We start from the raw sequence: 57,671 nt of genomic DNA on the forward strand, positions 1-57,671 counted from the left end.
AAGACGACGAGGTTGATAGGTTCGGGGTGGAAGCACAGCAATGTGTGCAGCTGACGAATACTAATCGGTCGAGGGCTTATCCTAAACACGTTTGCATGGACCCATACATCCGGCAGACAACAGCTAAAAAGGTTTCAGCAAACCTAACTTTCGTATCCAGTTTTCAGCGTGCAAATACGCTACGTTTGGTGGCGATGGCGGAGGGGAACCACACGTTCCCATACCGAACACGACCGTTAAGCCCTCCAGCGCCAATGGTACTTAGACCGCAGGGTCTTGGGAGAGTAGGACGTCGCCAAGCACGAGAGACCTATCGCATGTGATGCGATAGGTTTTTTTGTTGTTTATGCGTTATGATAGAGCTATATGGAATGAGGAGGCGTTTCTTAGTGGCAAAGCAAATTGAAATTAAGCATATGACTATGGAGCATTTTTATGACAGTATGGCATTATCGCAATTTGCATTTCAGTATGAGAGATCAGCTGATGAACTTGAAAAATCTAAGGAGCAGTTTGAATTGGAGCCTGCAGTAAGGTATGCGGCGTATGTCGATAATAAATTTGCAGCGCAAGCTGCAATACTGGAGCTTCAAACTTACATAGGCGGAGAAACTTTTGAAATGGGAGGGCTTGCCGGGGTTGCGACATGGCCAGAGTATAGAAGGCAAGGATTAGTAGCTCAAATCATAAATCAAGCGCTTCTCGAAATGAAATCCAAGGGCCAGTTAATTTCATTTCTGCATCCTTTTTCGTTTGGTTTCTATCGTAAATTTGGCTGGGAGACTTATACCGAACATAAAACTTACATGATTAAGTCAGAGCAGCTGCCTGCGAGAACTGCTTACGAGGGCAGGATTGAGCGATTTGATGGCGACTATAGCATAATAAGTGTTATATACCATGCTTATGCATCAAAGTATAATGGTTCGTTGGTGCGTACGGAGTTATGGTGGAAATATAGAATTGGGAAAAGAAAGCCTGGGCAGATCGGTCTGTATTATGATAAAGCCGGCGATGCGATTGGCTATGTGATTTATGAAGTGAAAAATAGCCGATTATCGGTCCATGAGCTCATATACTTAAATGAAGAGGCAAGAGGCGCATTATGGTCGTTTATTTCGCAGCATGATTCAATGATCAATGAGCTCACCATTACGGTACCATCGGATGATCAGCTTCCATTTTTATTGTCTGATCCGAGAATTAAGCAGGAGATCATTCCTTATTTTATGGCGCGTGTCGTGGACGCAGAGAAGTTTATTGACCGCTATTCCTTTACGGCATCGAATGCCAACGAACAAATTCCAATACGGTTAATCGATGAGCAAGCCACTTGGAATGACGGCTGTTATTTGCTCCAAATAGATACAGCTGGCAAAGGTGTTTTTACCCGTTTGGACGAAAATGCTGCCATAGAAAATGCATTAAAAATGGATATTGGGTCTTTTACAACGATGCTTTTAGGGTACCTGAGGCCAACCGAACTCGCCCAATTTGCACGAATTGAAGGAGATACTGAGCTGATTAAACGCTTACAAGATCGTATTCCCGAACGAACAACGTATTTACCCGACTTTTTCTAAAGAAATACCATTCAGCGAGTCTTCCAAATGGAGTATAAAGTGGATGTAACAAAGCTATTCATCAGCCTTGACAGCCTATACCCCCTCTGCTAATATTGCTAATAATATATGTGAGACGTACTTAAATTAAGGGAGGAACATACTCGTGTGGGAAACGAAATTCGCCAAAGAAGGGCTAACGTTTGACGACGTCCTGCTTATTCCGCGTAAATCAGAAGTGCTGCCTAGAGAAGTTGACATCTCGATTCGATTAAGCGAGAACATTAAGCTAAACATTCCGCTCATTAGCGCTGGCATGGACACCGTTACAGAAGCCGCATTGGCGATTGCAATAGCGCGTGAGGGCGGTATCGGCATTATCCATAAGAACATGTCGATTGCGCAGCAAGCAGAGGAAGTAGACCGCGTAAAACGTTCGGAGAGCGGTGTAATTACAAATCCATTCTCGCTTACGCCTGATCACCATGTTTATGACGCAGAAGAGTTGATGGGAAAATACCGCATCTCAGGCGTGCCGATTGTTGACCAAGATAAGAAGCTTGTCGGCATTTTGACCAATCGTGATTTGCGTTTTGTACATGATTATTCCATTAAAATCAATGAAGTCATGACTCGCAATAACCTTGTTACAGCACCTGTAGGCACTACGCTTCAGGAAGCTGAAGTATTGCTTCAGAAACATAAGATCGAGAAGCTTCCACTCATCGATGAGTCGAACACGCTTAAAGGTCTTATTACAATAAAAGATATCGAAAAAGCGATTCAGTTCCCGAACGCGGCTAAAGATAAGCATGGTCGTCTGCTTTGCGGAGCAGCGGTAGGGATCTCGAAGGATACAATGGATCGTGCGGAAGCCCTGGTACAATCAGGTATTGATGTACTTGTTGTCGATTCGGCGCACGGCCACCACATTAACATTTTGGACGCAGTTCGCAAGCTTCGTGCTGCTTACCCGGATCTTACGATTATTGCGGGTAACGTTGCGACAGGAGAGGCTACACGTGATCTTATTGAAGCTGGCGCATCTGTAATTAAAGTCGGTATCGGTCCAGGATCGATTTGTACGACTCGTGTCATTGCAGGTATCGGTGTTCCACAAATTACAGCAATTTACGATTGTGCATCGGTAGCTCGTGAATACAACATTCCGGTTATTGCAGACGGTGGTATTAAGTATTCTGGTGACATCACGAAAGCTATCGCATCTGGAGCAAGCGCGATTATGATCGGAAGCTTGTTTGCAGGCACAGCCGAAAGCCCTGGCGAAACGGAAATTTTCCAAGGACGCAGCTTTAAAGTATATCGCGGCATGGGCTCGATCGGCGCTATGAAAGAAGGAAGCAAGGATCGTTACTTCCAAGAAAACGAAAGTAAGCTTGTTCCTGAAGGTATTGAAGGTCGTGTTCCTTACAAAGGACCGCTTGCGGACACGGTTCATCAGTTGCTAGGCGGCTTGCGTTCCGGCATGGGCTATTGCGGTACATCCTCACTGGACGAGCTTAAGAATGAAACGCAATTTGTTCGCATTACAGGATCTGGCCTTCGCGAAAGCCATCCTCATGATGTGCAAATTACGAAAGAAGCTCCGAACTACTCTCTATAATTTACATTTATTTAATAGGAATGAACAAGGACAGGGAAAGCGATCGAGTCGCTATTCCTTGTCTTTTTTTATGAAGGATTACTCATTCTTCTAACGCCTTGAAGAGGTTTAATTGTTAGGGTTTGATATGTTACAATTAACAACGGACAAACCAAGTGGGAAAAGGGGAGACGACGTTGAAGGAAATGGTAAGACCGGTTCGGTTAAAGTCGGTCATCGCTGCAAGTTTGGCGGTTTGGATGGTAATGCTGTCGCTTGGTTCTGCGGTGGCGCTGGCGAATGGATACGAAGGAAGACCTAGCACGGAAAATTCTTTAGGCTTGCAGGTCAAAGCAGCTATTTTAATTGACGCGGAATCCGGTCAAGTTTTGTATGAGGTTAATTCAGAGGAACCGCTTCCTGCGGCAAGTATGACTAAGCTAATGACGGAATATATCGTACTTGAAGAAATTACGAATGAGCGTCTATCCTGGGATGATGTAGTGACAACAAGCGAAGAAGCTGCCTCTACGCCGCCGGATGGCTCATCCGTATTTCTAGCACAAGGCGATCAACATACGGTTAGAGATTTATATAAAGCGATGGCAGTAGGCTCAGCTAATGATGCAACGATTGCTCTAGCTTCTCAAATTGCGGGCAGCGAACAAGGCTTCGTAACCAAAATGAATGAAATGGCGGATAAACTCGGACTTAAAACGGCCATTTTTACAAGTGCAACGGGACTATCGGAGACTACGGTGATCTCTGCTTCCGAAATGGCCAAGCTGGCTCAAATCATTTTGAACGAACATCCGGAGTTTTTGGAATATTCGAAGCTGCAGGAATATGAATTCCGTGAGCGTGACGAAAATCCTATCGTTAACATCAACTGGATGTTGGGCACGAACGTAAATCAAACAGGACTTAAGCATTTAGCCTATGAAGGCGTTGACGGAATGAAGACAGGCTTTATCAATTCAGCCGGCTACAACTTTACGGGCACGGTTAAACAGGGCGAACAGCGCTTTATAAGTGTTGTTATGGATACAGCAACCAAGTCCGCCCGTTTTAACGAAACGGCAAAGATGTACAACTACGGTTTCAGCACTTTTGAGAAAAAGACGGTGCTTCCGCCAAAATCCGTGGTAGAAACGGTACAAACGGTTAAGATTAAGAAGGGTAAAAAGAAATCCCTTCCGGTAGTAACGGACAAGGATATTACTTTCATGGTGAAAAAGGGCTCAGAGCCTAAGATCGAGGTTGTAGAGAGCAAAGTGAAAACCGAGGACGATCTTGTTGCTCCAATCCCGGTAGGCACAGTAGTTGGAACGGTTACCTACAAGTATACGGATGCGGAAACAAAGCAAGAATTGAAGCATACCGTGAACTTGATCACGACTGAAGACGGACAAAAAGCAGGTTGGTTCCGTTTGATGTTCCGCGCTATCGGCAATTTTTTTGCAGGTTTGTTTAACGGAATCGTCAATTTGTTCTAATCCGAGTAATGAACATGGAAATAAAGTAAATCAAGGCTTGTCGATTAATCTTGGTTCCTGTAAAATCAATGGTTAGAACAACTGCGGTAATATACATTTTAATGGATGAAAATAGGAGGATTTCAAGCATGGAAACAGGTACATCGCGCGTAAAACGCGGCATGGCAGAAATGCAAAAAGGCGGCGTCATAATGGACGTTATGAGCGCCGAGCAAGCGAAGGTAGCAGAAGCAGCAGGGGCAACAGCGGTAATGGCACTTGAGCGCGTCCCTTCCGAAATTCGTGCAGCTGGCGGAGTCGCTCGTATGGCTGACCCGACAATTGTAGAAGAAGTTATGAAAGTCGTTTCTATTCCAGTTATGGCAAAGGCTCGTATCGGGCATTATGTAGAAGCTAAAGTGCTCGAATCACTGGGCGTTGACTATATCGATGAGAGTGAAGTGCTTACGCCAGCCGATGAAGTGTTCCACATCAGCAAGAATGAGTTTACGATTCCATTCGTATGCGGAGCGAAAGATCTTGGAGAAGCTTTGCGCCGTATTCAAGAAGGAGCTGCAATGCTTCGTACGAAGGGTGAACCAGGAACAGGCAATATCGTAGAGGCTGTTCGTCACCTTCGTCTAATCAATGGTCAAATTCGTAAAATTCAAGGCTTGTCGAAGGACGAGCTTTATCATGAAGCTAAAATTCTTGGCGTAGCTTATGAATTGCTGCTTAACGTACATGAGACTGGCAAGCTTCCAGTGGTTAACTTCGCAGCAGGCGGAGTAGCTACACCTTCCGATGCAGCTTTGATGATGCATCTTGGAGCAGACGGCGTATTCGTTGGATCCGGTATTTTCACATCGGAAAACCCAGAGAAATTCGCTCGTGCAATCGTTGAAGCAACTACTCATTATCAAGATTACAAGCTAATTGCTGAAGTATCGAAAAACTTGGGAGCTGCTATGAAGGGGATTGAAATTTCCAAGCTTAACTCTTCTGAGCGCATGCAGGACCGCGGTATCTAATAGTTGTAATATGCAGGTGCCGGCTTAGCGCGTATAGCGCTGCCGGCCCTTGCCCGTAAAGGAAGGCGATTATAGCAATGAAGATAGGCGTACTGGCGCTTCAAGGCGCTGTGGCAGAACATATACGAAGCTTAGAATTGGCGGGCGCAGAGGCGGTCGCCGTTAAGCGGGTTGAGGAGCTTGAAGAGCTGCAGGGTCTTGTTATTCCCGGTGGCGAGAGCACGACAATCGGTAAGCTGATGCGGAAATACGGCTTTATGGAAGCCATTGCGGATTTCTCTGCACAGGGCAAGCCATTGTTCGGCACTTGTGCAGGCCTTATCGTTTTGGCGGATCAGATTGAAGGACAAGAGGATGCGCATTTACGTCTCATGGACATGACGGTTGCCAGGAATGCTTTTGGCCGGCAGCAGGAAAGCTTTGAGACGGACTTGGATGTAAAGGGTATTGACGAGCCTGTTCGCGCAGTCTTTATCCGAGCGCCCTTGATCAAAAAAGTCGGTTCTGACGTTGAGGTATTGTCTACATACAGAGACGAGATCGTTACGGCTAGACAAGGACATCTTCTTGCTGTTTCGTATCATCCGGAGCTTACCGATGATTTTAGGCTGCATACTTATTTCGTTGACATGGTGAAGGAAGCAGCTGCAGGTAAAGAGTAGGATTTACAAAAATATTATAAAATCATTCCCTTCAGAGAGGGGCTTTTGAAACGTGCTGGATGTTAAATTGTTAAGAAATGAGTTCGAGAAAGTGGAGACAGCACTTCGCAACCGCGGGGCTTCACTCGATCTAATCGTTAATTTCCCTGTGCTTGATACGAAGCGCCGCGATCTTATTCAGGAAACGGAACAGCTAAAAAGCCGTCGTAATACGGTATCGCAAGAAGTAGCCAAGCTCAAAAGAACGGGAGAGGATGCCGAATCACTCATTGTTGAGATGAGAGAGGTTGGCGACCGGATTAAAGAGCTGGATGATGAACTGCGTGAGCTAGAAACGCAAGTGGAGGAGCTTACGCTAGCGATTCCGAATATTCCTAGCGATAGCGTTCCGATCGGTAAATCGGAGGAGGACAATGTAGAGCTTCGCAAAAACGGCGAAGTGCCTAGCTTTGACTTCGAGCCGAAGCCGCATTGGGAAGTTGCGCAAGCGCTCGGTATTTTGGATTTCGAGCGTGCGGCAAAGGTAACAGGTTCGCGGTTTACATTCTACCGGGGCCTTGGCGCGCGTCTTGAGCGTGCGTTGATTAGCTTTATGATGGACTTGCATAGCGATAAGCACGGCTATGAAGAGGTGCTGCCTCCTTATATCGTTAATCGCGACAGCTTGGTCGGAACGGGACAGCTTCCAAAATTTGAAGAGGATTTGTTCAAAATATCCGATTCCGATTATTTTCTAATTCCAACGGCTGAGGTACCGGTTACGAACCTCCATCGGGAAGAGATTTTGACGGCTGAGGAGCTTCCTAAGTATTTTGTGGCCTACAGCTCTTGCTTCCGTTCGGAAGCCGGATCTGCCGGTCGCGATACACGCGGCTTGATCCGTCAGCATCAGTTCAATAAGGTTGAGCTGATCAAACTGACGAAGCCCGAAGATTCCTACGACGAGCTCGAGAAGATGACAGCCAATGCGGAGAAGGTTTTGCAGCTGCTGGGCCTGCCTTACCGGGTTCTGGCGCTTTGCACAGGCGATATGGGCTTCACGGCGGCCAAAACGTATGACCTTGAAGTCTGGCTGCCGAGTGCAGGCACATATCGGGAAATTTCGTCCTGCTCGAATGTTGAGGATTTCCAAGCCCGTCGCGCAGGTATTCGTTTCCGCAGAGATACGAAAAGCAAGCCTGAATTCGTTCATACCTTGAATGGTTCTGGTTTAGCTGTCGGACGTACATTTGCGGCTATTATCGAGAACTTCCAACAAGCAGACGGGTCTGTGACCATTCCAGAGGTATTACGTCCGTATATGGGCGGAATCAGCTCGATTCCATCAGCTAAGCTTTAAAATTTTTTTGCCGCAAGGTCAAAATATAGTTGCATTTATATTTTGACCTGTGGTACAATATCTCTTGTGACAATTAAATGTACGGAGAGATACCGAAGCGGTCATAACGGGGCAGTCTTGAAAACTGTTAGGGTGCAAGCCCACGTGGGTTCGAGTCCCACTCTCTCCTCCATATTATTCTCAGAGTACATATGAACAAGCCCAGACGCTAAAGCGTTTGGGCTTTTTTTGTAATAGTTCCCCTCGTATAAAATAATGCCGCTTTTCGCATGTTATACGATGTGGAGGTGCTTTATTAAATGGGTAAATCAGATGAGCTGCAAATGAATCAAGAAAACCTGGCAGATGCTTGGCGGCAAACCTTGCCGGAGATGTTAAACAGTGCGGATCGCAGCAAGGTGCTGCCTGACGAGTCCGATTCCAAGTCACTGCGTGTGACAATTGAAACGGCGGGGCATCAAGCGTATTCGTTCGATTTTAAAGTAACTTATGTAGACAGCCGTGAGGTCAAGGTCGAGTTTATTGACGTAGAGAAGGACAAGATTTCAGTTGATGAACGCGGAGATGTCATTCAAGAGCTTATACAGGATTATACTAGACATTTGCATGAATGTGCGCAGGCGCTGCAGCGTTTGACGCATGTGTAGAGGAGAGAATAACCCATGACGCAAGCTAAGGGAACTGCCGATAAAAATTTGTCCAATGTGGTGGATGCTCTGGCTGTAGAGCCGGTCAATAGTCACCAGGCTCAGCAGTTGCAGCAGGACAAAAACGATCGTCGTCATCAGGATGCTTTAAATCATGATCAGCCCGCCAATTTAGAGCATCAGAAGAGTTAGCAAATGCTGAAGTTAAAATAAAACCCTTACTGGAGGAGAATGTGTATGTCAAAGCCAGACAGCGTACCCGTGCCGGAAAATCCTCAGAACATCAAACAGCAGCGAAATGGCGGAGGCGGACAGCAGGAGCCGTTATCCGGATCGAAGAAAACAAAGCAAAATAATCATGTGAGCCATAATAACCGTCAGGGGTAATACAATAATTCTTTGGCATTAAAATGAATGGATCAAACGTCCCGTTTCAGTCAGCTGAAACGGGATTTTTTGGATATAACTTCTAAAACGTGCTTTTTTAGTATAGAATGGAGGTGCTCATACAAAGATAGGGGAGGAACAAATTACATGAAAAAGTTTCAAAAAGTAGCGGTGCTTTTATTAGCCGTTATTTTGGTCGTTATTGCAGGCTGCAGCTCGGGCAAACCGCCGAAGGAAGCTTTGCAAGCGGCTATGACGAAGACCTCACAGGCGGACTCATATGCAGTAAAAATGTCATTTGGTTTGGATGAACTTGAGATCCCGCAGGACGCAGCCATGCAAGGCGATGCTGCTGCAACAGCTGCTATCGTAGGCATGATTAAGGATGCGTCGATTACCGTTGACGCCGTACATCAGAAAGACCCTATGCGCACAGATCTGAATATGGAAATCGTTATTCCGGGCGACATGGAAATGAAGCTGACGGTGCCGATGATCCTGACAGAGGAAACGCTGTACGTAAAGGTGCCGCAGATTCCAATGCTGCCTTTGCCTGAGACGATTACAGGCAAGTTCATCAAGATTGATCTAAAAGAGCTTGCAGAGCAGCAGGGCGCGGCTGAGCTTGATACAGCTGCCCAGCAGAAGCTAATCAAAGAGCTTGGCGAAGTGCTGCTTAAACATTTTGACGAGAAAACTTATTTCAGCGAGCCTAAGGCCGAAGATGCGGGTCTGCCGGCTGATATGAAAGCCGACCAAGTCGTTGCATTCGAAATTAACGAGAGCAACTACCCGAAAACGGTAGATACAATCGTTAATGAGGTGCTTCCTGAAGTGCTGAACGTGCTTCTGGCCAATGAAGCCACGCTTAAATCGTTGCAGCTTGAGAAAGCGGATATCGAGAAGTTCAAGACTGACCTTGAAACGAACAAAACAGAAATTTTAGATACGCTTAAAAATGATGTCAAAATCAACACGTTGAAGGCTACGGCTGCGATCTCGGATGGTTATCTTTCTTACCAGGCAGCTAAGCTGAACATTACCGCTTCGGATAAAGAAAGCGGTCAGAACATGAAGTTTGGCATTCATTATGACGTCACGTATTCTGATATCGGCAAAGCACCGAAGTTCGAGAATGAAATACCTACGGACGCGATTACGCTTGAAGAATTGACTAACATGTTCCAAATGCCGACTGGTCTATAATCACCCATAAAAAGAAGCAGCTCTTGGTATCCAAGCGCTGCTTCTTTTGTATTGCAATTCGTTAAACTCAGGCTGATTGCCAATAAGCAGAATATGCCCCTTATTCGCCACATCCACCTCCATGCCCGGGAATACCTTCAATCCTTCGATAAGATAATAATCATTCGTGTAGTCAAATGATAGTCCAGTTGATCCATCATGTCCGTAAAATTCAGCGTATTAAAATGTTCGGTCAGCGCCACGGCCTGCAGCCCGTTTTCCTTCGCTTCTCGAACCATCGAAAGGAAGTATTCAAGTGAAAAATGCGTTTTCTTCGAGAGCTTGCCGTGTGTATGCAAATCAATATTCATCATAAGTAGATAATCTCCATTCCATAGAAAGATTAGAAAGAAATAAAATGCCCAAAACCAACTAGCGCAATCATAAACAGCAAGGAGCAGCCGAGAAAAATAAAATCATGCGGTCGAACCTGCATATGAGAAATCTTCAGCCGTTTCGCTTCAGGGCTGACCAACGCATAGGTGAAGCCGCGCACCTCTAACGCTTCCACTGTCGTTCTGGTCCGCTTGGCCGTATTCAAAATGAGCGGATAAAAGGCGAAGACGCCGATTTTAGCCATATAAACAAGTGACCGCATATATAGAAAGCCTTTCTTTCGGGGTGCGCGACCTCGCAGCCGGAACGAGTGGATCAGATTATGGTACTCCTCAATCAGAATCGGAAGCATCCGGTAGCCATAAGAGACACCGAAGCTGAATTGCCCGGGCATTCCCATACTAAGCAGTTCGTCGCTGAGCTTCTCGGGGTCCATGCTGGAAAAGACAGCAATGCTGGCTAACGAGATAAGCAATATTTTTAACGTTAATGTCATGGGCGGCCATACCCCGGCCAGGCTTCCGCCGAAGAAGAGGGAGCCGAATAAAATGTAGCTGATTTCGCTGATGAGTCCGACGCCCATGATGATTAGGACAAGCGGACTTACCTTAGAGGACAACGTGAGCGCCAGCATCGGAATAAGCATGCCGAGCAAAATAGCTTTGTTATGAATAAACCATGGCGCTATGGCGAAAAAGGAGTACCAGATGAGCAGGATACGCGGATCAAAGCGCGACAGCAGGGTCGACTGCCTGCCGAAAGCGGTACGCATCAATTCAATTTTAATTTGTTCTACACTAAGCTTGTCGAGCATGCTTTGCTTAATGGCTTCCAATGGTATGGCCCTCCTTATCTAAATGTGATTTTTGGGTGGATAACTGTGCACCGGTAAAACGCGCCGTGAATTCAGCAACGGACAAGCAGGGCGGTTCAATGCCTAGCTGCTGGCTAAGCAGGGCAATTTGGGGTGCAACGAGGTACGGAGGAGGATATCGCGCTGGCGGTAGGCGTAAGCACAGCGACCGTATCGCGATTTTGGCGGACGATCGGCTTTTCCAATCTAAAGGCATTCAAGAAGCATTTGCTGCAAAACGAGCATGCGACGCCTGCGCACAAGATGAAACAAATTTTGAATAAGATGGAGCATGAAGAGGCGGATATCGTAAGTGAAATGCTGGAAATTGCTTCTGCGAATGTAGAGGTTACGTCGAAGCGGGTGGAGCGGGAGCAATTTTACAAGGCGGTTGAGGCCATCCATGCCGCACGGAAGGTTTATGTATTCGGTACGGGAGCGGCAGTTAGCTTAATAGAGCTCATACGCTTTCGATTAAACCGTATTAGCGTGCAAATCGAGGGAATGGCAGGCAGCGGAAGCGAGCTGCTAGAATCGCTTGTTCATGCGGGTCCCAATGATGTTGTGCTTATGTTTGGATTTGTTCGGCGCTCTCCCGATATAACCGTGCTACTTGAAAATGCACGCACAGCAGGTTATACGACAGTGCTTATTACCGATTTGCTCGTATCCGATATGCTGGAGCAGAGCGACCTGGTCCTTCAGGTCGATCGAGGCGAGCTGGAGGGCTTTCATTCGATGGCAGCGCCGGTCGCACTTATGGGATGCATTATCGGTCGCCGTAACGAAGCGTCGCGGGAAGCAGGCGCTTCAGGAACTGGATCGTTTACATGCGCTGCGGAAGAAATACGCTTCGCTTCTGCCTAAATAAAAAGACGCTGGAGCCCGATGGGCTCCAGCGTCTTTGCTTATAATATAAGAATTTATAAGTTTTGCGACAGCTGTTTACGCTTGTTATTTGAAAAAACGAATCGTCAATGGATAACGATAGCCATTGCCCTCGGAGGCGCGAATGGAAGCAATAATGGTAAACACGAGCCAGAATACAAATAATAGCGGCGTAGTGATAAAGCCGATAAGAACGAAAATAAGCAAGCCTGAAATAATGGTATAGATCGCGTTGCTGATCTGGAAATTAAGCGATTCCTTGCCATGCATATCTACGTAGCTCGATTGATCCTTCTTCATGAGCCAGATGACGAGCGGACCAAGAATGTTGCCGAGCGGAATAATCAAACCGCTGAATGCAAGCAGATGACAGAGCATGCCGTACGTTTTTTCCTCTTTGTGGAGCCCAAAGGGCTGATTCATCATGTGTTGCCTCCCTTATTTTATGAAAGATGTTAAATGGCTTTATGTACTTATACGTTGGCAAGGCTGAAAGATATGCATAAATATATGCTGGGATTTGGCGCTCGTATCGTGTTAGGGGAACAAACGATTTGAAAAAGGTTCATCCGTTAAGTTGAAAACAGGACTATCCAATCGTAGAAAAGCTCTACAATGGGACAATAAGCCCCGCACGTCAGCGAGACTTTAAAGGAAAGCACATTTCATTACCCCTTCTTCTATGAATCGGTGGATGCATGTTTCGCGAAGAGTTCGGAATTATAAGCGGAGATCTGTTTGTTTATTTCATTTCGTATGTATTCATGTGTCAGGGTAAGCCGATCTTCATAGCCGCGGCAATTGAAACGATAGGTTAGCTTGTTATGTGTTCCGTTATCCGTACATACGGCAATGCTTTTTGAAACCAGCAGCTGGGTGTTCGCCGCTAAATCTGCTTTCATTCTCAAAATGATAATGTCTGCGGCCTTAGCAAAGATCGCACGCAAGGAGCGGGCTTTTCTATCCAGCTCGCGCCTATTTCGTTCAACGACAACGAGTGCTAGGGGAAGAATAATGGATTTCTGTATAAGCTGAAGCTCTTCCAACGCAGGCGGATGGTAATGATTGTTTACCTTATATAACGGCATGGCCATTTGTAAATCACCTCATGCACATTATAGGGGAACAAACGTTCTGTAGTCAACCTATCTATATCATAAAGATTACAAAAAAACCTTCTACGACGACTGCGTAGAAGGTCTTATTATAATGACGACAGCTGCTTCTAAAAATATATGGCGCGCCCGAGAGGGCTCGAACCTCCCACCTAACGTTTAGGAAACGTTTGCTCTATCCGGATGAGCTACGGACGCGCAGCAAAATTAATTATAACATGCACGCTTTTAAGGAAGCAAGATTAACCAGCCCGGATTAGAGATTTTGCATTTATTGTCTAAATGAGTCTTTTTTCCTGGATAATTAGCAGGATAAAAAGTGCGGGAAGGCGAATAGTTGTAAGGACGATGAGCTCGAACGGCTGGAGGAATACCCCGTATGTACGAATACTTCAATGAACCTAACTCTTTTAGATTAGATTTATCCCCAGAACAAATGCTTAAGGTCATCTTTGAATATACCGCTAAAATCGCCAATGAGAAAAAGTTAGAAGCTGTTCTCGTCTTAATGGCGAATATGGGCAGGGAAATGGTCGTTGCTGACCGTTGTACGGTCTGGTTAATTGATGTCGCGCGTAATGAGCTGTTTACGGTAGTTGCACCTGGTATCGGAGAAATTAGAATACCTTACGGGAGCGGCTTAGTAGGGAATGCAATCAGTACCGGGCAGCCCATTTTTATCGATGATGCTTACGGTGACCCGAGGCATAATCCGGACAGCGACAGGAAGACGGGCTACCGGACAAAGTCGATCATGACCATTCCTTTCCGCAACAATCAAGGTGAGGTTATCGGGGCGTATCAAGCGATTAACAAGCTAACGAAAAAACAATCGTTCTCAACGCAGGACATGGACTATCTTACGCTTGCTGCAGCCTATTCAGGCAAATCCCTTGAATCCATTATGCTTCATGAAGAAATCATGGAGACACAGAAAGAAATTATTTTGGCTATGGGCAATATTGGCGAGGGACGCTCGAAGGAAACGGGTAACCATGTGAAGCGGGTTGCTCATTATTCTTATATTTTAGCAGTAGGCCTAGGCATGAGCAAGGTAGAAGCAGAGATGCTGCGAAGCGCATCACCGATGCATGATATTGGGAAGGTAGCTATTCCGGATGCGATCTTGCAAAAGCCCGGAAAGCTCACAGCGGAGGAATTCGAGCAGATGAAGGAGCACTGCACGATTGGCTACCAGCTGCTGAGAAACTCAAAGAGACAGCTCCTGCAGGCCGCAGCCATTGTGGCTTGGCAGCATCACGAGAGATGGGATGGAAGTGATTATCCGCAGGGGCTCGCAGGTGAGGAAATACATATCTATGGACGGATAACGGCGCTGGCGGACGTATTCGATGCCTTAGGCAGCGCTAGAGTATATAAAGAGGCGTGGCCGTTAGAGCGCATTTTGAAACTGATTAAGGAAGAGCGGGAGCGGCATTTTGATCCGCAGGTGGTTGATGTTTTTTTTCAGCAGCTGCCCCTTATACTCGAAGTGAGAGATCAGAATGAGGATCTGTTCGAAACGGAATAAAGATGAACGATAAGACCTTGGGGAAGGATGACGGCGGAGGGTATGAGCTGGAAGCAACGCTTGATATTTCTATTGTCGGAGTTGAGCGGGATGTTGCACAGGGGCTCGTCGAAGCGGCTCATCAGGTTTGTCCGTATTCGCGGGCGACTCGCGGCAATATTAACGTAGAGTTCAACCTGGTATAAGGAAAAATAAAGCTAACCTAGCGTATCAATACAAAAAATCCGGAGATCGCTCTCCGGATTTTTTACTTGCATGCAATATTAAGCAGAGACCTAGGTATGCAGCACAACCTCAAACCAAAGCTTATCATCGGGATAAGCTTTGGTTTGAATGGCTTTTAGTGAAGCGCGGGGGTAACGTGATGCGATATAGTCCCGCTCAGTGGAAGACAGCCTTAATTCCCTGATACGCACGGCGCCTGCAAAAGACTCCGAAAAAAATGACTCAAACGCCTCGATCCCAGTCTCCGTCATGCCAAGCCTCCGTTAGTGCTGTCGTTCATTATTTTAAAATGGATTGCTTGCCGGACAGCTCGATTGACTTCTGAACAAGCACGGACATCGCATCCACGCAATTTTTTGCTACTTCTTCCCGAATCGGAATGCATGATAATTCGGTGCATGCAATGATGACGCATTGGCACTCATCATGAGTTAGAAGATGGTTAATGATACCTTCGAATTCGGAAGGCTCTACAGGAAGATTTCGTTTAACCTTATTGTAGATAATGTCCATCACATGCTCTTGAACCGCTGCTTCCGGCTCATGCAGCTGCATATTGTACTGTTCGCAGCCCTTGCGGTAAACGCCGCTGCTAACCGTCCCGTTTGTTGCCAAAACACCGACTTTGCAGTGTTCACCGTAAGTATCGTAAATTTCCTTCAAGCTCTCATCTACCATGTTGATAATGTTAATGCTGGTCATCTGCTGCATTTCGTTATAAAAGTAATGCGAGGTATTACATGGTATTGCTATATTCGACACGCCGGATGCTTCAAGCAGCTTTAAATCCTTAGCAACCGCTTTTAGAAAAAGCTCGCCTCTGTTGCCCAATATAACTCCTGTTCGATCGGGCAGCGTGGCATGATTAAGGATGACCATATCAATATGGTCCTGATCGCGGTCCGCTGCTGTCTGTTCGATAATCATGTCGAAAAATACGGATGTTGCTTTCGGTCCCATCCCGCCAATGACGCCTAAGCTTTTAGCTTCCATTGTTCAACCTACTTTTATTGAAGTGTTAGTTGCATTTAATCAGTTCCCTATATTCTTTAGAGCACTGTTATTTTGTTTGTAATTTAATTTCTCGGACGATTTCTGCTTCGTTAAAAGGAATTTCTGTTTTCCCAATAATTTGCGTCGTTTCATGGCCTTTGCCGGCGATAAGGATTACATCGTCTTTTTTACTGATTTCAATGGCAAAAGCAATCGCGTCTCTCCGGTCGACAACAGCCTCGTAAGTACCGTTATAAGCTTCAACGCCCTCTATAATTTCACGGATAATCAAGTTGTTATCCTGCATCTTCGGATTGTCCGAGGTGATAACGGAAAAATCAGCAAAATTGGCAGCAACCTTTGCCATCGCTCTACGCTTCTCCGTGCCGGACTCTCCATCTGACGCATAAACGCCGAATACAAGAATGATTCTTCCCTTGGCGAACGGTCTTATCGTCGTCAAAGCCTTCTCCAAGCTGTCCTCGGTATGTGCGAAATCGACGATAATTTTAGTGTCTTCGTCTTGATAAACGACTTCTAGACGGCCTTTAATGCCATCGACAGCCAATATACCATCAGCGATTTGCTGCAGGCTGAATTGGTTGACGTATGCGGTTGCGACAGCCGCCAAACTGTTATATACATAAATCGTCCCAGGGAGATTCACCTTGATGGAGATGCTGCCCTTTGGCGTATTTAAGGTATAGGTAGTGTAGTCGGAAAAATAATTAATATCCGTCGCGTAGATATCGGCTTCCTGCTCAATTCCGTAGGTGAGAAGCTTTGGCGCTTTGTCCTTTAAACGCTCGATAAGAATCCGGCCGTATTTATCATCGGCGTTAATGATGTTGTAGTCCGATGTCATGTCAAACAGCTTCGCCTTAGCCTCGAAATACTCCTCCATCGTATGATGCAGCTCGAGATGATCCGGCGTTAGGTTCGTGAAAATTCCGGTATTGAAACTGGAATGGGCAACACGGCTCAGGTTAAGCGCATGCGAGGACACCTCCATGACGCAATGCTTCATGTGGGCTTGCGTCATTTCAGCGAAGATCTTCTGGAGATTAAGAGACTCGGGCGTCGTGTTTTTATTTTGGAACACCTTATCCCCGATAACCGTGCCTATCGTACCGATTATCCCAAGCGTGGTACCCGTCTGCTCGAAAATGGATTTGAGAAAATAAGTGGTCGACGTTTTTCCGTTCGTTCCCGTAATGCCAAGAAGATTCATTTGCTCCGTTGGGCGGTGATAGAAATTAGCGGCTAATCGCGCAAGCGCTTCTCGCGTGTCGGCTACCTGCAGAACGGTTACGTCAGCAGCGACAGGAACATCCTTCTCTACTATAATCGTGGTCGCTCCAAGTTCGATCGCCTTATCAATGAAACGATGGCCATCTACCGAAAAACCGGAAATCGCGACAAACACGCCGTTTGGCGCGGCCTCCCTGGAATCATAGGCAATTGAGGCTGCTTCTCTATGTAAATCGCCTTTCACGAGCTTATATTCAAGATCTGTAATTAAAGAGGTCAATAACATACGATCAGCTCCATTCTAGTGACCTGTTTCTGTCTGTTCGGGCTATTTTCTTAGAAGCTTTTTCGTTAGCTTGCCGCCGATAATAGAGGCATAGGAGAAGGCTGGCTTAGGATCCTTCCAATCCCAAATGGCATAAGCCTTTGGCTTAAACAACGATACGAATACCTGCCTCCAGGTCAACTGTCCAGTCTTGACATAGTCGCGGACCGCGAGCATGTCTTCATATCCGTACCAGAATACGCGGTTCGTATTTTCTTTGACGGCTTTTGGGGGAACTAGGTTGCCGCCTGTCAGCTCCTGATAGGTAATCCATGGAATGTTCACGCCAACCTTGTAGAGCAGGTTATTCAAGTTTGTAATCCGGCAGTTGACCTCGATTAAATAATAGCGGCCAGTCTCGGCATCCTTCTTGAACTCGATCTCCGCAAAGCCCTTCCATTTCATCTTCTCCAGAAAAGGAGCGCCAATGTCGAACAGCTCTTGCACGTATCTTTGACCAGTGTACACGGATGCCCCGAAGTTGATGGGATACTGGCGGAATTTCTGACAGGTTACCCAGTGTGTCACTTTGGAGTCCTGGTTTAAATAAGCGTCAAAGGTATACATATGATCGTCAAAGCCTGGAATGATTCGTTGCACGATGACTTCCAAATGGGCTTCCTTTGCTTTGGCCAAGGCTTGCTCAAGCTCCGCGCGGTTGTTCACTTTAAAAAGCTTTCTTCTGAATTTCGCAACGAAGGAAGGGGAGTCCGTCGGCTTAACGATACAAGGATATTTGATCGTTTGATCGATTTTCTCGAAAAAGTTTTCTTCGTTTACCCGGACGGTCTCAGGAACTGAAACGCCGTTTTCAAGCGCTAAACGCTGCAGTACTTCCTTATTCATCATATCTGAATAAATGCCTGGCACGTTTTGCGGAATGAGATAATGTTCTCTCAACTCCTCCAAATGCTCATCGATGACCTCAAGGTAGGAGTCATGGCAAGGTATAAGGACAGGAGGGGCGCTTTGCTTGCGAGCATACTCCTTCAAAAAACGAATAAATGCAGCCGTATCATCTTTATAATGAGGAGAGATTAGTCTCTCTGATGTATATTTTGAATCCGCGCCATAGGTATCTTTAGTAGAATAATCAACGGCAACCGTATGTACGCCGTTAATTCCCAAGCAACGAATGGTGCTTAAACCAATATAATAATTACAACCTAAAATAACTGCTTTGTTATTCACAAGGGCACATCCCGACATCCGAATTTATGTTCATTTCTATCACATTACGACTAATGTTTAAATAATTTTACTTCATACTTTCTTATAATACAAATGGATTTATCCTCATAATAGCGGATGGCAAACGGATTTTGCTTCCCAATTAAAAGGGGAAAAGCAAGAATAGACCGATGGTTTGCATACAGTCTCCGGTTTCATGAAAGGTCATGATGGCAAGAATATAAATTACCATATTATGATAGGTTTTTATAGTATAAAAGAACTATAAATTGGAATAATTAACTTCATTTTGTCGAATAATGCCCGAAAATTGTCTGCTTTCGTCGACAAGTTTTTACAAACTCCTTATTGCTCTACGAGTATAATAGAAGCATTACCACACGAGTGCTAGATAAGGAGCGTGCCCCGAAGCGAGCTATGGACAAAAAAAACTTGCTTAAACAATTGCAGTCGCTACGGCTAAAGCTTCATGAAATAGCCGAAGAACGCGGCAGCTTGACAGATCCGGATGTTCTAGCAATTAGCGAAGAGGCCGATCAGCTTATTGTTGCGTTACAGCATATACAAAGAGATGAGCTATCACATATTACGTTTCGACGTGATGACTTATAAAGGATACTATTTTACTCTAAGTTTACGGAAAAATTGCGTTAATAAAGATGCGCATTCAGGCTGCAAAATACCACTAGTGAGCTCCGTTTCATGATTGAAACGGGGCTCTTGCAATAAGTTCATGAGCGTCCCAGCACATCCCGCCTTTGGATCAGTTGTTCCGTATACAACACGTTTAACCCTGGATTGGACAATGGCTCCGGCGCACATTGGACAAGGCTCTAACGTGACATATAATGTGCAATCTAACAATCTCCATGCGCCGATGCGATCGCAGGCGTCACGAATGGCTACCATTTCGGCATGCGCGGTTGGATCGAACCGTGTTTCGCGTAAATTGTAGCCCCTTCCTATGATTTCATTATTTCTAACAATAACGGCTCCGATTGGAACCTCTCCGATTTGCTCGGCTTTTTTGGCTTCTTCTATGGCTTCTAGCATCCAATTCTGGTCTTCTTGCTCACTTGTCATAAGTTAAAACCCCTTTGCTTTTTATCATTATACAACGAACAAATATTCCGTTGTTAACATGTGGTGGATAACTTTGTGGATAACTAGCGGGATATGCACAAAAATGCTCACATTTTATTCAGAGCTGTGCACAATAACTGTTAGTAATGTGTATAAGTTGTTAATAAACACGTTTTTGTGTAAAAGGATGTGTCATACATTGTCGATTAAGATGAAATTCTCTGTCCTGATTACGCTTATCGTATTTACATTCTTCATATTACACCACATTTTAAGTGAATATTCGATGATGCATGACATGCGGGAGCAAGCTCGCCGTACGATGCATGATACCTCTATGCATATAGCTAATTCCTTTTCCGCCTATGAGAAGCATTCGGGACTCGGAATTCCCCTTGAAGACGGCGACCATTCCAGCCCCGGGCATCTTTTTGATATCGTAAAAACAATAATCCCAAATATAAAGGAAATTACGGTATTTGAGCAAGACACACTATCGGTTCCGTACGGCACGTATACCTATTTGAATACGATAAGTGAGCAGTCCGTTATAACCGAGGCGAAGAAAACGGGGTTTGAGCTGCGGAAAATGCAAATCAACGGGAAGCCTTATTTTCGCAGCTATTACTCAACTGAGAAGATGGGCAGGTATATCATAAGCGTAGTTTATGACGACGAGGGGTTTACACAGCTCATCAGTCAAAAACGCAATGATACGCTGATCTACACAGGGATAACGATGATCCTTGTACTCATCATCAGTTATTGGCTGGTTGGCGTTATGATTAGACCGCTAAAGGATATTTTATGGAAGGTAAATGAGGTTTCTTCCGCGCGCTTTCAGCAGCCCATTCGCATTAAGCGCAAGGACGAATTTGGTTTGCTTGCGTTAAAGGTAAATGCGATGTCGCAAAATTTGAGTATTTATATGAACAAGCTGCGAAGGGCGTTTGAGGAAAACCGGCGAATGAAGGAGCATTTGGAGTCATTCATAAATCATACGAGCGATGCGATTCATCTTAATGATCTGGACGGCAAGGTGATTCAGGTAAATCGGGCTTTCGAACAGCTCTTCGGCTACGAGGAAGAGGAGGTTATCGGGCTTATCTATCCGATCCTGCCGGAAACTCACCGGACGGAAATGAAAAATATGCTGAATCAGCTGTTGTTAGGGAAGGCGCTGCCTGCACAGGAGACGATGCGAATTACCAAGTCAGGCGAATTGATTCCCGTTAGCGTGACGCTTTCGCCTATCCGTGATTCTGATGGAACGATTCGAGCTTTTGCCAGTATTTCAAGAGATATGAGAAGCCGCAATAAAATGGAGGAGCTGCTGCGCAGATCGGAGAAGCTGACGACGGTTGGACAGCTTGCGGCGGGCGTAGCGCATGAGATTCGGAATCCGCTAACGACGCTGCGCGGTTTTTTGCAGCTCCAGCAGGAGAGCAAGAAGCTGGCGCTTTCCCATGTAACCCTTATGCTCTCGGAGCTCGACCGTATCAACCTCATCGTCGGGGAGTTTCTAATCTTGGCTAAGCCGCAGGCAACGAGATTTGTGACCAAGGATGTGCGGGACGTGCTGCAGGATGTCATTGCGTTAATGAATAGTGAAGCCCTTCTGCATAATATAGAGTTCTGTATTTCGTTGACGGAAGAAATTTGCCTGATTTCATGCGAGGAAAATCAATTAAAGCAGGTATTTATTAATTTGTTGAAAAACGCGATTGAAGCCATGCCAAGCGGTGGTGAGATCCACATCCATATCGGACATAAGAGGGAGCATATTTCAATTGCGATTACGGATGAAGGCATGGGCATTCCGGATGAAATGATTCCGAAAATCGGCGATCCTTTTTTTACGGGCAAGGAAACGGGTACTGGACTTGGCATAATGGTGACCCAACGGATTATTAACAGCCATCGGGGAACGATGGAGATCAAGAGCCAAGTGAATGTTGGAACGACCATACATGTTATGCTTCCTGCTTTGAAAGAAACAGGAGAGAGCGTTATACTGGAAGCATGAGCATGGAACCGGCTTCTTAGGGGTACGAGGGAGGGAATTCTCCATTGAAGCATGATATCGTATTGAAGGAGACAGGATCAAATACAGGTTTGTCTGATAATGAAACAGCCGGCTGTAGTGCTTTGCTTGTGGGGGCTACCGGCTTAATAGGTTCTGCTTTGCTCAGGCAGCTCCTTCGCGATCCTCTCGTAAGAGAGGTAACGGTTCTCGCCAGGCGGCCAATAGTGGTCAAGGGGTTAGGGACAACAAGCGAGAGGATGAAGCTGAGGGTTATCGTGGCAGACCTTGATGACATGGATCAAGCGTTAGATCAGGTAACCGTCGACGCAGTGTTCTGCACGCTAGGGACGACGATTAAAGCGGCCAAGACGCGAGAAGCATTCCGGAGAGTTGATTACGATTATCCGTTAATGCTGGCTCATTTTGCAGAACGAACGGGTGCCTCTCTTTTCTCTGTTGTTACGGCAATGGGAGCGGATTCAAGCTCGAACATCTTTTATAGCAGAGTCAAAGGAGAGCTGCAGGATGCGCTGGCCCGTTTGCATATTCCGATCGTGCAGGTATTCCAACCCTCTCTTCTGCTTGGTGAGCGGACAGCCGTTCGACCAGGCGAAGCCATCGGGGCGTTTGTATCAAAGGGGCTGCAGTTTGCGATGATTGGTCCTTTGCGGAAATATCGGCCGATAAAGGGAACGGATGTGGCATTAGCGATGATCCGGGCAGCAGAAAACGCAGTGACAAAAGATGCTGCAGCCGCTGCAAGCAAGGCACCGGCTATATATTATTATCCATCGGACAAAATTGCCGATTTGGCAGTACATACAACGGGGTGAAACAGCTTGAGAATTAATAAGTTTATTAGTGAAACGGGATATTGCTCCAGGCGTGAGGCGGATAAGCTGGTAGACGGCGGACGCGTAACAATTAACGGTGTTACGGCACAGCTCGGCAGTCAGGCTGAGCTTGGCGACGATGTGCGTGTCGATGGCCAAAAAATCGGCGAGCAAAAAAACCATGTTTATATTGCGCTGAATAAGCCGGTAGGCATTACGAGTACGACTGAGCTTCATATCAAAGGAAATATTGTTGATTTTGTCGGTCATTCAGAGCGTATCTTTCCAATAGGCAGGCTGGATAAGGATTCAGAGGGACTGATTCTTCTAACGAATGACGGAGACATCGTGAACCCGATTCTCCGCTCGGAGGGGAAGCATGAGAAGGAATATTTGGTCACGGTGGATAAGCCCGTGACAGACGCATTCCTGCAAGGGATGGCGAGCGGTGTTCGCATTTTGGGAAGCATGACTTTGCCGTGTGTGGTAACGAGAGTTACGGACCGGGTATTCCGCATTATTTTAACAGAAGGTCGAAACCGCCAAATCCGCAGAATGTGCGAGGCGTTTGGCTATCATGTAAGGCGGCTGCAGCGGGAGCGTATTATGAACATCCAGCTCGCAGGACTGCATGTCGGGAAGTGGAGAGACCTGACGGAGGCCGAGAAGGCGACGTTATTTGAAACGCTGAGTTATAAGCCAGTGTAGGACCGAGAATAAAAGAAAAACCCTGAACCACACTCCGTTTGTGAGTGGGTTCAGGGTTTTTTGTTTATTATTTCGTTACGGCTAGACTCTGCGGATTTGTTTCATCGGAGTAGCTGTGCATGATTGAAACCTCAACCCGGCGGTTTTTGGACTTGCCTGCCGCCGTTTTGTTATCGGCTACCGGCCGATATTCGCCATAGCCGATAGCGCTGAAGCGTTCGGGCTTTAGCTGTTTATTTTCGAGCAATATATCCATAAAACGAATGGCACGCATCGAGCTCAAATCCCAATTCGACTTGAAGAAGACATTCGAGATCGGCGTCGTATCGGTATGGCCGGATACGATGACCTGGTAATCCGGATATTGCTGGAGCATCTTGCCAATGGCAACGGCCAGCGCTTTCGATTCTGGCTTGACAGACGCTTGCGCCGGGGCAAACAAGGCGTTGTCGCTAATGGTAATCATGAGCTGGGAAAGATTGAGCTTCGTTTCCAAATCGGTTGTTAGGCCGTTCTTTTTGATATAAGCGTCAACCTTCTTCTTCAGATCCTCAAGATCCTTTTGCTCCTGCTCCATAATGGCCTTGCGAGCTTTTTCCTCAGCGGTTTGGTCTTGCGTCTGTTCCTTGCTATCATCCTTGGAATCAATAATGCCGCCGGCTTCGTCCTGTTTCTTTCCGTCATCCTCACCAGATTTCACGATGGACGATTCGGTTAGAACGCCGCTGCCCGTGCTGAGTGCAACGCTAAAGGCTTTGGACATTTCTTCGAACTTTTTCACGTCGACGGAGTTCATGGAGTACAACACGATAAAGAGTGCGAGCAGCAGGGTGAGCAAGTCGGCATAAGGAATGAGCCAGGATTCATCAACATGCTCTTCATGTTCTTCGTGTCTATGCTTTCTGCTCAACGGCGCCTTCCTCCTTCTCCCTCATCTTCAATCTTTCTGTAGGTGTAAGGAACACGGACAGCTTCTGATTAATCGCGATCGTCGACACACCGGATTGAATGGATAGAAGACCTTCAACCATCATAAGACGAATTTGGATTTCCAGCTTAGACATACGTTTTAGTTTGTTAGCAATGGGATGCCATAGTACATAACCTGTAAAGATACCAAGCAATGTAGCGATAAAAGCACCCGCGATAGCATGGGCGAGCTTCGCCATGTCACTCATATCGGCAAGCGCCGCGATCAAGCCTACAACCGCGCCAAGTACACCAAGCGTAGGAGCGTATGTGCCGGCCTGCGTAAAAATAAGCGCGCCCGCCTTATGGCGGTCTTCCGTTGCTGCAATGTCCTCAAGCAATACGTCACGAACGAAATCTTGGTCATTTCCATCAATAATCATACGCATGCCGTTCCGAAGGAACGTATCTTCAATTTCATCAACTTTTGCTTCAAGAGCAAGCAAGCCCTCGCGGCGCGTAATGGATGCCCACTCCATGAAACGTTGAATCAGTTCATCACGCTGAGGCAGCTTTTGCTCGGTAAATACCATTTTAAACAGCTTCCCGATCTTGGAAAGCTCGGATATGGGAAAGGCGATCATAACAGACGCTACAGTTCCCAAAATAATAATCATATAAGCAGCAGGATTTAAAAGAGACGACAGGTGTGCTCCTTTTAAAACCATCCCTCCGAGTACAGCGATTAACCCTAGAACAAGTCCGATAATTGTTGAATTTTTCATCATACACCCCGTCCAAATCATTTTCGACATTTCTCTACTTCTTCTATTATCGACATATGGGCATTCTGAAGTTAGAGTAAATGAAACGTTTTGGAAGCGAACGCGTTAAAATTTGCGAAAATGCGGTAGAATAGTAGAGAGATGTGTATAAAAAATGACGATGATAAAGGTGGTATACGCAAATGGGCGTTAGACATGCAAGGGAATATGCAGATATATTGAAGGATTTGACTGCGGCAGTAGCTGAGATCGAGCACAGCTACACTTTTTTTGAAATGGAGCCGGAGGAATGGTCTGTGCTTCCCGTAGAGGATCGGCATGAGGTAATGGAGGCATTGGCGGACGATGTGTTCTTTGGCTTAGGCGAAAACCCGGTAATAGAGGTGGGCACTGGCGTAATTACCTATAATAACAAACATCATGTGATTGAGGTTTCCCAGGATGATAAAGTGACGCAAATTATTAGGCTGATATAATAATCGATATATTGAGCACGATTGAGGGAGCTTATTGTCGGATCTTTACATTTTATGTCGACTCTATTACAATGTTATTCAATTAAGTATGATAGATAATATAACATGCATGTAACATAGAGGAGACCGCTATGAATGAGTGCTTATCATCGCTGCTGCTGCCGAAGGCGCTTGGTTTAGACGGTGAAACACTAGCCGCATTTTATCAGCCCATTATAGCAATGGATACAAGACGAATCATGGGTTATGAGGTGCTTGGCCGAGCGGTAAAGGGCGATTCGGTTCGCAGTCTGGGGCCATTTTTCTGTGATGACCAAATTGCGGAGGAGGACCACATTGTCGTGGATCGGTTGCTTCGCGAGCAGGCTTTCTCAAAGCTGACGTTATTGGAAGAGCAGCCCATGCTTTTCATAAATTTAAAGCCGTCATGGATTTATCGGTATGAGCAGAACGGCGAGCTGTACACGTTGTCCTTGCTCGACAAATACGGCATTGATCCGAAGCGTATCGTCATCGAAATCACGGAGGAAAGCTTTCACGGCTCCATGGAGAGGCTTCGCTCCGTGGTTGACCTATACCGGGCTAGAGGCTGCTTAATCGCCATTGACGATGTCGGCAGCGGCTTCAGCAGTACGGATCGCATTGCGCATATTCAGCCGAATCTGCTTAAAATCGATATTCATATGATTAAAAAGAGCGCGACGCATGACGGCTATTTTGGAGTGCTGCGCTCCTTCTCCGATTTGGCGGAGCAAATTGGCGCTTCACTGCTGGTTGAAGGCGTAGAGACGCGGGAGGACTTGGCTCGCTCCATACAGGCTGGCGCACGGTACGTTCAAGGCTTTATGTTTGCAAGAGCGGAGCCGGAGTTTCGGGAACCCGGATGTTTTGCAGCGATAATTGAAGCGGAGCTGGAGCAGCATTTGCAGCATTATGTAGGCTCCGAGAGAGATTTGCAGAGGCAATCGGAGCAGCTGGCCGAGCAGCTGATTGAGCTGGTACAGAAAGCGGAGTACCCCGAAGACAAGGATGAATGGATCGAGGAGCTGCTTCCTGAGCTTTAGGATCATTGTATACGGGTTTACTTATGTAATGATGACGGCATTCAGCTGTCCTCGAATTTTTGCCGGGAATCGGAACAAGCATGGCGGCGAGAGGTCCAGTATCGCGGGGCGAATTGGAGCTGGCGCCCCTATTTTGTTCCTAACCTGGTTCAACTAAACGAGAATCGGCGCGCAATCGTATCACGAGCTTATACGGATCTGGATTCCCATGTCTGGATTCGAACCGTATCGGTGCTGGTTGCGCCTGGGCTTATATTATTTATGGATTTGAAGGATACCGAGCGAGATGCCCAGCGGCTTTAATGCGCGCCAGGCTCATAAACCATGCAGTGGCATTCAGCGAAGCCTGCAGGTGTCGAACGCGAATAGGTATCCGTAATTTGAAAGCCTGCTTGCTGGTACGCGCGAATGGCGCGCTTATTCCAAGCCAGCACCTCCAAATCAACTTCGTTTTGAGGGGCGCGGCGCTGAGCTTCCGACACAATAAGCTGTGTGAATGCGGGGCCTAAGCCGCGGCTGCAAAGGTCAGGCCGGAGTCCAAGCCCAAGCCGTGTCACGCCGGTTATCGGAAAGAATTGCGCAAAGCCGATCAAATGGAGGCTTTTATCCACTACAGCAGCATATTGAGACGCACGAAGGACGGAATCGCCAAATTCGATTTCGTCTTTTTTCATTTGCTCCCATGACGGCCAATTATAGCAATCATAGGGTGCATCATAGCTCCAACTGCAGATATCCTGCGCATGAGCAATTTCGAGCTGATGTATGGTCATATCGAATGATTCTCGATTATAATGGGTGGAGCTTTGGTTGCTTGTCATAGGTCGGTACCTCCGTTGGAATGAGCTGCTGCTTAACGGGTAAACGGGTTGAAACAGGATAATTATATCAGACAGGCGCAAGAAGAGCGTGCGTATATAAGGAGAAGCATAAGAATGAAGAAGTTAATTTGGCTTGGATGTTTGTCATACCTTGTAATTGGAGTTGCCCATGTGGTGGGCGGGTCCATTTTGGAGCAGCTTATCGATTATTACGGATTAACCTATAAAGACGGCGGGCAATGGATCATGAACCAGTTTCTCGGTTTTCTGGTAGGTGTTCTGCTCGCGCCGTCCATTACCGCGAGGGTTGGTAAACGGGGTGCCGTGTTAATAGCAATGGGTATACTCACGCTTAGTGAAGCAGCTTACAGCCTGCTGCTTCCTTGGGGCTGGATGCTGGCGATTGCCCCGCTCGCGGGACTCGGCTTTGGGATGACTGAAGCGGTAGTCGGCGCCATGATTATTGATATGGCGAAAAACGGTAAGGCGTCCGCGATGAGCCGCTTGGAAACCTTTTTTGGCGTTGGTGCTTTATTGATTCCCATCGCAGCGGCTTATCTTATTCAGCAAAGCATCTGGCAGGTTTCCTTCCCCATACTGGCTGCAATGTCCGGCATCACCTTCGTGCTGTGGTTGACCATGTCATTCGGTGAGCTGGATAACCAGCTCGGGTATATGCCAGTCAGGGCTGTGGTGCAAGGCAAGGCATCTGAGCCAGAAGGGGGAGCTGCTGCTCATGCTGCTGAAGCTTCCGTCTTTTTTGGCTATCCGCGCAAAGCGCTGCCATTCCTCTTGTTGTCGGCCTTATTTTTTATGATTTACGTGGGCATGGAAATGAGCTTCTCGAACTATCTTCCTTCTATTCTCATCGTTCGTTCGGAGGTTGATGAGTCCAGCGCTGCAGCTGCTCTCAGCTTATTCTGGGGGACGATGGTGCTTGGCCGTCTGTTTGCCGGCGTGCTAGCGGATCGAATGGGCTACTCCCGTTACTTGTTCATCGCAACGGCGGGGGCTTCCGTTATATTTGTTTTAATGGCCGTTATGGGACAGCTAAGCTGGATGCTTGCGCTCGTTGCCTTGAGCGGGTTGTTCTTCTCAGGTATTTTCGGAATTGCTCTCGTATATGCCAATGAGCTTATTCCGGGAATGACCGAAAGAACCACCAGCTTGCTTGTGGCATGCGGCGGTCTTGGAGGCGCTATTTTCCCGCGAGTGACGGGCTGGTTTATGGATCAGTACAATGTACAGTCCACCTTATGGTATGTTAGCGCGCTCGTTATACTAATGCTGGTTCTGCTGGCGGTTATGCTTGTTCTGGGAAGAAAACAGAAGCAGGGAATTCGCTCGCAGATTTAAGGTTGTTAGAAGATAAGAGTTTCGAAAGTAATGAAAAACCTCCGTATTTGCTGTTTCAAAGCAAATACGGAGGTTTATTCGTTAGTAAACAAAAGAAATATGGAACGGCTTGTCCGACTCTTGGTGATTGGAGACGGCTACTTCAGTATCGTTTTGTATACTTCAATAGCACGCGCTCGCGATGCTTTTAGATCGACAATAGCTCCGCTTTGCGGCAGGTGAATCTCCTTATCGGATAAATGCTCTAAATGAGGAAGCCAACGCCTAATATAGCTTCCGCTAGGATCATGTGCTCGCGATTGCGCAGCCGGGTTCATAACGCGGAAATAGGGAGCAGCGTCATATCCAAGAGAGGAGCACCACAGCCAACCGCCTCGGTTAAGCGTATTGTCATAATCGCCCAAGTGAAGGCGGAAATACTGCTCACCAAGCGTAAAAGGGCAAAGCAGGTTTTTGGTTAGAAACATGGCCGTTACCATTCGCAAACGGTTGGGCAGTTCACCTGTGCGGTTGAGCTGTGTCATAGCCGCATCAATGATCGGAATACCTGTGGCAGCCGAAGCCCATGCTTCAAAATTCGTATCCGAAAGCGGAGACAAATCAGCAAGCTGCTCATACCGGAAAAAATCATCATGATACATCGCTTGATACAAATAAAAATCACGCCATGCGAGCTGGCGGACCCAAGTTTCCGCACCGGGCAGCCCTTCCGTAAGCTCGTAAGCGTGACGAGCAGAGAGGGCGCCTGTATTCAGGAACCGAGCAAGCCCGCTTGTATGCTCCGCAGCGTAAGCGTCACGGCCATTTGCGTATGAAGCAAGGCGCTCACGTACGAAACGGTCCAGCTTAGCGAGCGACTTCGGCGCCCCTTCTACGTTCGTGCCGCCAAGCGCGCAAGAAACGGTTTCTGGCAGCGCGAATGCAAGAGCGACCTTGCCGTCTATTTCGCATAGGGTTGCAAGTTCCTGAACCGCCGTGTCGCTCGCCCTGTTATAGCACTCAAGCATAAAGGTGCACCACATGCGGTAAAAGGGTGTAAATACCTTATAAGGCTCGGAGCGCCGAGCAAATGCAGGGAACGCTTCTAAGTCAGCAAGCGGCGCGTCTGCAATCGGCATCCAGCGTCGTCCTAAAAGGCGAGTGATCTGCTGCAGCCGTTCATCCCTTTGGCGTGAGTAAGGCGTGTAGTCTGCATGGACGATGACTTCTTCAATCGGATGAGCCTGCAAAAGAGCATCAGTAATCGATGCAGGGTCTCCGTAAAGCACATGCAGCTCCTTTCCTGCATTAGAGTAGCTGTGCAGCAAGGAGGCGGCTTGCGCCATAAAGTTTCGGCCGCTATGACTGGTCATTCGGCCGCCGCCAATAAGCACGGGATCTATGATTAGCAGATGAATGCCTTGTGTATCCTTTTTTCTTAAATAGTCAAAGGCGCGCATATCTGTCGTGCGCAAGTCCTTGCGATGAATAAACAAATACATCAGGCATAGCTCCTTCTCCAAAAGCGGCAAATGATAGACCGCAATCGGCTTGAAATGAAACAGCAAAGCCGCAAGTCGTTTGTCGCAAGAGGACAAAAAACTGCGGCTTTGCTGGATGAGTCTACCCGTGCAACCCTCAAAACGAGGGATTAGGTTACTCTATTGAGCGTCGGCATTCGTTTGGAAAGAATCCGCATCCATGACACGACGTGCAGTCACATAACGGTCTTCATAATAGGATGAGTTAAGTTTGTCTGTTACAACGCCTCTACTAAGGGATGTATGTGCAAACTTGCCATCTCCAATGTAAATGCCAACATGGGATACGGCGCTGTTGTTGCCGCCAGCTGTGTCGAAGAACACAAGATCTCCCGGAATTAGGTCTGATTTAGCGACCTTCGTGCCTGATTTTGCTTGCGAGCCGGAAGTGCGCGGAAGATCGATGCCCATTTTATCGAACACATAGCTCGTAAAGCCGGAGCAATCAAAACCTCTCGACGTCGTTCCGCCGCTTTTGTACGGAGTACCAATAACATCACTGATAACTCCGTTTAATTTCGAGTCTGCGAAAGCGCCTCCCGCTTGAAAAGCGAGCACGAGAACGAGACCCAGGAGTATTGCGGTAACCTTTTTCAATTGTGAAACTCCTTCCAATGCCGACGAGGTTAGCTGTGGGGTTCGGTTGAAGGTTCCCTATGATTCCTCAGGCGCTGCAAGTTAATCAGACGTCAGAATCAATTCACCCAAAGTGGTTCCCCCGTTTCCCGATAGGGAATTAGGCCGTTTTTTATTGCTCTTGAGAATTATTCGATTATTTTCATTCATCTCCTGCCTTTAATTGCAATTTCTAATAATTCTCATGTAACCTTTTGGCAATTCGCTCCGTTTAAACGTTTTTTGTGTAAAATAAACGCTCAATAGTAGTTCTTTCTAACTAAAAGCCATGACTCAATTTCATTAATTATGTGGTTATTGTGTAAAATATACCGATTTGTCCTTTGGCAGAGGTGTGGAGCGGGCTAGTCTAAAGTCCCATAAACGGCGGCAGTTAGCGGTTTATTCGTATAAGATTAAAAAAATCTCATCTATTTTAGCGCTAGATTATAAGGCAAACAGACGGATTGGGACAAGGAACGACTTCTATGTCGTTATTGAAAAGAAAAAGGGACCGTTTATATAAACGGCCCCTTTCGGGAAGAAGCATTTCATTTATTTGGCGGTAATGATTTTCTCGGAAATGAGCTGCGGATCGCCGTTCTTCTGTTCCATCCAAAAACGCAGCTTGTATTTGCCTGCGTATTTAAAGTCATAAGAGACAAGCTTCGAGCTGAACCAGAAGGTATCCTTCTCAACAAATTCCTTGAAATCATCATCATCCTGGCTGCGCCGGTCAATGGTGGTTTCTTTATCGTTAGGGTCAACAAGAGTGACCTTAAATTCCGTAATAGGGATATTTAGGTTATCGATTTGCGCTTGCACCAAAAACTTCTGAACGCTGCCTTTATCAACCTGCCCGAACATCGTTCTTTTCTCATTCATCAGAAACATATGAACGTTGGGCTTCTGAATGACCAGCTTCTTCTCGCTTCCCCTCCACTGGATAAAAGCTTGCAAGGAGTCGCTTAAGGAGCGGATATTGATGTACACCTTATCATCTACGAGCAAACCATCCTCTGAGGATTGCTTGTTATTGTAAATCAGCGTTACCTTCTGCATTAATTTGTCTGCTGCAACTAATGAACCGCCAGATATAAGCAATGCCATCGATATGATAATCAGTTTTTTACGCATCATTTGCGTGTATCCCCCATTGTTCAGATTCTCTTAACTATTTATACAGAAATGCCATCATTTAGTTGCGCTTGTCTGCAAAATAAAAAAGCCTTCGTTTCCACAGTAATCGTGGAGCTGAGGGCTTCTTATTCCTATAATGGCTACGGCCGTTTACGCTACTACAATTGTTTGGTTTGCAGGTAATCGTACTGCGCGGCTATCGTCCATACCTTCATCAGTGTTCGAATCAGGTGATAGCCCTGATGCAGAATGAGTGCGAACAACCCAGCCCATAGCATGGATAAACTCGTGACAGCGAGTCCCACGGCAGCTCCAATCCCCCACATGATAAGCGATAGGGCTCCATAGGAGATAAAATTTCGAAGCGCCCGCCAAAGGGAACGGAATATGCCTTCGCCCGAAGCGGCGCCGAACTGCATGGCTAGGAACAACAGGTGCAGCAGCGTGCCCCAAAGCAGCCACAGCGCTGCGCCGGGAAGAACCGCCTGCAGCAGTTCAGGCACAGAGCCGCTCTCCAGCAGGGCATCAAGCGAGCGCGGCAGCAAATACCAAGCAGGGGCAAGCGAGAGGATGGCCTCGATCCAGTAGAGGAGAACCACGGGCTTCCACGCTTTGCGGATGCCCTCCAAAAACCGGGTCCCCCCGTCTGACCGGGCTTGGTTCAGCGAATAGAAAAGCCCGGCATTAAACAAGGGGGTGATCAGCATTCTTGCAACGAGAAGGCTTCCAAGCGTCCAAACGTACGGAGAGATGATATCGGTCTTGAACAGCTGGAACTGTGCTTCGGTCATGAAGAGCTGAGCGGCAATGTCAGACGGATATGAGCTCGGATATCTCCGCAGCAGTGGGGATATGACCGAATCAATGAACCGGTAGAGGAAAAATCCCCATAGCAGCTGGTATAAGAATAATAAAATAACGAGGTAAAAATGTTTAACCGCGAGTTGCCAGCCTTGCTTCAAATGTATCTTCATCGTTTATCGCTCCTTGAACGCAGTTACTTACCAGCTCAGCGACCCGAGCAGTCCTTCAATTAGCTTGACTGCGCCGAGGCTCCATCTCGTCCGCTTGTCCTCAGGCAGTTGAGCCTGCATATAGTTGTTGATGAGCTTGTTGTCGAGCACATTGCTGTAACTAGGGTCGACAATGGCCCATTCAATCGGAGACGAATGCAGCAGCTTGTATTGCATATGGGATTCCTCGGCGTTCCATAGCTTCGTTACTTGGGAGCCGTCTGTAAATTTCATTAGAACTTTGATGTCGCCATTGCTGCCGCCGTTCTTTTTGACGAGCACAATCGATTCATACATCTGGGATCCGTCTTTCGTAACCGGACGAACATGTATGGATTCAATAGAGAAATCAGCCATTTGATCGTCGTATACGTACTGGCTGAAATAATCATGCCAATTGCCTTTGGTTACCTGCTCGACAACACGCTGGAAATCAGCGGTGTTCGGGTGCTTGAATTTATATTTTTGAAAATAGGTGCGTAATATTTTCTGCATGGTCCTGGAGCCGACCTGATTTTCTATTCCGACAAGCACGAGCTTGGCCCGCATATATACGTTTTCTGCGTATTGCGAGTGGCTGCCATAGGACCAGGACAGCTGCTTGAGCGGCGCGGGATCGGTCATATAACTGGCCTCCATTCGCAAATTTGACTCTAAACCATAAGCGGTTTCCATGACTTTATCCTCGGCGTAGGACGTAAAGCCTTCGTCCAGCCAAGCCTCTTCGAACTCGTTGGAGGCCACCATTCCGTACCAGTATTGATGTCCGATCTCATGCACTACCGTACGCTCGAGATCGTAGCCGGGATTTTCTTTCTCAGCGGCAAAGGCGGTAATGAGTGTTGGATACTCCATGCCGCCGGCTCCATTTGCCCCTTTCGGAGGCACAACGACCGAGAGCGTGCTGTAAGGGTACTCGCCATACCACTTCGCATAGCTGGAGAGAGCGGACTTGGCTGCGTGCATATAACGATCCTTTAGGGCCGCATGCGTGGGATCGAGGTATAGCTTGATCCGTACGCCTGGAATACCCGTATCGGAGTAGGCCGTCTCCTCATAAACAAAGTCCGGTGAGGCTGACCAAGCAAAATCGTGAACGTCATCCGCGTAAAATTGGTAAACCTTCATCTGGTCTTTGATTTCTATTGGCTTGGTTTGGAAGCCGGTAGCAGCAACCGTGTAGGCTTCAGGAACCTTAATCCTTACACTGTATATGCCGAAGTCGCTGTAAAACTCGGAATTCCCATGGTATTGGTGTACATTCCAGCCTTCGAAGGTACGTCCCCGTGTTCCAATCGGTTCATAGACGGCGAGCTTCGGAAACCATTGTCCCGCCATGACGAAATTACCGGAATAGCCCATTCTTGCAAAAACCTCGGGCAGCTTCACCTCATAGCCCATTCGAAGCGTTACGGATTTGCCTGGGTCCACAGGCTCAGGCAGGCGTATTTTGGCCAAGGTGAAGTCATCGGCGTTGCCGTCATCAGGCTGCACGTATTGCAGACGCGGCAGCAGGCTCTCGCCGTTAAGCGTCTCTAACGTTAGCAGCTTCATATAGCCTTGGCTGTTCTGGGTTGCTTTGTCCTGACGGAGCTTGCCGCCGGACTCCTTCATAAACGTGGATTGCTCCGAATGAAAGGCGTTTGGGTACAGATGGAAATAGAGCTCGGACACTGTTTTTTTGCCGGGGTTGGTCCAGGTTACAGTCTGATCACCGTTTAATTGCTTTGCGTTATCAACTAACTGTACGCTGATATGGTACTCAACGATACGTTTGCTGAGCTCCTGCGGTTTTGGTGTCATGACCGTATTCGGTTCCTGCACGACTGGCGGCTTGGCCGATTTTTGCGCAGGGGCTGGTGCTTGCTTGGCTTTGGCGGCGGGGGCGAAAGCATAAGTATATTGGGATTGCCAAGCAGTCCCGAAGCCGTACTGCACAGATAATCCGAGCATGACGACTGCGAGTATTACGAGTAAAATTCGTTTGAAATAGCGTGGAGTCATTGAACGTTTCCCTCCCGTTGACAAGCATCTACAGCATGTATATGTTTGCTTTTCGATGATTATTAGCTAAAATGGAATTATTGTATTGGGGAAGGTGTGAATACGCATGACGGAAGAACAAGGACAGCCGGCTCAGCCGGAAAAGAAGGAAAAGAAATCACTGTCGCTCAACGTAGTGAGCAACAAACAACATAAAGGATTTGGCGCGGGGACCATTGATTTGAGCGCCGTATCCTGTGTCATTATCGATGCTGGCGTCGCTTATATCGATGTAGGCGCCATGCATGCAAAGAGTAAAGTGGAGCGCGGCATCAAGTTTACGCCGAACAAAGAGGATACGCCAAACGGCCGCCAGTGCTGGATCGTATGGGTAGCCGTCGACCGCAAAGAGGAAGGCTCTTATTATGCCGGGGCAACGGCATGCGAGATGCTCATCGATTCCGAGGCGCGCCGCGGCTGGAAAATTCTTGCCGATCACGTCAACAAACTGGATCATTCCATTAAGCGCCGCTATAACCTGACGGAGCTTGGCGAGGTAGACAAAGCCGCGCTTCGCAAGCTGCTCGTTGAGCATAACCAAGAGTGGTGGGACCGCTCTCCGGAAGAGCTCAAGCAAGCGCTGAACGTGTAGCAGCGGGCATTTCGTGATTCGCAGTGCAGGCGTGTTCGCCAATAAGGGATGAGCATCCCCGTCATTCGTATGGGTTTCCTTACGAATGACGGGGTTTTCTGTGTGTTGGGGCAATTTTCGAAAGACATGAAAGTTTTTTTATTTTTAGTGCAGGGTAAGAAGGACTGGCCGGCGTCTATTAGACTGGGAAGGAGGGGAGCGACATTCAAGACGAGGATTGGATCATAGCGGTACAAAAGGGCGGGCCCGAGCATTATGGCCTTTTCGTGCAGGCATATGGTCCTTACATATATAGAACGGTCTTCGCCGTGCTTCACTCCCCGCATGATGCGGAGGATGTTACGCAGGAAGTGCTGCTGCAAATCTATCGCTCCCTTCCGGAATGCCGATTAGACGGGCTTAAAACGTGGATTACCCGCATTGCCGTTAATCGATCGATTGATTTCAAGCGAAGCAGGGCTCGCAGACCTGAGGAATTGGCAGACGACGATGCGATGTCTGAGAAAATGCATGAAGAAAATGCCGTAATGCCGGCTGCGGAGCTCGTTGCAATCGAGCAGGCTAACCGGAAGCATGTTCGCGAGCGGGTAGAAGAAATGCCGGATAACTACCGCGAGGTCGTAACCGCATTTTATATGGAGGACAAATCGTATGAGCAGATCGCGGCCGAAACTGGACTAGAGCTCAAAAGCGTAGAGTCCAGGCTGTACCGGGCACGAAGCTGGATGAAGCGCCACTGGCGGAAGGAGGATTTCGAATGAGGAATGGGCACATACCGCAGGATCTGATGAGTCGATATGTCAACGATAGGCTAGCTGAGACTGAACGAGCAGGGATAGAGCAGCATTTGACTGGCTGTGATTTCTGCTTGAACCTCTTTATGGCTGCGATTGCATCGTCTGAGGACGAGGAGCATTCATCCTTTTACGTCGGAGACAGCGAGTCTCGCATACCTCTACCTGATATGGTGCTGCTTGAGCAGCGCGTCGTTGGGCAGTTGAAGAGCGTACAAGAGCTCCATGAAACTAAAGCTGCAGCACCGAGCTTATCTGCGTCCAAGCATGAGAAGCCTCCCCGCCTGCGCACATGGCTTCAGCACCCAGTGACACACTACACGATAGCAGCCTCCATTACGCTGCTGCTGCTTGTCAGCGGAACCTTTACTTCCTTCTCGCAGAAGTTGGCGCAGATGGATATGAATGAGAACATGGAGCAGGCCATGCCTCCGAAACCGCCAGCGGCCAACGATAAACCTTCGGAATCGTGGTCGGACAAAATAGTCGATCAAACCGGATCATGGTTAGATGGCTTGAAAGCGACACGTTTTAAATAATAGAAAACAAGGACATGGAAAGGAAGGATAGCTGATGAATAAAAGCCCTTTAGTGGCGTTTTTGCTGGCATTTTTGCCAGGCGTAGGACATGGCTATATAGGCCGGCCCGTGCGCGCGGTGCTGTATGGGGGAGGTTTTTTTGGATCGCTGGCTTTGCTTCTGCTTTTATCGATGGCTAACGGGTCTGGTAATGATGAAGTAATCGTACTCTTAATGCTTGCCTTTTTTGTCTGGGTCATTAATATGATCGATATGCTGTTTACCCTGCTGGTAGGCAAAGGAGTATCGCGGCATCCGGCGCATCCGTCTCAGCATTACCCGCATGAGTATCAAGCGGAGCACTTCGGTCCCGGCTTTGTGCCCTTGGAGCTCGAGCAGCAGCGCGAGAAATCGCGGACGATTTTGTTCTCCCTCGTTCCAGGCCTTGGCCATATGCATATGGGACTCATGCAGCGGGGAATAACCATTCTTATTTCGTTTATCGGCTGGTTTGCGATTATCGTCTTTTTAAGCGCAATCATTCACAGGGGAGAGCTGCTTATCTTCCTGCTTGCACTGCCGGTCATATGGATATACAGCATGTTTGACGCGGTCAGCAAGCTGCATGCCAAGCAGCGCGGCGAGCAATTGGTGGATCGCGCCATATTCGAGGATATGGAAGCCTATATTGCTTCGGGGCGCAAAAGCAAGGTGCTTGCTATAGCGCTATCGATATTCCCAGGTGCAGGCCATCTCTATTTAGGCTTGCAAAAGCGGGGACTGCAGCTGATGGGCGGCTTTCTGCTGACTGTTTTTATTATGGATAATTTGCGGTTGTCGCTGTTTTTCTTCCTGCTTCCGCTGTTCTGGTGCTTTGCTTTCTTCGATGCGCTGCAGCAGACATCACGTTACGAGCGTGAGACGCTTACGGATGAGCCGGTGCTGACGCAGCTGGTTCCTTATCAGCGCTGGTTTGGCTTCGGGCTGCTAGGCTTTGGCGTTTACTATTTGCTCGACCGTGTGGCTGCAGAGGTCACATCCCACTTTTCAAGTGAGATTTATAAGCAGTATATGGCGGTTAAATATATGATTCCAACGGCGGTTGTTGCTTTCATTATGATCATTGTTGGGTTGCGATTAGCATTCGGCAGCAGAGCGGCTGCGGATAGAGGCAGGGGAAAACCGCCTGAGCTTCCACCGACGTTACTTGCTAAGCACGGGGAGGAATCGCGTTGAACCCCGTAAATATGGTGAACCCGGCGGTTAATAAACCGGAAGGTTTGCGTACCTGGCGCATCGGATCTTTATCGATGGGGGTTACGCTGATGCTGATGGGTACCGCGCTTGCAGTATCGCTTTGGCAGGATATAGAGGCCTACGAGGTGCTGATGTGGGTGGCTCCCGTTGTATTTATCATGCTTGGAGCAGAGCTGCTGCTTTACCTGAAGTTTTCAAGCAGCGAGCGGGCGATCGTGCGCTACGACTGGATGAGTGTTTTCTTTGTGGGCGTCGTAGGCATGGCTAGTCTTGGACTCGCCCTGTTGATGTCAACCGGTTTATTCGATGAGCTGCAAAGAGGTATGCAGATGACGCAGCGCTCCGCTTTCGTGGATACGAAAAACGTGAAGGTGCCTGCTGAAATAAACAAAATCGTCCTGCATGCTTGGGACGGGGTGAAGTTGGAGCAGACCGATACACGTGAGCTGAAGCTTCTGGGACAAATTCGCTATTGGTCGGCAGACAAGCTTGAGCGTCTGGATAATAGGCTTCTGCAAACCGAAATTGTTGGCAAAACGATGTATGTAATGGTAGGTGTCGTCGACCGACGGGATGGCGGGCTGATTTCGGATACGGTTCATGCGGAGCTGACGTTAATTGTACCCCAGGGGATTGAGGTTGTGGAGCAAGACCACCAGCAATAAGAAGTTTTAGGACATAACGTAGGGCTGTCTCAAGGCCATTGACCTTGAATGACAGCCCTTTATTTAATATATAAGAATTTATAAGTTTTCACTTATAAATGGGCTTATATATCTCCGCGAAACGACAGCTTTTGCCACAGAGGACGGCGACAGCCGTTTACGCTTGTATAATTTACTTTGAAACCTTGCTGTGCAGGCTGGCCAACATTTCATCTAGTGGAGCCAGAAGCCGGTAGGAGCCGCGAAGCGGGACATAACCCAGCTTACGATTAATACGGAGAATAGGCGCGTTTGTGGAATCATTGTCTGTGCGAAGATAAGAAGCACCGTGATGCTTGGCAAGCTGTATGGCTTTGATTTTTAAATTTAAATACCATTTGCGCCATTCGTCTATTACGGGGACATTTCCCATAAAGCCGGGGATATCAACGAGCGTTTCTTTGTACAGCTCATAAAGCTTGAGCTCGCTTGCCTCGCCAGGCTCATCCGCAAGCGTTAGAAAACGCAGGTCCCCCACCGCGGGCAGATCGGGAATAAACGCGGCTTGGCGACCCTCTTCGTTATCCAACTGCAGTAGCGACTGAAAGGCATGGCGTTCTTTCGCAAAAGCACGGCGGCTGGCAAAATGCTGCGCATCCTCGTTATCGTCCCATACTTCCGCTAAGAGCATGGTTGCGCCGAGCTTCAAAGCCCACTCGCCTATGTGAAGCAGCAAGCGCTGCCCGATTCCTTGTTTGCGGTATGCCTCCGCAACGATGAGTGTATTGCATAAATGCCCGGGCTCTGTCCATGGAGCTCGCCATGACCCAATATAGCCGACAATTTCCCCTTGCTCATTGACCGCAACCTGACGCTCGCGATCGTATCCAGCGAGCAAGCCGTTCTCATCCATCCACGTGTGTCCAACTTCGTAAAGCTTCTGGTCATCCTCTAGAAGACGCTCCGCTGAAGTCGGCTCCGACCATACTTGGTTTAGCAATCCAGCCAGCTGCTCATAATCATCCGGCAGCAGCAAGGGACGAAGAATAATGGTTATCGTGATCACCCCATGTTTTATTTGTTTCTCTTTAGGAAGATTATGACATGACGGCAAGGGGAGTAGGAAGGGAGAGTATGATTATAAAAAATAAAGAACATACGAGGAGAGATGCGGCTGCTTTCTTATATAAGAAAAAAACTGCGCCGCAGTCACAATGACTTCGGCGCAGTTTTATAAGAAATTTATCTATACGCAGTCAGCTATCAGCCCACCGCATTATAAGTCATGATCCAAACGGAGCCGGCAACGATCGTCAGCAAAATAACAAGGCCGAAGATAAGCGCCATCAGATTGAATCGCGGTTTTTCCTCATCTCTAATGTGCATGAAGAAGAGGAGCTGTACGGCAAATTGCAGGACGGCCATCACAAGGATAAGCACGGTTGCGGCTGTTTTGTTCAGCATATCGTTCATGACCACAACAAGCGGAATAATCGTCAAAATGATGGAGAAGAGGAAACCGATGACATAGGATATCATCGAACCGCCATGGGATTCGTGTGCATTATGCGAATGCGTACCATGCTTTTCCATCCTACATCACCCCCATCAAGTAAACGATAGTGAACACGAAGATCCAAACGACGTCCAAGAAATGCCAGTACAAGCTGATGATGCCGACCTTACGCTTCGTAACGGGCGTGATGCCGCGGCGGCCCAGCTGGAGCATAAGCGCGATCATCCAGACTAGACCAACCGAAACGTGAAGTCCGTGAGTTCCGACGAGAACGAAGAAGGCGGACCAATATGCGCTTGTTCCGATGGTAGCCCCCTCGTGCACCAAGTGCATGAACTCGTTTACTTCTAGAAAAATGAAGGATGCGCCGAGCAAAGCAGTAATGGCGAGCCAGAAGATGAGGCCCCGCTTGTTGCCTTTGTTCATCTCAAGAACGGCGATACCGCTTGTGAAGCTGCTCGTCAGGAGGATGAAAGTGGAAATAATGATTCCGTTCATCTCGAGCAGCTCCGCGCCTGTTGGTCCTCCGTCAGTATTGAGACGAAGGACGACATAAGTGGCGAACAAAGTACCGAATAAGATTACGTCAGTTATAAGAAACAGCCAGAAGCCGAACATTTTCATCGATTCTTGATCATGATGCTCGTCATGGTGACCGCCGCCGTGACCGGCACCATGCGCTTCTGCTGGAGTAGAAACTGCATGTGCCATTATTTTGTCCCCCTTAACGCGGCTTCCGTACGTTCGATCTCATCCACCGGAATGTAATAATCGGTATCGTAGGAGAACGAACGAACAAGCATGCAAATGGCTACGCCGATTAGGCCCGGTATGGCCATCCACAGCCAATCCCATACGAAACCGAAGCCTGCCGTGAACCAGCAAAGCGACATGATGAATGGAATACCTGAGTTTTTAGGCATATGAATCGGCTCAAGCGGAGCCAATGGCTTCGCAGGCTGGCCGTTTGCAATACGCTGCTTCTCTTCCCACCAATCATCTTGGCTCGTAACCTGCGGCAAGCGAGCAAAGTTATAGAGCGGAGCAGGAGATGGAATCGACCATTCGAGTGTACGTCCGTCCCATGCGTCGCCGTCTTTCTCCTTCTTGAAGAACTTAATGCTATGAGCGATTTGCCACACTTGGAAAATAAACGCGACACCCATTAAGAATGCTCCGACTGTTGATACGACGTTGAGCGGCTGCCAGCCCATATCAAAGTCGTATTCGTTGAAGCGACGCGTCATACCCATTAGACCAAGCGCATATTGCGGCATGAAGCAAACATAGAAACCAATGTTCCAGAACCAGAAAGCCCATTTGCCAAGGCCTTCATGCAGGCGGAAACCGAACATTTTTGGCCACCAGTAGTAGAGACCTGCGAAATAACCGAACACGACGCCGCCGATCAGCACCTGATGGAAATGCGCGATAAGAAAGTAGCTGTTATGGAACTGGAAGTCAGCCGGCGCAACGGATAAAAGTACACCGGTCATCCCGCCGACAACGAAGCATGGAATGAATGCAATCGTCCACATCATCGGGGTCGTGAATCTGATTCGGCCGCGGTACATCGTAAACAGCCAGTTGAATACTTTAACCCCGGTAGGGATTGCGATCAACATTGTCGTCAAAGCGAAGAACGCGTTGACATTCGCGCCGGAGCCCATCGTGAAGAAGTGATGCGCCCAGGTGAAGAACGAGAAGAAGCTAATGGACATAAGAGCAAACACCATTGATTTGTAGCCGAATAGCTTTTTCTTCGAAAATGCGGATACGATCTCAGAGAATATGCCGAATGCCGGCAAAATAACGATATAAACCTCGGGATGTCCCCACATCCAGATGAGGTTGATGTACATCATCGGATTGCCGCCGCCGTCGAGCGTAAAGAAATGTGCGCCTAGATAGCGGTCAATGAACAGCAAGAATAATGTAACGGTCAGAATCGGGAACGCGAACATAATGGTAATGCAAGACGAAAGCACGGACCATACGAACATTGGCATTTGCATGAGCTTCATGCCTGGCGCGCGCATTTTCAAAATCGTTACAACGAAGTTGATTCCTGTAGCCAAGGAACCGATACCTGAAATTTGGATACCCCAGATATAGAAGTCCTGACCAAGACCTGGACTGCCTGAAAGTTCGGAAAGCGGCGGATAAGCCAGCCATCCTGCATCCGGCGAGCCGCCGATAATGAAGGAAACGTTAAACAGCATCGCTCCAAAGAAAAACATCCAGAAGCTAAGGGAGTTAAGGAACGGAAACGCAACGTCGCGGGCTCCAATTTGGAGCGGGACGACGATATTGAACAAACCGAACATGAGCGGCATCGCCATGAACAAAATCATAATAACGCCGTGCGTGGTAAAGATCTGGTTATAATGCTCCGGATGCAGGAACTCAAGCTCGGGAGCAGCCAGCTGAACCCGCATCAGCAGCGCATCGACGCCGCCGCGGAACAACATAAGAATGGAAGCTATGATATACATGATACCAATCTTCTTATGATCGACGCTGGTTAACCATTCGGTCCAGAGCCAACGCCATTTTTTGAAAAAGGTGAGCACGAATAAGATCGCGACGAGCGACAAGCCAATGGATACTTGAGCCCCTAAAATAAGCGGATCGCCAGTAACGAAAAATTCGGATGCGAATTGTTTAATTTTGTCTAACATGAGGGGTCCTCCTAAAAGTTTGTGGAACAAACTCGCTTCTTAAGCATTCGCTTGTTAGCGGGTTAATGGCCCGCATGGTTATGAACCGTAGAATCAGTGTTACTGGCATTATGATTATTCGTCTCGGTCGTATCCGCCGGAGCTTCTTGCTCATCTGCGGTTGCAGCAGATTCTGCCTCCGTGCTTCCATGATGCTGATGAGCACCGCCGCCGCCGTTCACATACTGCGTGACCACTTTATTGAATAGGCCTTTAGGGAAGCTGGAGAACAGCTGCACATCAGAGGCACTTGGTTCGGTTAGTTTCTCAAACCCCTCCATAGTAAGCGCAGGGGACGTTGCCTTAACCTCGTCAATCCATGCTTTATAATTTTCCTCGGTGGTGGCATCAACCTTGAACGTCATTTGCGCAAAATCCTTGCCTGTGAAGTTCGCTCCGGAGCCGTAATAGCTGCCTTGTTCATCGGCTTGGAGGAAAAGCGTCATGGCCATGCCCGACATGGAATAAATTTGACCGCCAAGCTGTGGTACCCAGAAAGAATTCATGGCCGTATCGGATGTTAATTGAAACTTAATCGGCACATCTTCCGGTATTTTAATATAATTGACGGTCGCTATATCCTCATCCGGATATTTGAACAACCATTTCCAATCTAGTGACGTCACTTGGATCGTGATTGGCGCTTTAGCCGATTCAATCGGTTTGGACGGCTCCAGCGCATAGGTGTATTTAACGGTGACGATTGCAAGGATGAGGATCGCAACAATCGGAATGCTCCACCATGTAATTTCAAGCTTCGTGCTGTGCTCCCAGTTTGGTTTATAAGAAGCTTTGCTGCCTGGCTTATCACGGTAACGCCAGACGATGACAGCTGTCAGGATGAGTACAGGCACGATAATAACCGCGCACAGAATGGTTGAAAAATAAATCAAATCTTTCTGAGACTCGCCGATTGGCCCCTTTGGATCGAGCACAATAAATTGCTCGCCGCAGCCGGAAAGCAAAACGGCCATTAGCATAATGAATACGGGTGTCAGCACACGAAGAAACGGTCTCATCATCAGTTCAACTCCTCAAAATTACTGCTTACGACTACAATAGCAGATCTACAAGGCAATAACTGCGGGGTTAACAATTACGTCAATAATTCGTCTTTTTTCTGTAATAGAAAGTTCACGGCTTAGACAACTGTTACAATTAGGAACCAAACTGTACGAAATACTGTTTCCTATCATTACCCAAATTGCAGCGTTTCGTCTCATGCCAGACATAACCAGCGATTACGCTGCGCTTTGAAAGCTCGTACGATTTAAAGCAAAATAGAAAGCCCCGCTCGGTCAATACCGAGCGGGGCTTTCTATTTTGCTTTCCAATGATACGTGAAGTATCTGCTATTATTGATGGTTTGAATCGTTCGGCGGCTGTTCTTGGTCTAGGCGAGCATGGACGAGACCGATTGCCGTGCCGATAACATAAATATGAACGCTGCCGATTAGAAATCCGATGCCGACCATAAGTCCAACATTTTGATCACTGAAATGGCTTAAATTGACTAGGCTAAGTAAAACGCCAACGGCTAAAACGACCCAAGCGATCGCAGTCATTGCTTTGACAAGACGCTTGACATCTGATTTTGAATGCTGAACGTGGCTTATTGTTGCTGTTTTTGTTGTCATATTGAACACTCCCGGTTAATTGTAAGTGTTTTCTTATGTTCACTATATCACAACACTATGCTTTTGTTCAAAGAAAATTCACTTTTTGATCATAAAACGGACAAAAATGTGCAGAGGTCATGATCGGCAGAAATGGCGGCAGGAGCAGCAGCCTTTGATATATAATCGAAGGCTGCTGTTCTTTAGTCTGTCCACCAACGCTTCAAGTCACTCCACCATGAGCGGCGGCCTGCCCCGTTTGTTCCGTTCTTTCCGTCATCACTGCTCTCATCGCCAGAAGCGGGCTCGCCGCATACCTCGGTTGGCTCGGTTCCGCTTAAGAAGGACTCCATTCGTCTATTCGGGCAGTTTCCTTCCGCAAGCTTACCGCTTGTAGGATCAATATATACGTTGACGACTCCCTCGGGGATGGGGAAAATCTTCGGCGGTATGGCAGCGAGTGCCTGTTCCGTAAATTTAGCGAAGATCGGCGCCGCGCGATAGGCTTCGGCAACCGTCAACTTTCGATCCTTGTCGTAGCCGACCCATACGGCGGTGGCGAGCTCAGGGGTATAGCCGACCAGCCATGCATCGGTTGGCGTAGTGCCTGTTTTGCCTGCAACCGGGCGCTTAATCATAGAAGATACCCGAAATGCAGTGCCGCCCTCTTCAAATACGCTTTCCATTAAGCTGGTCATGACATAGGCTTCCGCAGCGGTCACGGCTTGCTCGGCATGCTGCTCCGCTTCATATAATACCTGTCCCTTTCGGTCCTCGATACGAATAATCGCGGTCGGCTCGACATGAATGCCGCCGCTCGCAAATGTGCCGAAAGCAGAGGCCATTTCGAACGGGCTGACTGGGAAGGTACCAAGCGCTAGCGAGGGAACAGGCTGCATTGGGCTTTCAATTCCGAGCTTCCTTGCGGTTTCAATCACTTTGTCGGCGCCAACGGTCATAATGGTGTTGACCGCATAGATGTTATCCGAGCTTGCCAGCGCCTTCCGCATGTCAATGAGCTCATTCAAGTATTTATCGCCATAGTTACGAGGCTCGTAGGTTTTGCGGCCTTCGTCATAGGTGAATACGGTCGGCTCGCTCTTATACCGGGTTACCGGCGACATGAAGCCGCTTTGCAAAGCCGTTAAATACAGGAACGGCTTAAAGGAGGAGCCGGGCTGGCGCGTTTTGGCAAATACACGGTTGTATTGGTTTTGCTTGTAATTTCTGCCGCCGACCATCGCTTTGATATACCCGTTGCGCGGATCGATGGCGATAAGCGCCGCTTGCTGCTCCGAGCTTTCCGGGATCCCCTCCGCAATGACCTCCTCGGCCGTTGCTTGTGCTTCCGGATCCAGTGTCGTATAGATCGTAATGCCGCCCTCGTTGAGCAAATGCTCATCGATGCCCAGCTTGTCCACGGCAACGTACCGGATATAATCGCGGAAGTATGGAGCAAAGCCCTCTTGCGAGCCGGACCCGAGCGTTTGGAAATCCAACACCTCAGCATAGGCCGCGTCTGCTTGCTCGGATGTAATCGAGCCTCCTTCAAGCATGGCTTGCAAAATCGTAAGCTGACGGTCCTTCGCGTTTTTCATATTCAGGTAGGGGGAATAATACTTGGGTCCCTTCGGAATGCCTGCCAGCATCGCGCTTTCCGCCAGCGAGAGTTCGGAGGCATGTTTATTGAAATACATCATGGCTGCGGCTTCAATGCCATAAGAGCCATGTCCGTAATAAATTTGATTTAAATACATGCCGAGGATCTCGTCCTTGGAGTAGCTCATCTCGAGCTGCACGGTGTACATCGCTTCCTTCATTTTGCGCTGCCAGGTTCGCTCATGCGTCAAATAAAGGTTGCGCGCCAGCTGCTGCGTGAGCGTACTCGCGCCTTGCCGTGCGGATAAGCTTTGAACGTTCACCATGACGGCGCGCGCCATGCCCTTCATATCAAAGCCGCGATGGTCGTAAAACCGCCGGTCCTCAATCGCTAAGGTCGCTTCAATGAGGTAATGCGAGATGTCGGGGAGCTGTACGGAACGCCGGTTCTCTCCAGCGTGAAAGGTGTCAATGACATTACCCTGTAAATCAATCATCTGCGATGTTTGACTGATAGCGGTGACAGGCAGAGACTGCGTGCGCAAATAAATGAGCGTGCCTGCCATGATAAGAATGAATAAGGTGAACGCCGCAATGGACCAGCGGAGCCATCTTTTCATTTTCAGAACATGGGGAAGGAACCTCTCGGTTATATAAGGAAGAACAGGGCGGCGACGCAGCTTGCCCTGCCGGTTGGATGATTTTTTCATGGAGCGGGCTCCCTTCCGTGCAAATCTCGCTTTTCCTTAGTATGGAAAAACAGGGAACTTACTATTCAAGAATCGTGGGCGATTGCCTAAATATTTGTATGCTGCTGTTGAAATAGGTAGTTTTTCGGCAGACAAAGAAATTACGATGCAATTCCGAAGGATAAATGCGAAGCGCAGGTGTTATGCTACTGAGGATATAATCATCACGGAAAAATCAATGGATATATGGAAAAACCCTTCAAAATACATTAACATGATAGTCGCTATTGAACACTTGTAGTAGGGGTATAATTTTACTATAATACAGGTTGAACGATTGAAGGAAAGAAGGGATTTTACGACATGGAATTGTGGTATACGGAAAAACAAACAGACAGCTTCGGCATTACGGCGAAGATTACTAAAACTTATGTTAATGAACAAACGGATTTTCAACAGCTTGATATGATCGAAACCGAAGAGTTCGGAACGATGCTTGTGCTTGACGGCATGGTTATGACCACGGTTAAGGATGAGTTCGTTTACCACGAGATGGTTGCGCATCCCGTTCTTTTCACGCATCCGAATCCGGAGTACGTGCTTGTAGTAGGCGGCGGAGACGGCGGCGTCATTCGCGAAGTTATGAAACACCCTAAGGTGAAGAAGGCAGTTCTAGTCGACATCGACGGTAAAGTAATCGAGTACTCCAAAAAATACTTGCCATCCATCGCTGGCGAGCTCGACAACCCTCGCGTTGAAGTGCTTGTAAACGACGGCTTTATGCATATTCATGATCATAAAAATACGTATGACGTTATCATGGTTGATTCCACAGAGCCGGTAGGCCCTGCTGCCAATCTCTTTACAAAAGGTTTCTACCAAGGCATTTATGAGTCCTTGAAGGAAGATGGCATTTTCGTTGCGCAAACGGACAACCCTTGGTTCAAAGCTGACCTAATCCAAAGCGTAAATAAAGACGTGAAGGAAGTATTCCCGATCGTTCGTGTTTACGGCGCGAACATTCCAACTTACCCGAGCGGTCTATGGACGTTCACGATGGGCAGCAAAAAATACGATCCGACAGCTGTTGACGAAACGGCGATTCCGGAAATCGATACGAAATACTACACGCCGCGTCTTCACAAAGCCGCATTCGTGCTGCCTAAATTCGTTGAAGATCTAATCAAGTAACAAGCGGCTACGCGATAGAAGGAGAGGACAATCCTCATGAAATTGGATCAAAAATATTCGGGTAATGTCTTCATCCTGAGTTCAGACAATTATGAAGCTTCCAAAGCGGTTATCTACGGCATGCCGATGGATTTCACGGTTAGCTTCCGTCCGGGCTCCCGTTTCGGTCCCCCCCGCATCCGCGAGGTATCGATCGGACTTGAAGAATACAGCCCTTACTTAGATCGCAGCCTCGAAGATATTGAATATTTCGATGCAGGCGATTTGCTGCTGCCTTTCGGCAATGCAGCGCGCAGTCTGGAAATCATCGGCGAATTCGTTCGCGGCGTTCTGGACGATGGTAAAATCCCTGTTGGACTCGGCGGCGAGCATTTGGTGTCTTGGCCGATTTTCCAAGAGGTGTACAAGAAGTACCCTGATCTTGCGATCATTCACTTCGACGCTCATGCTGATTTGCGTGAGTCGTATGAAGGCGAGCCGTTGTCGCACTCCACGCCGCTGCGTAAAGCAGCCGGACTGATGGGCGGACAGAACATTTACCAATTTGGTATCCGTTCGGGCTCCCGTGAGGAATGGCAGTATGCGCGTGAGAATATCAACTTCCACCCGTTTGAGGTTTTGGAGCCATTGAAAAAGGTGCTTCCAGAGCTTGAGGGCCGCCCGGTTTATTTGACTATCGATATTGATGTGCTCGATCCATCCGCGGCTCCTGGTACAGGTACGGCGGAAGCGGGCGGCATCACATCGAAAGAGCTTATCGAATCGGTGCATGCCATCGCTCGCTCCGGCGTGAACATCGTCGGCTTTGACCTCGTTGAGGTTGCGCCGGCCTATGATCCGACAGAGCAAACGCAGATCGTAGCGGCTAAGGTTATCCGCGAGATGCTGCTCGGCTTCTTGAAATAGTCATTGATTGCAACAAAAAGGCTTCGCCGCCAGCGGTATTCCATCCGCTGGGGCGAAGCCTTTTTTTAAAATATAAGAGAGTATAAATTTCAATCTTATACGATGCTTATATTTCACCGCGAAACGAGCTTTTGCCGCAAGGACGGCGTCAGCCGTTTACGCTTGTTGATTTTGCCGCTAGAACCGCCCGTTATCGAACATGCGGCTGCGCGCATACACGTAAGCGCCCTTCGCTAAGCGCCGGGCTTCTTCGTCATTGCCGGCCTTCAAGGCGTCGTATATCGATTTGTTCAGCATATTGGCCGAATAATGCTTGATATGGGGCGTCATTTTGTAATTGATGTAAGAGGCCATGGCCATTTTATCTACGTACATGTCCATAATTGCCATCATCGCATGGTTATTGATGGATGATACGATAATACGGTTAAACAAAAAGTTGTTTTGAATATACGTGAAATAATCATCTTCCTGCTCCGCTTTGAACTGACGCTCCAAGCACTCCTCCAGCTTTGCCATGTCTATGCTGCTGTTTCTTTCCGTCTTTATGTCAATGGCGTAGACGAGCAGCGACATCATTGCTTCATACATATCAAGCATTTCTTTGCCGCTGATTTCCTTCACCAGCACGCCGCGGTTTTTGAGTGAAACGACAAAGCCCTCCGATTCAAGATGAGTGATGGCATTGCGGACAGGCGTGCGGCTCATTTGCAGCTCTTCTGCCAGCTCGTTTTCCGATAAAAGCGTTCCGGGCATTAGGCTGCCGCCCACTATTCTCTCGCGAAGCGTCGTATAGGCCGTATTCATGAGCGTTTGTGATATCATGGCTCTATTTCCTTTCACGTTCATAATTGCTTTTCATTTGGTTAACCCCATCTTAACAGTCCCGCTTTCCAGTCCGCAATATGATTTCGAATTTAACAATATCTCAAAAATACGCGAACATTGCATTGACATTCAACTTGTATTCTAGTTGCGTACCAGATGAATATTCAATAGAAATATAGGAGGCTATACGGTGCTAAAGAAAACAGGTGTACAAATGGCTCTTGTAATAACAGCGGTAATGTTGGTGCTTGCAGGGTGCGGTCAGAAATCGAACAACGCCAATAACGGAAGCGTAGGCGCGGATGGAAAGGCAAACACGGAGAAAGCGGCAGCGTCAACCAAATGGCCGGAAGTGCTGCGAGTCGGCAACCTTCCGATGGAGGACGGCGAATCCTCCCGTAATGCAGATCAGTTCGCCAAAGATCTTGGCGAGTACCTCGGCATCAAGGTAGAGACGTTCGAGGGCGAGGATTACAACATGATGATTGAAGCGATGCGCTCCAAAAAGATAGATGTTACGACGTTCGGTCCCTTCGGCTACATTATTGCGGTAGAGAGAAGCGGCGCTAAGCTGCTCGCCGCGATGAATAATGGTCCCGGTTCCGAAGGAACCAGCGTAATCATCGTGCCGAAGGATTCCCCGGCCAATACGGTTGAGGATCTGAAGGGCAAGAGTTTCTTGTTCGCCGACCCGGCTTCTACGACCGGACATTTGTATCCGCGCGCGACATTGATGAAGAAGCTGGGCATTACCAATGACGAGATCGAAACCTTCTTCAGCAACGTATCGTTCTCGGGTGGACATGACAAATCGCTTCTTGCCATTGCCAATGGCGATGCAGATGGAGCGGCAACATGCAGCCAGTGTATCAAAATGATTGCGGATGCAGGTTTGATTAAGGAAGAAGATGTACGCGTAATTGCAGAGTCGGACAAGATTGCGGGCGGCGGGGCCTTATCCTACCGTGATGGTTTGCCGGAGGATCTTGTAGAGAAAATGCGTGAGTTTGCGCTCGGCTATAGCAAGGAGCATTCGGAGTATTTTAAAGCGATGGGAGCAGCTGGCTTCTTCCCTGCGGAGGATTCGGACTTTGACGGCGTTCGCGAGGTAGCGAAAATGCTCGAGATGTCGCCTGAGGAAATGCTGAAGTAGAAATTGAGCGAGGATGAGGGAGGATAAGTGAAATGACATTGCTGCAGGTAGAGAACTTGAAGAAGGTGTACGCCGACGGAACAGCCGCGCTCAGCGGTATTGATATGAAGGTGGAGGCAGGCGAATTCATCGTTGTGATCGGACCGAGCGGTGCGGGTAAGAGTACCCTGCTCCGATGTTTGAACCAGATGGTCCAGCCGACCTCGGGCAAGGTGCTGTTCCAAGGGACAGAAACAATCGGAGCGGGCAACCGCAGGCTGCAGCGCATCCGCCGGGAAATGGGCATGATTTTTCAAGGCTTCAACCTGGTTGAGCGTGTGTCAGTTCTCACCAATGTCCTCCACGGCAGGCTGGGTTATATGAGCAGCTGGCGCGGCGCGCTCGGTCTGTATGCAAAATCGGATGTGCGGGAAGCGACTCGTTTGCTGGAACGAGTCGGGCTGGGCGAACAAGTGCATAAGCGGGCTGACGAGCTTAGCGGCGGACAGCAGCAGCGAGTCGGGATCGCTAGAGCACTCGCGCAGAAGCCGAAGCTGATTTTAGCGGATGAGCCGATAGCAAGCCTAGATCCTGCATCGTCGGATATCGTCATGAACAGTTTATATACATTTTGCAAAGAAGACGGCATAGCCTGCGTGTGCAATCTGCATCAAGTCGATGTAGCCAAGAAGTACGCAACCCGGATTATCGGCATTTATAAAGGGACAAAGGTGTTTGACGGCACGCCAGAGCAGCTGACTGACGACATGATTGATCTCATTTACAACCAGAATAAAAAACCTAACGCAATGCATGCAGATTCTATCATTTCGCAGCAGAAGGAGACGGCATAAGCATGAAAGCAGAACAGCTTCAGATGGTAAGGCGCAGCAAGCGGAATCAACTCATTATTATGGCCTTGTTCTTGGCTGCGCTGACCGTTTGGTCTGCGGTTGGCACGGACTTCACGCCTGGCGCGCTCTGGGGCGGACTTGGCGATGGCGCGCGGTTTTTGTTCGTCGATTTAATGCCGCCCGAAGCAGCTTCATTTCCGGGATTGATCGAGCCGGCATTAGATACAATTTACATGAGCTTTGTGGCCATGGTTATTGGCGCAGTCGTAGCGGGTTTCCTGTCTATTTTCGCCGCAGCGACAACGTCGCCGCATCCCATCCTGCAAATCGGGCTCCGTGCGTTCTCAGCTTTGTTTCGCAATATTCCCGTCATTATATGGACGATCCTGCTCGTTGCTTCCTTCGGTCTCGGTAAGCTGGTCGGTACGCTATCGCTCATTATTGTGTCAATCGGGATGTTGGTGCGCTGCTTTGCGGAGTCATTAGAGGAAATTGATATGGGGCAAGTAGAGGCGCTGCGGGCAACGGGAGCTAGCTATGCGCAGGTGATGACGCAAGCGGTGCTGCCGCAGTTTCTGCCAAGCTTTGTAGGCTGGTCGCTCTATAATCTTGAAATTAACGTTAGGGCGTCCACGATTGTTGGCATGGTAGGCGGAGGAGGATTAGGCTTTACGATTCAATCCGGGCTTAAGCTGTTCCAATATAAAGAGGTAAGTATGGCTGTGCTTCTTGTTCTTGCGATTGTACTCGTGACGGAATTTATGACGAATCGGATTAGGGAGCGGATTATTTAATGGCTACTGTGATACGTTCGGATGAATTGCCCAAGCAGGAAGCAAGGCCGGCGGAGCGCATTCGATCCAAGAGGAATCGGACGCTGAAGCTGTACGGCATATTCGCCGCATTGTTTTTTGTTTTCAGTCTTGTTCAGCTGCAGCTCGATTACAGCCGACTGCTCCCGGGAATCGGAAAGTTTGCGAAGACGGTAGGCCTTATGTTTCCGCCAGACGCCTCGCAGTGGAAGCATGTGCTGCTGGCGGCGGTGGAATCGATACAGGTTGCTATACTAGGCACTGTTATCGGTATTGTCATTGCGTTCTTCCTCGCCTTTCTGGCGGCTGACAACATCGCGCCTAATAAAATGGTTAGCTGGCTTATTCGCAGCTTTGCATCACTGCTGAGGGCCATTCCGACGCTCATTTGGGCGCTGATCTTTATCGTGGCGGTCGGCATGGGGCCGCTGCCTGGGGTGCTTGCAATCATGGTGCATGCGGTAGGCGGGCTGATTAAGGTGTTTACCCAGTCACTTGAAGAGGTAGATGAAGGTGTTATTGAGGCCATGCGTTCAACAGGGGCAAGCTGGCTGCAAATCGTGCTGCAAGGGGTGCTGCCCTGCGCCTTATCGGCGCTGCTTGCTTGGTGCGTCATGCGTTTCGAGGGGGATCTTGCCGAATCGACGATATTAGGCGCGGTTGGCGCAGGCGGTATCGGGTTTGAGCTGTCGCATGCGATGCGAAGCTACCATTTTGACCAAGCGCTGTTTGTTGGACTTGTTATTTTTCTGATGGTGTTTAGCGTGGAAATCGTGTCTAACCGACTAAAATTAAAAATGAGAAAGCGGGCCTAACGGGGCGCGTGCTCAATGAGGAGAGAACCAGGATGAATCTTCAGCAGACGGAAATCATCGCACAGTCTTTCGAATTAAAAATGGAGCGCACGGGAGAAAACCAAATTCAAATTTCATGGCATCCGCCGGTCAAGCTTGAGAAGGTTGCTATCTATAGAAGCGCAGTTAACGAATTTATTGAAGCAGAGTCGCATCTCATTGCGATTGTGACGCAGGGGAGCGAGTGGACGTTCCAGGATCCGCAGCCGAATGCGAGGGGATACTATTATGTCAAGTTTAGCGAGAGCATGGTCATTTCCGTTACGGACCGGGTGCTGCCGCTGGAGGGTGCCCTAAACTTCCGCGATATGGGCGGATACGTAACCGAGGACGGCAGAAGGGTAAAATGGGGCAAGCTGTTTCGGTCGGCTGACTTGTCGCGTTTGTCGCAAACCGACTTGCCTTATCTGAAGGAGCTGGGCATTCAATGGATTTGTGATTTGCGCACGGCCGAAGAGGTCGCGCTTAGCCCGAGCCCGCAAATCGGATTCGAGCGGAATGAAAATTTGTCCTTTATGCCGACAGCGAGCCCGGATCTGATGGGGGCAATGACGGACGTAACGGAATCGATGCTGGTTGATATGAACCGCCATATGGTGAGCAACACAGTGCTTACGGCAACAATCCTGCAAAAGCTGATCGAGGGTGGCGGGGCTCCTGCCTTATTCCATTGCGCGGCAGGCAAGGACAGAACGGGCTTTGTGTCTGCTGTCATCCTGCAAGCGATCGGCGTCCCGCGCAGCACGGTGCTGAATGACTATGCGCTGACGAATTTGTTCGCCGACCGTTTCAAAGAGCATTTGAGAGGCGCAAACCAGTCGCATGCGCCGTTTATGAGCAAGCTTACACCTGAAGTGGCGCAAGCGCTCATGGAAGCCAGGCCGGCTTACTTGCAGGCATCATTTGATGAGATCGACGCGCGCTACGGCAGCTTTGAGCAGTACTGGGAGCAGGCGCTAGGCTTCACGCAAGCAGACCGGGATAAGCTTCAATATATGTATCTCACGTCATAGAAACGATAACAATAAGAAACCGCGGGGCAGCTTTCTCGCGGTTTTTGCGTTTGCCGCGATTCGTTCGACAAGAAGTGCAAATGGTTTTCAAAATAATAAAATGACAATTCTGAATATATAAATTATTATATTTTAGGATAACATTGGAACATCATGCCCTTACATAAGAGCACTTTAAGATCAGAAAGAGATTAAAGGAGGAGTTATGGGTGGTGAAACCGTACAAATCGATGTGGAAGGGAACGTTAGCGGCTGTCATTTCTGCCAGTCTCGTCGCAATGCCGCTTACGGTAACAGCTGAAGCGGGCACGGGAAGCACTGTGAAGCTTCGTATTTTGGAAACGTCGGATCTGCATGTGAACATGGTGAACTATGATTATTTCGCGGACAAGCCTACGGATGAATATGGACTGGCGAAAACAGCGTCCCTTATTAAGAAAGCCCGGCAGGAAGCCCCGAACAGCTTATTATTCGATAATGGCGATTTGATTCAAGGCAATCCGCTAGGCGATTACGTCGCAACAGTCGATAAACTGCAGCAGGGAGAGACTCATCCCGTCTACAAAGCAATGAATTTGCTTGATTATGATGCAGGCAATTTAGGCAATCATGAATTCAATTATGGTCTTTCATTTTTGGAAACCTCCCTGGCAGGGGCGGATTTCCCATACATTAATGCCAATATATATAAGGATGATGGAGATAAAGACGAGACGAATGATGTTAATTTATTTGAACCCTATCTCATTCTCGACAAGGAAGTCACGGATAGCGCCGGCGTAAAGCATAATCTGAAGGTGGGGGTAATCGGGTTTGTGCCGCCGCAAATTACGCAATGGGACAAAGCGCATTTGGATGGAAAAGTTATCGTTAAGGATATCGTGAAGACGGCTGAGAAGTTTGTGCCTGAAATAAAGGCAAAGGGTGCGGATCTTATCGTTGCGATTCCACACTCGGGCTTTGAGGATATTCCGCAAACGCCCCTTATGGAAAACTCGGTGCTTTATTTAAGCAAGGTAGCGGGCATTGACGCGATTTTGTTCGGGCATGCGCATAAAGTGTTCCCCGACAAATCCTTTGAAGGCAAAGCAGGAGTCGATCTTGCCAAAGGCACCATTAACGGGGTTCCGTCCGTCGAGCCGGGCTTCTGGGGGAATAACCTTGGCATTATCGATCTTACGCTGGAGAAAAAGGAAGGGAAATGGACGGTTACCGATTCGAAGGCCGAGGTGAAACCCATTTATGATGCGGTCAACAAGGTGCCCCTGGTCGAGGCTGACCAAACCGTCATCGATGCCGTGAAAGAGGATCATGAGCATACGCTGGCGTATGTGCGGGGACCTGTCGGCAAAACAACAGCGTCCATCAATAGCTGGTTCGCCCTTATTCAGGACGACCCATCCATTCAGATCGTCACCAACGCACAGAAATGGTATGTCGAGAAGCAGCTGCAAGGAACGGAATACGAGGGTCTTCCCGTATTGTCGGCAGGGGCTCCTTTCAAAGCAGGCGGACGCCAAGGGCCAAACTATTATACGAATATTAAAGCAGGCGACATTGCGATAAAGAACGTGGCCGATTTGTATTTGTACTCCAATACGGTGAACGCCGTACTCGTCTCGGGGGCCGAGCTTAAAGAGTGGCTCGAATGGTCTGCAGGACAATTTAAACAGATTGACGCAAAGAGCAAGGAGAAGCAAGAGTTGATCAATTATGATTTTCCAACCTACAATTTTGATGTTATTGACGGTGTCACTTATCAAATTGATGTCACGCAGCCGCCGAAGTATGAAGCGAACGGAGTGCTCAAGAACGAGGGTGCGAAACGGATTGTTAATTTGCAATTTGGAGGCAAACCGATTAAAGCGGATCAAAAGTTTGTTGTTGCTTCTAACAACTACCGCGCATCCTCCAGCAAATTCGCAAACCCTGACGGCAAACGTATCATTCTTGCTGCACCCGACGAGAACCGCCAGGTTGTAATCGACTATATCCGATCCTTCAAGACGATTAATCCGACAGTTGACGGCAACTGGTCGCTCGCCCCAATCAACGACACGGTGAATGTTACGTTTAAGACCTCGCCGGAAGCAAAAAATGTAGATGAAGCGAATAAATCGATTGCCTTCGCGGCGGATACGGAAGATGGATACGCGGAGTTTAAGCTGGACCTGAGCAAGAAGACTGCTGTTGTGCCGCCGGAACAGCCATCGAAGCCGGAAGAACCATCCACGCCTGATAAGCCGGTCGTCTCGGTGCCTCAGGAAACGGTATATACAGTGAAACCGGGTGATACGTTATTTGCCATTGCGCGGAAGTATGGAACAACGTGGCAGAAGCTGGCCAGCTATAATAAGCTCAGTAACGCGAACTTGATTTATCCTGGTCAAAAAATTAAAATACCTGCTAAACCGTAGAACCCGTAGATCCAAGCGGCTGTCACAGAAGGCTGAATGCCTGATGTAGACAGCCTCTTTGCTTTCATGCAATTGCGGCTTGCTAGCTGCATACTTTGCTTTAGTGAGGTCAATAGAGGGCTGGTGAAGCGCTTGACTGATGGCCGTGGTGAGGAATGGAGATGCCGTTTAGACGAGGCGATTAAGGAAAGAGTCCAATGCGCAAACTACGATGTAGCTCATGATCCGGAAGCTAGCGGCCCAATTTTCGCGCAATAAACCTATGTAATAAATCGGGAGTCTTCAAATAGATTTAGCTGCATTTAGGACCGTTTTTATTTTAGCGTACTCCAGGACGAGATACCGAAGCTTACCGATAGGGTAGATACAAGGAGATGGACTAGGCTAGAATTGAATTATCGTTTGTCACAATGATCACAATGGAATTTAACATAAAGGGGCAATCTTCTATGCGCATCTATTCATTTCCGCCTGTTATTGACGAACGCGCCCGCGTGCTTATTTTGGGGACGGCGCCAAGCGTGAAATCGCTTGAGCACCAGCAATTTTACGGGCATCCTCAAAACTTCATGTGGCGAATCATATACCGCTTGTTTAACGACTCAGACATGGATCCCGTCTATGAAAACCGACTTGCTTTCCTGAAGGAGCATCGACTGGCGCTGTG

Annotated in this window: 60 protein-coding genes, 2 tRNA genes, 2 rRNA genes and 1 riboswitch (1 of these 65 running past the window's edge); of the genes, 38 read left to right on the forward strand and 26 right to left on the reverse strand. The window is 48.1% G+C overall.

Going from position 1 to position 57,671, the window contains the following annotated elements:
- The 13 genes from RCO25_RS23895 to RCO25_RS23955 form a co-directional block, all read left to right on the forward strand.
- Positions 1-84: ribosomal RNA gene (locus RCO25_RS23895) — 23S ribosomal RNA — on the forward strand; the annotation flags it as partial.
- Between the two features lie 100 nt (positions 85-184).
- Positions 185-301: ribosomal RNA gene (rrf, locus tag RCO25_RS23900) — 5S ribosomal RNA — on the forward strand.
- An 88-nt stretch (positions 302-389) separates the two neighbouring features.
- A complete protein-coding gene (locus RCO25_RS23905; protein WP_308998629.1) occupies positions 390-1,583 on the forward strand; it encodes a GNAT family N-acetyltransferase in 1,194 nt (397 codons plus the stop codon).
- A 145-nt stretch (positions 1,584-1,728) separates the two neighbouring features.
- Positions 1,729-3,186 carry an IMP dehydrogenase gene (gene guaB, locus RCO25_RS23910; RefSeq protein WP_308998630.1) on the forward strand — a complete coding sequence of 486 codons (1,458 nt, stop codon included), beginning with the start codon at positions 1,729-1,731 and terminating at the stop codon, positions 3,184-3,186.
- 185 nt (positions 3,187-3,371) lie between these two features.
- The gene (locus RCO25_RS23915) at positions 3,372-4,661 is read left to right on the forward strand and encodes a D-alanyl-D-alanine carboxypeptidase family protein (RefSeq protein WP_308998694.1); all 1,290 of its coding nucleotides are present in this window, start codon (positions 3,372-3,374) and stop codon (positions 4,659-4,661) included.
- 128 nt (positions 4,662-4,789) lie between these two features.
- The gene (gene pdxS, locus RCO25_RS23920) at positions 4,790-5,671 is read left to right on the forward strand and encodes a pyridoxal 5'-phosphate synthase lyase subunit PdxS (RefSeq protein WP_308998631.1); all 882 of its coding nucleotides are present in this window, start codon (positions 4,790-4,792) and stop codon (positions 5,669-5,671) included.
- Positions 5,672-5,748: 77 nt separating this feature from the next.
- A complete protein-coding gene (gene pdxT / locus RCO25_RS23925; RefSeq protein WP_308998632.1) occupies positions 5,749-6,333 on the forward strand; it encodes a pyridoxal 5'-phosphate synthase glutaminase subunit PdxT in 585 nt (194 codons plus the stop codon).
- A 52-nt stretch (positions 6,334-6,385) separates the two neighbouring features.
- Entirely contained in the window at positions 6,386-7,672 is a 1,287-nt protein-coding gene (gene serS, locus RCO25_RS23930) for a serine--tRNA ligase (RefSeq protein WP_308998633.1), read from the forward strand.
- Between the two features lie 83 nt (positions 7,673-7,755).
- Positions 7,756-7,844, forward strand: a tRNA-Ser gene (locus RCO25_RS23935).
- 127 nt (positions 7,845-7,971) lie between these two features.
- Positions 7,972-8,319, forward strand: a complete 348-nt coding sequence (locus RCO25_RS23940) for a hypothetical protein (RefSeq protein WP_308998634.1) — start codon at positions 7,972-7,974, stop codon at positions 8,317-8,319.
- 15 nt (positions 8,320-8,334) lie between these two features.
- Positions 8,335-8,511: a hypothetical protein gene (locus RCO25_RS23945; RefSeq protein WP_308998635.1), complete on the forward strand. Its 177-nt coding sequence runs from the start codon at positions 8,335-8,337 to the stop codon at positions 8,509-8,511.
- Positions 8,512-8,556: 45 nt separating this feature from the next.
- Positions 8,557-8,706, forward strand: coding sequence for a small acid-soluble spore protein P (locus tag RCO25_RS23950; RefSeq protein WP_308998636.1), 150 nt, complete (start codon positions 8,557-8,559; stop codon positions 8,704-8,706).
- A gap of 147 nt (positions 8,707-8,853) precedes the next feature.
- Complete coding sequence (locus RCO25_RS23955) at positions 8,854-9,912, forward strand: hypothetical protein (RefSeq protein ID WP_308998637.1); 1,059 nt, start codon at positions 8,854-8,856, stop codon at positions 9,910-9,912.
- 137 nt (positions 9,913-10,049) lie between these two features.
- Here RCO25_RS23955 and RCO25_RS23960 read toward each other — a convergent pair whose 3' ends face one another.
- Positions 10,050-10,265 (reverse strand): hypothetical protein, encoded by a 216-nt coding sequence (locus tag RCO25_RS23960; RefSeq protein WP_308998638.1) that lies wholly within the window; start codon positions 10,263-10,265, stop codon positions 10,050-10,052.
- Positions 10,266-10,294: 29 nt separating this feature from the next.
- Entirely contained in the window at positions 10,295-11,122 is an 828-nt protein-coding gene (locus RCO25_RS23965) for an energy-coupling factor transporter transmembrane component T family protein (protein ID WP_308998639.1), read from the reverse strand.
- Between the two features lie 132 nt (positions 11,123-11,254).
- Here RCO25_RS23965 and RCO25_RS23970 point away from each other — a divergent pair, with 132 nt between their 5' ends.
- Positions 11,255-12,007 (forward strand): MurR/RpiR family transcriptional regulator, encoded by a 753-nt coding sequence (locus RCO25_RS23970; RefSeq protein WP_308998640.1) that lies wholly within the window; start codon positions 11,255-11,257, stop codon positions 12,005-12,007.
- Between the two features lie 87 nt (positions 12,008-12,094).
- On the opposite strand, the gene RCO25_RS23975 is transcribed toward RCO25_RS23970, so the two are convergent.
- The 3 genes from RCO25_RS23975 to RCO25_RS23985 form a co-directional block, all read right to left on the reverse strand.
- Entirely contained in the window at positions 12,095-12,454 is a 360-nt protein-coding gene (locus RCO25_RS23975; protein WP_308998641.1) for a DUF4870 domain-containing protein, read from the reverse strand.
- Between the two features lie 254 nt (positions 12,455-12,708).
- The gene (locus tag RCO25_RS23980) at positions 12,709-13,122 is read right to left on the reverse strand and encodes a YhjD family protein (RefSeq protein WP_308998642.1); all 414 of its coding nucleotides are present in this window, start codon (positions 13,120-13,122) and stop codon (positions 12,709-12,711) included.
- A gap of 142 nt (positions 13,123-13,264) precedes the next feature.
- Positions 13,265-13,341: transfer RNA gene (locus RCO25_RS23985), tRNA-Arg, on the reverse strand.
- Between the two features lie 181 nt (positions 13,342-13,522).
- On the opposite strand from RCO25_RS23985, the gene RCO25_RS23990 reads away from it, so the two are divergent.
- On the forward strand, positions 13,523-14,674 hold the full coding sequence (locus RCO25_RS23990; RefSeq protein ID WP_308998643.1) for an HD domain-containing phosphohydrolase: 1,152 nt from the start codon (positions 13,523-13,525) through the stop codon (positions 14,672-14,674).
- 2 nt (positions 14,675-14,676) lie between these two features.
- Positions 14,677-14,859, forward strand: coding sequence for an OsmC family protein (locus RCO25_RS23995; RefSeq protein ID WP_308998644.1), 183 nt, complete (start codon positions 14,677-14,679; stop codon positions 14,857-14,859).
- Between the two features lie 90 nt (positions 14,860-14,949).
- Here RCO25_RS23995 and RCO25_RS24000 read toward each other — a convergent pair whose 3' ends face one another.
- The 4 genes from RCO25_RS24000 to RCO25_RS24015 all read right to left on the reverse strand — a co-directional run bounded on the left by RCO25_RS24000 (position 14,950) and on the right by RCO25_RS24015 (position 18,659).
- Positions 14,950-15,150: a hypothetical protein gene (locus RCO25_RS24000; protein ID WP_308998645.1), complete on the reverse strand. Its 201-nt coding sequence runs from the start codon at positions 15,148-15,150 to the stop codon at positions 14,950-14,952.
- A gap of 28 nt (positions 15,151-15,178) precedes the next feature.
- The gene (locus RCO25_RS24005) at positions 15,179-15,892 is read right to left on the reverse strand and encodes an aspartate/glutamate racemase family protein (protein ID WP_308998646.1); all 714 of its coding nucleotides are present in this window, start codon (positions 15,890-15,892) and stop codon (positions 15,179-15,181) included.
- A 67-nt stretch (positions 15,893-15,959) separates the two neighbouring features.
- A complete protein-coding gene (locus RCO25_RS24010) occupies positions 15,960-17,429 on the reverse strand; it encodes a UDP-N-acetylmuramoyl-L-alanyl-D-glutamate--2,6-diaminopimelate ligase (RefSeq protein ID WP_308998647.1) in 1,470 nt (489 codons plus the stop codon).
- Between the two features lie 42 nt (positions 17,430-17,471).
- A complete protein-coding gene (locus RCO25_RS24015) occupies positions 17,472-18,659 on the reverse strand; it encodes a carboxylate--amine ligase (RefSeq protein ID WP_308998648.1) in 1,188 nt (395 codons plus the stop codon).
- Positions 18,660-19,076: 417 nt separating this feature from the next.
- Between RCO25_RS24015 and RCO25_RS24020 the strand changes: the two genes are divergently transcribed.
- On the forward strand, positions 19,077-19,271 hold the full coding sequence (locus RCO25_RS24020; RefSeq protein WP_308998649.1) for a Spo0E family sporulation regulatory protein-aspartic acid phosphatase: 195 nt from the start codon (positions 19,077-19,079) through the stop codon (positions 19,269-19,271).
- A 6-nt stretch (positions 19,272-19,277) separates the two neighbouring features.
- On the opposite strand, the gene tadA is transcribed toward RCO25_RS24020, so the two are convergent.
- Positions 19,278-19,742, reverse strand: a complete 465-nt coding sequence (tadA, locus tag RCO25_RS24025) for a tRNA adenosine(34) deaminase TadA (RefSeq protein WP_308998650.1) — start codon at positions 19,740-19,742, stop codon at positions 19,278-19,280.
- A 199-nt stretch (positions 19,743-19,941) separates the two neighbouring features.
- Here tadA and RCO25_RS24030 point away from each other — a divergent pair, with 199 nt between their 5' ends.
- The 3 genes from RCO25_RS24030 to rluF are packed head-to-tail and all read left to right on the forward strand — an operon-like array spanning position 19,942 to position 23,309.
- Positions 19,942-21,768: an ATP-binding protein gene (locus RCO25_RS24030; protein ID WP_308998651.1), complete on the forward strand. Its 1,827-nt coding sequence runs from the start codon at positions 19,942-19,944 to the stop codon at positions 21,766-21,768.
- Positions 21,769-21,812: 44 nt separating this feature from the next.
- Entirely contained in the window at positions 21,813-22,601 is a 789-nt protein-coding gene (locus RCO25_RS24035) for an NAD(P)H-binding protein (RefSeq protein WP_308998652.1), read from the forward strand.
- A gap of 6 nt (positions 22,602-22,607) precedes the next feature.
- Complete coding sequence (gene rluF / locus RCO25_RS24040) at positions 22,608-23,309, forward strand: 23S rRNA pseudouridine(2604) synthase RluF (RefSeq protein WP_308998653.1); 702 nt, start codon at positions 22,608-22,610, stop codon at positions 23,307-23,309.
- A gap of 67 nt (positions 23,310-23,376) precedes the next feature.
- Here the strand turns inward: rluF and RCO25_RS24045 are convergent, their stop codons facing one another.
- Positions 23,377-24,219: a flagellar motor protein MotB gene (locus RCO25_RS24045; protein WP_308998654.1), complete on the reverse strand. Its 843-nt coding sequence runs from the start codon at positions 24,217-24,219 to the stop codon at positions 23,377-23,379.
- Positions 24,203-25,003 carry a flagellar motor stator protein MotA gene (motA, locus tag RCO25_RS24050; protein WP_308998695.1) on the reverse strand — a complete coding sequence of 267 codons (801 nt, stop codon included), beginning with the start codon at positions 25,001-25,003 and terminating at the stop codon, positions 24,203-24,205. Before motA ends, RCO25_RS24045 begins: the two co-directional genes overlap by 17 nt.
- Positions 25,004-25,185: 182 nt before the next feature.
- On the opposite strand from motA, the gene RCO25_RS24055 reads away from it, so the two are divergent.
- From RCO25_RS24055 to RCO25_RS24065, 3 genes are all read left to right on the forward strand, one after another.
- Positions 25,186-25,479, forward strand: a complete 294-nt coding sequence (locus RCO25_RS24055; RefSeq protein ID WP_308998655.1) for a hypothetical protein — start codon at positions 25,186-25,188, stop codon at positions 25,477-25,479.
- Between the two features lie 131 nt (positions 25,480-25,610).
- On the forward strand, positions 25,611-26,543 hold the full coding sequence (locus RCO25_RS24060; RefSeq protein ID WP_308998656.1) for an EAL domain-containing protein: 933 nt from the start codon (positions 25,611-25,613) through the stop codon (positions 26,541-26,543).
- Positions 26,544-26,552: 9 nt separating this feature from the next.
- Complete coding sequence (locus RCO25_RS24065) at positions 26,553-26,846, forward strand: EAL-associated domain-containing protein (RefSeq protein ID WP_308998696.1); 294 nt, start codon at positions 26,553-26,555, stop codon at positions 26,844-26,846.
- Here RCO25_RS24065 and RCO25_RS24070 read toward each other — a convergent pair.
- Positions 26,843-27,364, reverse strand: coding sequence for a GNAT family N-acetyltransferase (locus tag RCO25_RS24070; RefSeq protein ID WP_374992154.1), 522 nt, complete (start codon positions 27,362-27,364; stop codon positions 26,843-26,845). The genes RCO25_RS24065 and RCO25_RS24070 overlap by 4 nt on opposite strands.
- A 114-nt stretch (positions 27,365-27,478) precedes the next feature.
- Between RCO25_RS24070 and RCO25_RS24075 the strand changes: the two genes are divergently transcribed.
- On the forward strand, positions 27,479-28,720 hold the full coding sequence (locus RCO25_RS24075) for an MFS transporter (RefSeq protein WP_308998657.1): 1,242 nt from the start codon (positions 27,479-27,481) through the stop codon (positions 28,718-28,720).
- Between the two features lie 137 nt (positions 28,721-28,857).
- On the opposite strand, the gene RCO25_RS24080 is transcribed toward RCO25_RS24075, so the two are convergent.
- The 5 genes from RCO25_RS24080 to RCO25_RS24100 form a co-directional block, all read right to left on the reverse strand.
- Positions 28,858-30,201 carry a deoxyribodipyrimidine photo-lyase gene (locus tag RCO25_RS24080; protein WP_308998658.1) on the reverse strand — a complete coding sequence of 448 codons (1,344 nt, stop codon included), beginning with the start codon at positions 30,199-30,201 and terminating at the stop codon, positions 28,858-28,860.
- 159 nt (positions 30,202-30,360) lie between these two features.
- Positions 30,361-30,837: a C40 family peptidase gene (locus RCO25_RS24085; RefSeq protein ID WP_308998659.1), complete on the reverse strand. Its 477-nt coding sequence runs from the start codon at positions 30,835-30,837 to the stop codon at positions 30,361-30,363.
- Between the two features lie 3 nt (positions 30,838-30,840).
- Positions 30,841-30,993, reverse strand: a riboswitch (cyclic di-AMP (ydaO/yuaA leader).
- Positions 30,994-31,410: 417 nt separating this feature from the next.
- Positions 31,411-31,995, reverse strand: coding sequence for a hypothetical protein (locus RCO25_RS24090; RefSeq protein ID WP_308998660.1), 585 nt, complete (start codon positions 31,993-31,995; stop codon positions 31,411-31,413).
- A gap of 158 nt (positions 31,996-32,153) precedes the next feature.
- A complete protein-coding gene (locus RCO25_RS24095) occupies positions 32,154-32,969 on the reverse strand; it encodes a hypothetical protein (RefSeq protein WP_308998661.1) in 816 nt (271 codons plus the stop codon).
- A 27-nt stretch (positions 32,970-32,996) separates the two neighbouring features.
- Positions 32,997-35,012 (reverse strand): M1 family metallopeptidase, encoded by a 2,016-nt coding sequence (locus RCO25_RS24100; protein ID WP_308998662.1) that lies wholly within the window; start codon positions 35,010-35,012, stop codon positions 32,997-32,999.
- Positions 35,013-35,118: 106 nt separating this feature from the next.
- Here RCO25_RS24100 and RCO25_RS24105 point away from each other — a divergent pair, with 106 nt between their 5' ends.
- From RCO25_RS24105 to RCO25_RS24125, 5 genes are all read left to right on the forward strand, one after another.
- The gene (locus RCO25_RS24105) at positions 35,119-35,643 is read left to right on the forward strand and encodes a YwhD family protein (RefSeq protein WP_308998663.1); all 525 of its coding nucleotides are present in this window, start codon (positions 35,119-35,121) and stop codon (positions 35,641-35,643) included.
- Between the two features lie 266 nt (positions 35,644-35,909).
- Complete coding sequence (locus tag RCO25_RS24110) at positions 35,910-36,404, forward strand: sigma-70 family RNA polymerase sigma factor (RefSeq protein WP_308998664.1); 495 nt, start codon at positions 35,910-35,912, stop codon at positions 36,402-36,404.
- A complete protein-coding gene (locus tag RCO25_RS24115; protein WP_308998665.1) occupies positions 36,401-36,976 on the forward strand; it encodes a zf-HC2 domain-containing protein in 576 nt (191 codons plus the stop codon). Before RCO25_RS24110 ends, RCO25_RS24115 begins: the two co-directional genes overlap by 4 nt.
- A gap of 34 nt (positions 36,977-37,010) precedes the next feature.
- Entirely contained in the window at positions 37,011-38,192 is a 1,182-nt protein-coding gene (locus tag RCO25_RS24120) for a hypothetical protein (protein ID WP_308998666.1), read from the forward strand.
- Entirely contained in the window at positions 38,189-38,878 is a 690-nt protein-coding gene (locus tag RCO25_RS24125; RefSeq protein ID WP_308998667.1) for a hypothetical protein, read from the forward strand. Before RCO25_RS24120 ends, RCO25_RS24125 begins: the two co-directional genes overlap by 4 nt.
- A 172-nt stretch (positions 38,879-39,050) precedes the next feature.
- Here the strand turns inward: RCO25_RS24125 and RCO25_RS24130 are convergent, their stop codons facing one another.
- From RCO25_RS24130 to RCO25_RS24160, 7 genes are all read right to left on the reverse strand, one after another.
- Complete coding sequence (locus RCO25_RS24130) at positions 39,051-39,923, reverse strand: GNAT family N-acetyltransferase (RefSeq protein ID WP_308998668.1); 873 nt, start codon at positions 39,921-39,923, stop codon at positions 39,051-39,053.
- Between the two features lie 197 nt (positions 39,924-40,120).
- Positions 40,121-40,450, reverse strand: a complete 330-nt coding sequence (gene cyoD, locus RCO25_RS24135) for a cytochrome o ubiquinol oxidase subunit IV (protein ID WP_308998669.1) — start codon at positions 40,448-40,450, stop codon at positions 40,121-40,123.
- A 1-nt stretch (position 40,451) separates the two neighbouring features.
- A complete protein-coding gene (gene cyoC / locus RCO25_RS24140) occupies positions 40,452-41,084 on the reverse strand; it encodes a cytochrome o ubiquinol oxidase subunit III (protein ID WP_308998670.1) in 633 nt (210 codons plus the stop codon).
- Complete coding sequence (locus tag RCO25_RS24145) at positions 41,084-43,054, reverse strand: cbb3-type cytochrome c oxidase subunit I (protein WP_308998671.1); 1,971 nt, start codon at positions 43,052-43,054, stop codon at positions 41,084-41,086. Before RCO25_RS24145 ends, cyoC begins: the two co-directional genes overlap by 1 nt.
- 62 nt (positions 43,055-43,116) lie before the next feature.
- Positions 43,117-44,115 (reverse strand): ubiquinol oxidase subunit II, encoded by a 999-nt coding sequence (cyoA, locus tag RCO25_RS24150; protein WP_374992155.1) that lies wholly within the window; start codon positions 44,113-44,115, stop codon positions 43,117-43,119.
- Positions 44,116-44,448: 333 nt separating this feature from the next.
- Positions 44,449-44,730: a hypothetical protein gene (locus tag RCO25_RS24155; RefSeq protein WP_308998672.1), complete on the reverse strand. Its 282-nt coding sequence runs from the start codon at positions 44,728-44,730 to the stop codon at positions 44,449-44,451.
- 182 nt (positions 44,731-44,912) lie between these two features.
- Positions 44,913-47,018, reverse strand: a complete 2,106-nt coding sequence (locus RCO25_RS24160) for a transglycosylase domain-containing protein (protein WP_308998673.1) — start codon at positions 47,016-47,018, stop codon at positions 44,913-44,915.
- A gap of 342 nt (positions 47,019-47,360) precedes the next feature.
- Between RCO25_RS24160 and speE the strand changes: the two genes are divergently transcribed.
- Both speE and speB read left to right on the forward strand, forming a co-directional pair.
- Entirely contained in the window at positions 47,361-48,188 is an 828-nt protein-coding gene (gene speE, locus RCO25_RS24165; RefSeq protein ID WP_053373276.1) for a polyamine aminopropyltransferase, read from the forward strand.
- A 36-nt stretch (positions 48,189-48,224) separates the two neighbouring features.
- Positions 48,225-49,094 carry an agmatinase gene (gene speB, locus RCO25_RS24170; protein ID WP_076271583.1) on the forward strand — a complete coding sequence of 290 codons (870 nt, stop codon included), beginning with the start codon at positions 48,225-48,227 and terminating at the stop codon, positions 49,092-49,094.
- Between the two features lie 177 nt (positions 49,095-49,271).
- Here speB and RCO25_RS24175 read toward each other — a convergent pair whose 3' ends face one another.
- A complete protein-coding gene (locus RCO25_RS24175) occupies positions 49,272-49,919 on the reverse strand; it encodes a GntR family transcriptional regulator (RefSeq protein ID WP_308998674.1) in 648 nt (215 codons plus the stop codon).
- A gap of 193 nt (positions 49,920-50,112) precedes the next feature.
- On the opposite strand from RCO25_RS24175, the gene RCO25_RS24180 reads away from it, so the two are divergent.
- From RCO25_RS24180 to RCO25_RS24210, 7 genes are all read left to right on the forward strand, one after another.
- Entirely contained in the window at positions 50,113-51,075 is a 963-nt protein-coding gene (locus RCO25_RS24180; RefSeq protein WP_308998675.1) for a phosphate/phosphite/phosphonate ABC transporter substrate-binding protein, read from the forward strand.
- A gap of 32 nt (positions 51,076-51,107) precedes the next feature.
- A complete protein-coding gene (gene phnC, locus RCO25_RS24185; RefSeq protein WP_308998676.1) occupies positions 51,108-51,908 on the forward strand; it encodes a phosphonate ABC transporter ATP-binding protein in 801 nt (266 codons plus the stop codon).
- Between the two features lie 2 nt (positions 51,909-51,910).
- Positions 51,911-52,702 (forward strand): phosphonate ABC transporter, permease protein PhnE, encoded by a 792-nt coding sequence (gene phnE, locus RCO25_RS24190; RefSeq protein ID WP_308998677.1) that lies wholly within the window; start codon positions 51,911-51,913, stop codon positions 52,700-52,702.
- Positions 52,702-53,535 (forward strand): phosphonate ABC transporter, permease protein PhnE, encoded by an 834-nt coding sequence (phnE, locus tag RCO25_RS24195; protein WP_308998678.1) that lies wholly within the window; start codon positions 52,702-52,704, stop codon positions 53,533-53,535. The genes phnE (RCO25_RS24190) and phnE (RCO25_RS24195) overlap by 1 nt, the downstream gene beginning before the upstream one ends.
- 32 nt (positions 53,536-53,567) lie before the next feature.
- On the forward strand, positions 53,568-54,587 hold the full coding sequence (locus RCO25_RS24200; protein ID WP_308998679.1) for a tyrosine-protein phosphatase: 1,020 nt from the start codon (positions 53,568-53,570) through the stop codon (positions 54,585-54,587).
- Between the two features lie 230 nt (positions 54,588-54,817).
- Complete coding sequence (locus RCO25_RS24205) at positions 54,818-57,004, forward strand: bifunctional 2',3'-cyclic-nucleotide 2'-phosphodiesterase/3'-nucleotidase (RefSeq protein ID WP_308998699.1); 2,187 nt, start codon at positions 54,818-54,820, stop codon at positions 57,002-57,004.
- Positions 57,005-57,453: 449 nt separating this feature from the next.
- A protein-coding gene (locus RCO25_RS24210) for a DNA-deoxyinosine glycosylase (RefSeq protein WP_308998680.1) crosses the window boundary here: on the forward strand, positions 57,454-57,671 show its 5' portion. The gene runs 292 nt beyond the window's last position; the window shows 218 of its 510 coding nt (coding positions 1-218); the start codon lies at positions 57,454-57,456; its stop codon lies beyond the right edge, outside the window.

It is taken from the genome of Paenibacillus sp. LHD-38 (genome assembly GCF_031157315.1).
In the GTDB taxonomy this organism is placed as follows: domain Bacteria; phylum Bacillota; class Bacilli; order Paenibacillales; family Paenibacillaceae; genus Pristimantibacillus.

Coding starts and splice junctions, on each gene's coding strand:
- RCO25_RS24055 (WP_308998655.1), top strand. CDS start 25,186: ATGGGCGTTAGACATGCAAGGGAATATGCAGATATATTGAAGGATTTG.
- motA (WP_308998695.1), bottom strand. CDS start 25,003: ATGAAAAATTCAACAATTATCGGACTTGTTCTAGGGTTAATCGCTGTA.
- cyoC (WP_308998670.1), bottom strand. CDS start 41,084: ATGGCACATGCAGTTTCTACTCCAGCAGAAGCGCATGGTGCCGGTCAC.
- tadA (WP_308998650.1), bottom strand. CDS start 19,742: ATGACAAGTGAGCAAGAAGACCAGAATTGGATGCTAGAAGCCATAGAA.
- RCO25_RS24000 (WP_308998645.1), bottom strand. CDS start 15,150: ATGACGGAGACTGGGATCGAGGCGTTTGAGTCATTTTTTTCGGAGTCT.
- RCO25_RS23915 (WP_308998694.1), top strand. CDS start 3,372: ATGGTAAGACCGGTTCGGTTAAAGTCGGTCATCGCTGCAAGTTTGGCG.
- phnC (WP_308998676.1), top strand. CDS start 51,108: ATGACATTGCTGCAGGTAGAGAACTTGAAGAAGGTGTACGCCGACGGA.
- RCO25_RS24155 (WP_308998672.1), bottom strand. CDS start 44,730: ATGACAACAAAAACAGCAACAATAAGCCACGTTCAGCATTCAAAATCA.
- pdxS (WP_308998631.1), top strand. CDS start 4,790: ATGGAAACAGGTACATCGCGCGTAAAACGCGGCATGGCAGAAATGCAA.
- RCO25_RS24080 (WP_308998658.1), bottom strand. CDS start 30,201: ATGTATTTGTTTATTCATCGCAAGGACTTGCGCACGACAGATATGCGC.
- RCO25_RS23960 (WP_308998638.1), bottom strand. CDS start 10,265: ATGATGAATATTGATTTGCATACACACGGCAAGCTCTCGAAGAAAACG.
- RCO25_RS23980 (WP_308998642.1), bottom strand. CDS start 13,122: ATGGCCATGCCGTTATATAAGGTAAACAATCATTACCATCCGCCTGCG.
- RCO25_RS24020 (WP_308998649.1), top strand. CDS start 19,077: ATGGACAAAAAAAACTTGCTTAAACAATTGCAGTCGCTACGGCTAAAG.
- RCO25_RS24010 (WP_308998647.1), bottom strand. CDS start 17,429: ATGTTATTGACCTCTTTAATTACAGATCTTGAATATAAGCTCGTGAAA.
- RCO25_RS23990 (WP_308998643.1), top strand. CDS start 13,523: ATGTACGAATACTTCAATGAACCTAACTCTTTTAGATTAGATTTATCC.
- RCO25_RS24090 (WP_308998660.1), bottom strand. CDS start 31,995: ATGATGCGTAAAAAACTGATTATCATATCGATGGCATTGCTTATATCT.
- cyoD (WP_308998669.1), bottom strand. CDS start 40,450: ATGGAAAAGCATGGTACGCATTCGCATAATGCACACGAATCCCATGGC.
- cyoA (WP_374992155.1), bottom strand. CDS start 44,115: ATGATGAGACCGTTTCTTCGTGTGCTGACACCCGTATTCATTATGCTA.
- RCO25_RS24205 (WP_308998699.1), top strand. CDS start 54,818: ATGTGGAAGGGAACGTTAGCGGCTGTCATTTCTGCCAGTCTCGTCGCA.
- RCO25_RS23995 (WP_308998644.1), top strand. CDS start 14,677: ATGAACGATAAGACCTTGGGGAAGGATGACGGCGGAGGGTATGAGCTG.
- RCO25_RS24060 (WP_308998656.1), top strand. CDS start 25,611: ATGAATGAGTGCTTATCATCGCTGCTGCTGCCGAAGGCGCTTGGTTTA.
- phnE (WP_308998677.1), top strand. CDS start 51,911: ATGAAAGCAGAACAGCTTCAGATGGTAAGGCGCAGCAAGCGGAATCAA.
- speB (WP_076271583.1), top strand. CDS start 48,225: ATGAAATTGGATCAAAAATATTCGGGTAATGTCTTCATCCTGAGTTCA.
- RCO25_RS24145 (WP_308998671.1), bottom strand. CDS start 43,054: ATGTTAGACAAAATTAAACAATTCGCATCCGAATTTTTCGTTACTGGC.
- RCO25_RS24070 (WP_374992154.1), bottom strand. CDS start 27,364: ATGACAAGCAACCAAAGCTCCACCCATTATAATCGAGAATCATTCGAT.
- RCO25_RS23950 (WP_308998636.1), top strand. CDS start 8,557: ATGTCAAAGCCAGACAGCGTACCCGTGCCGGAAAATCCTCAGAACATC.
- RCO25_RS23955 (WP_308998637.1), top strand. CDS start 8,854: ATGAAAAAGTTTCAAAAAGTAGCGGTGCTTTTATTAGCCGTTATTTTG.
- pdxT (WP_308998632.1), top strand. CDS start 5,749: ATGAAGATAGGCGTACTGGCGCTTCAAGGCGCTGTGGCAGAACATATA.
- RCO25_RS23945 (WP_308998635.1), top strand. CDS start 8,335: ATGACGCAAGCTAAGGGAACTGCCGATAAAAATTTGTCCAATGTGGTG.
- RCO25_RS23940 (WP_308998634.1), top strand. CDS start 7,972: ATGGGTAAATCAGATGAGCTGCAAATGAATCAAGAAAACCTGGCAGAT.
- RCO25_RS24160 (WP_308998673.1), bottom strand. CDS start 47,018: ATGAAAAAATCATCCAACCGGCAGGGCAAGCTGCGTCGCCGCCCTGTT.
- RCO25_RS24100 (WP_308998662.1), bottom strand. CDS start 35,012: ATGACTCCACGCTATTTCAAACGAATTTTACTCGTAATACTCGCAGTC.
- RCO25_RS24115 (WP_308998665.1), top strand. CDS start 36,401: ATGAGGAATGGGCACATACCGCAGGATCTGATGAGTCGATATGTCAAC.
- RCO25_RS24095 (WP_308998661.1), bottom strand. CDS start 32,969: ATGAAGATACATTTGAAGCAAGGCTGGCAACTCGCGGTTAAACATTTT.
- speE (WP_053373276.1), top strand. CDS start 47,361: ATGGAATTGTGGTATACGGAAAAACAAACAGACAGCTTCGGCATTACG.
- RCO25_RS24075 (WP_308998657.1), top strand. CDS start 27,479: ATGAAGAAGTTAATTTGGCTTGGATGTTTGTCATACCTTGTAATTGGA.
- RCO25_RS24175 (WP_308998674.1), bottom strand. CDS start 49,919: ATGATATCACAAACGCTCATGAATACGGCCTATACGACGCTTCGCGAG.
- phnE (WP_308998678.1), top strand. CDS start 52,702: ATGGCTACTGTGATACGTTCGGATGAATTGCCCAAGCAGGAAGCAAGG.
- RCO25_RS24200 (WP_308998679.1), top strand. CDS start 53,568: ATGAATCTTCAGCAGACGGAAATCATCGCACAGTCTTTCGAATTAAAA.
- RCO25_RS24005 (WP_308998646.1), bottom strand. CDS start 15,892: ATGGAAGCTAAAAGCTTAGGCGTCATTGGCGGGATGGGACCGAAAGCA.
- RCO25_RS24105 (WP_308998663.1), top strand. CDS start 35,119: ATGACGGAAGAACAAGGACAGCCGGCTCAGCCGGAAAAGAAGGAAAAG.
- RCO25_RS23975 (WP_308998641.1), bottom strand. CDS start 12,454: ATGATGAATCAGCCCTTTGGGCTCCACAAAGAGGAAAAAACGTACGGC.
- RCO25_RS24120 (WP_308998666.1), top strand. CDS start 37,011: ATGAATAAAAGCCCTTTAGTGGCGTTTTTGCTGGCATTTTTGCCAGGC.